General features: G+C 59.9%; 53 protein-coding genes (1 of these 53 running past the window's edge). 15 read left to right on the top strand and 38 right to left on the bottom strand.

Going from position 1 to position 56,912, the window contains the following annotated elements; all coding sequences use genetic code 11:
* Positions 1-1,251, top strand: partial view of a glycoside hydrolase gene (locus CKW21_RS02325; protein WP_371917489.1) — the 3' portion only. The gene continues 993 nt to the left of window position 1, outside the view; only the last 1,251 of its 2,244 coding nucleotides appear in the window; the start codon falls outside the window, past its left edge; its stop codon occupies positions 1,249-1,251.
* A gap of 94 nt (positions 1,252-1,345) precedes the next feature.
* Here the strand turns inward: CKW21_RS02325 and CKW21_RS02320 are convergent, their stop codons facing one another.
* The 13 genes from CKW21_RS02320 to CKW21_RS02260 form a co-directional block, all read right to left on the bottom strand.
* Entirely contained in the window at positions 1,346-1,975 is a 630-nt protein-coding gene (locus CKW21_RS02320) for a bifunctional 2-polyprenyl-6-hydroxyphenol methylase/3-demethylubiquinol 3-O-methyltransferase UbiG (protein ID WP_095192404.1), read from the bottom strand.
* 194 nt (positions 1,976-2,169) lie between these two features.
* On the bottom strand, positions 2,170-2,523 hold the full coding sequence (locus CKW21_RS02315) for a DUF6124 family protein (protein ID WP_095192403.1): 354 nt from the start codon (positions 2,521-2,523) through the stop codon (positions 2,170-2,172).
* Positions 2,524-2,995: 472 nt separating this feature from the next.
* A complete protein-coding gene (locus CKW21_RS02310; protein ID WP_095192402.1) occupies positions 2,996-3,640 on the bottom strand; it encodes a methionine ABC transporter permease in 645 nt (214 codons plus the stop codon).
* The gene (locus CKW21_RS02305) at positions 3,630-4,751 is read right to left on the bottom strand and encodes a methionine ABC transporter ATP-binding protein (protein ID WP_095192401.1); all 1,122 of its coding nucleotides are present in this window, start codon (positions 4,749-4,751) and stop codon (positions 3,630-3,632) included. The genes CKW21_RS02310 and CKW21_RS02305 overlap by 11 nt, the downstream gene beginning before the upstream one ends.
* A 2-nt stretch (positions 4,752-4,753) precedes the next feature.
* Positions 4,754-5,563, bottom strand: a complete 810-nt coding sequence (locus tag CKW21_RS02300; protein WP_095192400.1) for a MetQ/NlpA family ABC transporter substrate-binding protein — start codon at positions 5,561-5,563, stop codon at positions 4,754-4,756.
* A 128-nt stretch (positions 5,564-5,691) separates the two neighbouring features.
* The gene (locus CKW21_RS02295; protein ID WP_095192399.1) at positions 5,692-7,050 is read right to left on the bottom strand and encodes an LLM class flavin-dependent oxidoreductase; all 1,359 of its coding nucleotides are present in this window, start codon (positions 7,048-7,050) and stop codon (positions 5,692-5,694) included.
* Complete coding sequence (locus tag CKW21_RS02290) at positions 7,050-8,243, bottom strand: SfnB family sulfur acquisition oxidoreductase (protein WP_095192398.1); 1,194 nt, start codon at positions 8,241-8,243, stop codon at positions 7,050-7,052. The genes CKW21_RS02295 and CKW21_RS02290 overlap by 1 nt, the downstream gene beginning before the upstream one ends.
* A gap of 37 nt (positions 8,244-8,280) precedes the next feature.
* Complete coding sequence (locus tag CKW21_RS02285; protein ID WP_095192397.1) at positions 8,281-9,522, bottom strand: SfnB family sulfur acquisition oxidoreductase; 1,242 nt, start codon at positions 9,520-9,522, stop codon at positions 8,281-8,283.
* 366 nt (positions 9,523-9,888) lie between these two features.
* Entirely contained in the window at positions 9,889-10,659 is a 771-nt protein-coding gene (locus CKW21_RS02280) for a hypothetical protein (protein WP_095192396.1), read from the bottom strand.
* A gap of 460 nt (positions 10,660-11,119) precedes the next feature.
* Positions 11,120-11,875, bottom strand: coding sequence for an L-cystine ABC transporter ATP-binding protein TcyN (gene tcyN, locus CKW21_RS02275; RefSeq protein WP_095192395.1), 756 nt, complete (start codon positions 11,873-11,875; stop codon positions 11,120-11,122).
* Positions 11,876-11,879: 4 nt separating this feature from the next.
* Positions 11,880-12,545: a cystine ABC transporter permease gene (gene tcyL / locus CKW21_RS02270; protein ID WP_170948607.1), complete on the bottom strand. Its 666-nt coding sequence runs from the start codon at positions 12,543-12,545 to the stop codon at positions 11,880-11,882.
* A complete protein-coding gene (gene tcyJ / locus CKW21_RS02265) occupies positions 12,545-13,339 on the bottom strand; it encodes a cystine ABC transporter substrate-binding protein (protein ID WP_095192393.1) in 795 nt (264 codons plus the stop codon). Before tcyJ ends, tcyL begins: the two co-directional genes overlap by 1 nt.
* Positions 13,340-13,658: 319 nt before the next feature.
* Positions 13,659-14,651 carry a D-cysteine desulfhydrase gene (locus CKW21_RS02260; RefSeq protein WP_095192479.1) on the bottom strand — a complete coding sequence of 331 codons (993 nt, stop codon included), beginning with the start codon at positions 14,649-14,651 and terminating at the stop codon, positions 13,659-13,661.
* A 190-nt stretch (positions 14,652-14,841) separates the two neighbouring features.
* On the opposite strand from CKW21_RS02260, the gene epsC reads away from it, so the two are divergent.
* Positions 14,842-15,768: a serine O-acetyltransferase EpsC gene (epsC, locus tag CKW21_RS02255; RefSeq protein WP_095192392.1), complete on the top strand. Its 927-nt coding sequence runs from the start codon at positions 14,842-14,844 to the stop codon at positions 15,766-15,768.
* 402 nt (positions 15,769-16,170) lie between these two features.
* Positions 16,171-18,126 (top strand): choline transporter BetT, encoded by a 1,956-nt coding sequence (gene betT, locus CKW21_RS02250; RefSeq protein WP_170948613.1) that lies wholly within the window; start codon positions 16,171-16,173, stop codon positions 18,124-18,126.
* A gap of 9 nt (positions 18,127-18,135) precedes the next feature.
* Here the strand turns inward: betT and CKW21_RS02245 are convergent, their stop codons facing one another.
* Together CKW21_RS02245 and CKW21_RS02240 are read right to left on the bottom strand one after the other, a co-directional pair.
* Positions 18,136-18,396 (bottom strand): hypothetical protein, encoded by a 261-nt coding sequence (locus CKW21_RS02245; RefSeq protein ID WP_095192390.1) that lies wholly within the window; start codon positions 18,394-18,396, stop codon positions 18,136-18,138.
* Positions 18,397-18,533: 137 nt separating this feature from the next.
* Positions 18,534-19,274 (bottom strand): SDR family oxidoreductase, encoded by a 741-nt coding sequence (locus CKW21_RS02240; RefSeq protein ID WP_095192389.1) that lies wholly within the window; start codon positions 19,272-19,274, stop codon positions 18,534-18,536.
* A 114-nt stretch (positions 19,275-19,388) separates the two neighbouring features.
* Between CKW21_RS02240 and CKW21_RS02235 the strand changes: the two genes are divergently transcribed.
* Positions 19,389-20,279 (top strand): LysR family transcriptional regulator, encoded by an 891-nt coding sequence (locus tag CKW21_RS02235; RefSeq protein ID WP_095192388.1) that lies wholly within the window; start codon positions 19,389-19,391, stop codon positions 20,277-20,279.
* A 154-nt stretch (positions 20,280-20,433) separates the two neighbouring features.
* Positions 20,434-21,471, top strand: a complete 1,038-nt coding sequence (gene mgrA / locus CKW21_RS02230) for an L-glyceraldehyde 3-phosphate reductase (RefSeq protein ID WP_095192387.1) — start codon at positions 20,434-20,436, stop codon at positions 21,469-21,471.
* 142 nt (positions 21,472-21,613) lie between these two features.
* Here mgrA and tauD read toward each other — a convergent pair whose 3' ends face one another.
* From tauD to CKW21_RS02195, 7 genes are all read right to left on the bottom strand, one after another.
* Entirely contained in the window at positions 21,614-22,456 is an 843-nt protein-coding gene (gene tauD / locus CKW21_RS02225; RefSeq protein WP_095192386.1) for a taurine dioxygenase, read from the bottom strand.
* Positions 22,457-22,603: 147 nt separating this feature from the next.
* Positions 22,604-23,437, bottom strand: coding sequence for a taurine ABC transporter permease TauC (gene tauC, locus CKW21_RS02220; protein WP_095192385.1), 834 nt, complete (start codon positions 23,435-23,437; stop codon positions 22,604-22,606).
* Positions 23,434-24,228, bottom strand: coding sequence for a taurine ABC transporter ATP-binding subunit (gene tauB / locus CKW21_RS02215; protein ID WP_095192384.1), 795 nt, complete (start codon positions 24,226-24,228; stop codon positions 23,434-23,436). The genes tauC and tauB overlap by 4 nt, the downstream gene beginning before the upstream one ends.
* Positions 24,229-24,244: 16 nt before the next feature.
* Positions 24,245-25,222, bottom strand: a complete 978-nt coding sequence (tauA, locus tag CKW21_RS02210; protein WP_095192383.1) for a taurine ABC transporter substrate-binding protein — start codon at positions 25,220-25,222, stop codon at positions 24,245-24,247.
* Between the two features lie 298 nt (positions 25,223-25,520).
* Positions 25,521-27,104 carry a glutamate--cysteine ligase gene (gene gshA, locus CKW21_RS02205; protein WP_095192382.1) on the bottom strand — a complete coding sequence of 528 codons (1,584 nt, stop codon included), beginning with the start codon at positions 27,102-27,104 and terminating at the stop codon, positions 25,521-25,523.
* Positions 27,105-27,366: 262 nt separating this feature from the next.
* The gene (locus tag CKW21_RS02200) at positions 27,367-27,750 is read right to left on the bottom strand and encodes a PaaI family thioesterase (RefSeq protein ID WP_095192381.1); all 384 of its coding nucleotides are present in this window, start codon (positions 27,748-27,750) and stop codon (positions 27,367-27,369) included.
* Positions 27,750-30,074 carry a Tex family protein gene (locus CKW21_RS02195; protein WP_095192380.1) on the bottom strand — a complete coding sequence of 775 codons (2,325 nt, stop codon included), beginning with the start codon at positions 30,072-30,074 and terminating at the stop codon, positions 27,750-27,752. Before CKW21_RS02195 ends, CKW21_RS02200 begins: the two co-directional genes overlap by 1 nt.
* 362 nt (positions 30,075-30,436) lie before the next feature.
* Between CKW21_RS02195 and ompR the strand changes: the two genes are divergently transcribed.
* Positions 30,437-31,177: a two-component system response regulator OmpR gene (gene ompR / locus CKW21_RS02190; protein ID WP_020795794.1), complete on the top strand. Its 741-nt coding sequence runs from the start codon at positions 30,437-30,439 to the stop codon at positions 31,175-31,177.
* A 113-nt stretch (positions 31,178-31,290) separates the two neighbouring features.
* On the top strand, positions 31,291-32,604 hold the full coding sequence (locus CKW21_RS02185; protein WP_095192379.1) for an ATP-binding protein: 1,314 nt from the start codon (positions 31,291-31,293) through the stop codon (positions 32,602-32,604).
* 128 nt (positions 32,605-32,732) lie between these two features.
* Here CKW21_RS02185 and rimK read toward each other — a convergent pair whose 3' ends face one another.
* Positions 32,733-33,638: a 30S ribosomal protein S6--L-glutamate ligase gene (rimK, locus tag CKW21_RS02180; protein ID WP_007972871.1), complete on the bottom strand. Its 906-nt coding sequence runs from the start codon at positions 33,636-33,638 to the stop codon at positions 32,733-32,735.
* On the bottom strand, positions 33,635-34,096 hold the full coding sequence (locus tag CKW21_RS02175) for an ATP-dependent zinc protease (RefSeq protein WP_170948612.1): 462 nt from the start codon (positions 34,094-34,096) through the stop codon (positions 33,635-33,637). Before CKW21_RS02175 ends, rimK begins: the two co-directional genes overlap by 4 nt.
* Positions 34,097-34,329: 233 nt before the next feature.
* Here CKW21_RS02175 and CKW21_RS02170 point away from each other — a divergent pair, with 233 nt between their 5' ends.
* The 3 genes from CKW21_RS02170 (at position 34,330) to CKW21_RS02155 (ending at position 37,586) form a co-directional block, all read left to right on the top strand.
* Positions 34,330-34,734, top strand: coding sequence for an RNA-binding S4 domain-containing protein (locus CKW21_RS02170; RefSeq protein ID WP_095192377.1), 405 nt, complete (start codon positions 34,330-34,332; stop codon positions 34,732-34,734).
* A gap of 228 nt (positions 34,735-34,962) precedes the next feature.
* Entirely contained in the window at positions 34,963-35,865 is a 903-nt protein-coding gene (hslO, locus tag CKW21_RS02165) for an Hsp33 family molecular chaperone HslO (protein ID WP_095192376.1), read from the top strand.
* Positions 35,866-36,044: 179 nt separating this feature from the next.
* Positions 36,045-37,586 carry a phosphoenolpyruvate carboxykinase gene (locus CKW21_RS02155; protein ID WP_095192375.1) on the top strand — a complete coding sequence of 514 codons (1,542 nt, stop codon included), beginning with the start codon at positions 36,045-36,047 and terminating at the stop codon, positions 37,584-37,586.
* Positions 37,587-37,646: 60 nt separating this feature from the next.
* Here CKW21_RS02155 and CKW21_RS02150 read toward each other — a convergent pair whose 3' ends face one another.
* The 6 genes from CKW21_RS02150 to CKW21_RS02125 all read right to left on the bottom strand — a co-directional run bounded on the left by CKW21_RS02150 (position 37,647) and on the right by CKW21_RS02125 (position 41,924).
* Positions 37,647-38,501: an EamA family transporter gene (locus CKW21_RS02150; protein ID WP_095192477.1), complete on the bottom strand. Its 855-nt coding sequence runs from the start codon at positions 38,499-38,501 to the stop codon at positions 37,647-37,649.
* 43 nt (positions 38,502-38,544) lie between these two features.
* Positions 38,545-38,898, bottom strand: coding sequence for a DUF1493 family protein (locus CKW21_RS02145; RefSeq protein WP_095192374.1), 354 nt, complete (start codon positions 38,896-38,898; stop codon positions 38,545-38,547).
* A 70-nt stretch (positions 38,899-38,968) separates the two neighbouring features.
* Complete coding sequence (locus CKW21_RS02140; RefSeq protein WP_095192373.1) at positions 38,969-40,240, bottom strand: type II toxin-antitoxin system HipA family toxin; 1,272 nt, start codon at positions 40,238-40,240, stop codon at positions 38,969-38,971.
* On the bottom strand, positions 40,237-40,722 hold the full coding sequence (locus tag CKW21_RS02135) for a helix-turn-helix domain-containing protein (protein WP_095192372.1): 486 nt from the start codon (positions 40,720-40,722) through the stop codon (positions 40,237-40,239). Before CKW21_RS02135 ends, CKW21_RS02140 begins: the two co-directional genes overlap by 4 nt.
* A 202-nt stretch (positions 40,723-40,924) precedes the next feature.
* Positions 40,925-41,224 (bottom strand): hypothetical protein, encoded by a 300-nt coding sequence (locus CKW21_RS02130; RefSeq protein ID WP_095192371.1) that lies wholly within the window; start codon positions 41,222-41,224, stop codon positions 40,925-40,927.
* A 409-nt stretch (positions 41,225-41,633) separates the two neighbouring features.
* Positions 41,634-41,924, bottom strand: coding sequence for a hypothetical protein (locus tag CKW21_RS02125; protein WP_095192370.1), 291 nt, complete (start codon positions 41,922-41,924; stop codon positions 41,634-41,636).
* A gap of 520 nt (positions 41,925-42,444) precedes the next feature.
* Here CKW21_RS02125 and CKW21_RS02120 point away from each other — a divergent pair.
* Positions 42,445-44,379 (top strand): ATP-dependent DNA helicase RecQ, encoded by a 1,935-nt coding sequence (locus CKW21_RS02120; RefSeq protein WP_095192369.1) that lies wholly within the window; start codon positions 42,445-42,447, stop codon positions 44,377-44,379.
* Positions 44,380-44,471: 92 nt separating this feature from the next.
* A complete protein-coding gene (locus CKW21_RS02115) occupies positions 44,472-44,903 on the top strand; it encodes a thioesterase family protein (RefSeq protein WP_095192368.1) in 432 nt (143 codons plus the stop codon).
* 67 nt (positions 44,904-44,970) lie between these two features.
* Here the strand turns inward: CKW21_RS02115 and CKW21_RS02110 are convergent, their stop codons facing one another.
* The 4 genes from CKW21_RS02110 to CKW21_RS02095 form a co-directional block, all read right to left on the bottom strand.
* Entirely contained in the window at positions 44,971-45,465 is a 495-nt protein-coding gene (locus CKW21_RS02110) for a glycine zipper domain-containing protein (RefSeq protein ID WP_095192367.1), read from the bottom strand.
* Between the two features lie 356 nt (positions 45,466-45,821).
* A complete protein-coding gene (locus CKW21_RS02105) occupies positions 45,822-48,170 on the bottom strand; it encodes an FdhF/YdeP family oxidoreductase (protein ID WP_095192366.1) in 2,349 nt (782 codons plus the stop codon).
* Positions 48,167-49,006 (bottom strand): formate dehydrogenase accessory sulfurtransferase FdhD, encoded by an 840-nt coding sequence (gene fdhD, locus CKW21_RS02100; protein ID WP_095192365.1) that lies wholly within the window; start codon positions 49,004-49,006, stop codon positions 48,167-48,169. Before fdhD ends, CKW21_RS02105 begins: the two co-directional genes overlap by 4 nt.
* Positions 49,007-49,098: 92 nt before the next feature.
* Complete coding sequence (locus tag CKW21_RS02095; protein ID WP_095192364.1) at positions 49,099-49,986, bottom strand: LysR family transcriptional regulator; 888 nt, start codon at positions 49,984-49,986, stop codon at positions 49,099-49,101.
* Positions 49,987-50,135: 149 nt separating this feature from the next.
* On the opposite strand from CKW21_RS02095, the gene lysM reads away from it, so the two are divergent.
* Complete coding sequence (gene lysM, locus CKW21_RS02090; RefSeq protein WP_095192363.1) at positions 50,136-50,585, top strand: peptidoglycan-binding protein LysM; 450 nt, start codon at positions 50,136-50,138, stop codon at positions 50,583-50,585.
* A 153-nt stretch (positions 50,586-50,738) separates the two neighbouring features.
* On the opposite strand, the gene yrfG is transcribed toward lysM, so the two are convergent.
* On the bottom strand, positions 50,739-51,401 hold the full coding sequence (gene yrfG / locus CKW21_RS02085) for a GMP/IMP nucleotidase (protein ID WP_095192362.1): 663 nt from the start codon (positions 51,399-51,401) through the stop codon (positions 50,739-50,741).
* Between the two features lie 90 nt (positions 51,402-51,491).
* On the opposite strand from yrfG, the gene nudE reads away from it, so the two are divergent.
* Both nudE and cysQ read left to right on the top strand, forming a co-directional pair.
* Positions 51,492-52,058 (top strand): ADP compounds hydrolase NudE, encoded by a 567-nt coding sequence (gene nudE / locus CKW21_RS02080; protein ID WP_095192361.1) that lies wholly within the window; start codon positions 51,492-51,494, stop codon positions 52,056-52,058.
* Positions 52,055-52,882: a 3'(2'),5'-bisphosphate nucleotidase CysQ gene (cysQ, locus tag CKW21_RS02075; protein WP_095192360.1), complete on the top strand. Its 828-nt coding sequence runs from the start codon at positions 52,055-52,057 to the stop codon at positions 52,880-52,882. Before nudE ends, cysQ begins: the two co-directional genes overlap by 4 nt.
* Positions 52,883-53,040: 158 nt before the next feature.
* On the opposite strand, the gene CKW21_RS02070 is transcribed toward cysQ, so the two are convergent.
* From CKW21_RS02070 to CKW21_RS02060, 3 genes are read right to left on the bottom strand one after another with little or no spacing between them, the layout of a single operon-like run.
* Positions 53,041-53,496 (bottom strand): YiiD C-terminal domain-containing protein, encoded by a 456-nt coding sequence (locus CKW21_RS02070; RefSeq protein ID WP_095192359.1) that lies wholly within the window; start codon positions 53,494-53,496, stop codon positions 53,041-53,043.
* A gap of 40 nt (positions 53,497-53,536) precedes the next feature.
* Positions 53,537-54,931, bottom strand: a complete 1,395-nt coding sequence (locus CKW21_RS02065) for a sigma-54 dependent transcriptional regulator (RefSeq protein WP_095192358.1) — start codon at positions 54,929-54,931, stop codon at positions 53,537-53,539.
* The gene (locus tag CKW21_RS02060; protein WP_095192357.1) at positions 54,928-56,736 is read right to left on the bottom strand and encodes an ATP-binding protein; all 1,809 of its coding nucleotides are present in this window, start codon (positions 56,734-56,736) and stop codon (positions 54,928-54,930) included. Before CKW21_RS02060 ends, CKW21_RS02065 begins: the two co-directional genes overlap by 4 nt.
* Positions 56,737-56,912 lie beyond the last annotated feature (176 nt).

Here is a 56,912-nt window from a genome sequence, read left to right as displayed (position 1 = left end):
GTTGTCGAACCGGACATGCAGAAACTCGCCGAGGGTTACGGCCAATTGCGCAGGGAGTTGGCCAGTGAGTTCGCCGAAGCACTCACCGACGCCCCTGAACGTTGGGGCAGCAGTTTGTCGACGAGCACGTTTGAACAGCTGAAAGCGGCAGGCCTTTCGCGGCTCTGGATAGGCCTCGGTGAGGGCTGGGAGGGCGGTCTATGGCACCCTGAGACGGTGCGCGAGGCTGTCGCGCAAGGGTATTTGCTGGCGCCGTACGACTCCTATGAAACCGCGCTCAGTGCCAGTGAAAACCCGGACTGGACTACCGCGCACCTGGGTTCACGGGCCAACCGGGAATGTGCAATTGTCTTGAGCGGCGGACAGTACAAAAGCGGTTTTCAACAATCGGGGCACTACACCGATCCGCGTTGTGTGCGGCCATTGCTCGAGGCGCGCATCAAGACCGTGCAGGCGCGCGCAGGTTTCAACAGCTGGTTTCTCGATGCCTATGCCACCGGCATGCTGTTCGACAGCTATCGACCTGGCGCCACCTTGACCCAAGCGCAAAACGCCAAGGGAAATATCGACGCGTCGCGTTGGGTCAACGAGACATTGAAGCTACCGACCGGTTCCGAGGATGGCAACGCCACAACGGCCCAAGGCGTACTGTTTGCTCACGGAATGCAGACACCGGTGATCGGTTGGGGTGATCCGGATATGAGCAAGAATACGAATTCGCCCTATTTCCTGGGCCGCTGGTTTCCCAATGAACAACCGCAGGTTTTCTTCAAAAACGTGCCGCTCAAGGAACCTTACCGCACGGCGCACTTTGCGCCGCAAACGCGATTGCCGCTTTATCAGGCGGTGTTCCACGGCTCGGTCATCACATCCCATCACTGGCTGTTCGACAATCTCAAATTGAGCAATGTGCGGGTCGAAAACGAATTGGCCCAGTTGCTCTATAACGTACCGCCGCTGTATCACCTCAGCGCCGAAACATTGAAGCAACGACTGCCGTTGATGGCACGACAAGATGCCTTCTTTCGTCCCCTGCACGAGCGCCTGGCAACCCAGGCGATGATCGACTTTCGATGGTTGAGTGAGGATCGGTTGGTGCAGCAGAGCACCTTTGCCGACGGCACACGGCTGGTGGCCAATTTTGATCGGCGTGAGCGTGAGGTTGAAGGTCAGCGGCTGGCGGGGCAGGGCATCACTGCATTTGTGGCAGATGGGGCCGTAATGAAGCATCAGGCTTCGTCTTTGCCCTGAAGAGCTTCGCGAGCAGGCTCGCTCCCACAGGGATTTTGTGAACGCTCAAGATCCATTGTGGGAGCGAGCCTGCTCGCGAAGGCGTCCTTAGGGATTACATCGGCTTGCGCCAGACACTCGCCAACCAAGGCTGCTGCTCGCGCGGCAACCCCGCCGGCCGGTAGTAATGCTCCAGCTCCACAAATCCCGCCTCGGTGAGCAAGTGCTGCCACGCCGCGAGGTCGTGATAGGCCCCATAACGCGGCCCGTTCCAGCCTTCCTGATTCTCGCCACGTGGATTGGAACTGAACAACACACCGCCGGGTTTCAATGTCGCCCGCAGTTCCTTCAACACCCTCGGCAACTCCTGACGCGGGACGTGAAACAACACCGCATTGGCAAAGATCCCATCGAAGCGTTCGGCCGGTAGATCGAGTTTCAAAAAGTCCTGCTGCCAGACCTCGCACCCACTGTCCTCACGGGCCATCTGCGCGAGCTTTTCCGAACCGTCGAGACCTACAGCCTTCTGGCCCATGCGGGTGAAGGTCTGCAAGTCACGTCCCGGCCCACAGCCGAAATCGAGAATATCGAACGGCGCCTCGCCCTGAATATGCCGCAACAACGCATCGATGTTCTGGCTGACATCGTGATCACGCGTCCCTTCACGAAAACCCTCGGCTACCGAGTTGTAATGGGCCAAGGTGGTGGCGGTGATCTGTTGGAGGTCGGTGGGGGTCTGTTTCATGGTGGCTGCACAGGCGATTGATATCTGCCGAATATACGCCATCAGGTTCGGGGCTGCTGCGCAGCCATTCGCGAGCAGGCTCGCTCCCACAGGGTTCTCGGCAGTACACAAATTTTGTGGTCACTGAATATCACTGTGGGAGCGGGCTTGCCCGCGATGGCGGTGGAGCTGACAACGAATGGCTCAGGCCAGATTCAGCTGTGCTTCATCCCCAAACACTCAATCGACCGATCAACCATCGCCTTGGCGATCTCCAGTAAATGCCAGACCGAGAACACCATGGCCCGATCAGCGCCCTTGAGATGGTCGCCGCACTGATAGGCCGTGACCGAGGCACAGCGCAGCAAATCCGCGATATAGAGCTGGGTGTCTTCGAAGCTCTCGTCTTTGCTGACGTTGTAGAACCGTAGTTCATCGGGTGGCGAGGGCTGATCGCCGGTGAGGTAGAAATCGATGGCGCGGTAGAGGGCGGAGCGGTCTCTGAGCAGGTCGTCAGTGAGGGCTTCGTTGGAGGAGGATTCTGGTGGATCAGGAACGGATTTTTCCATGAGTGTTGCTCCTATTGCTGCATGGGAGCCGTCACTCTTCGCCTACTAATCGTTGGGTGGCGGCTGTACGCAGGTTAGTAGGCCGGTCAATAGGAAAAACCGGTGCACCCGAAGGTGCCCCACGCACAGCCACCATATTCTGCATGCGGCAAACTGCCGGACATGAGCATGGAAACGCTATGCGCCTATTGTTCCGGGCTACTAAACCCGATCACTGATGAGCAGTGACGGACCGAGACTAGCCACCGGATCTGGCAGGCGCAAGCGAGCGAAATAATCTAGGAAATGTCCTGCAAAGGAAAGGGATCACACCTTCGGAAACGCTGATTTTCCTGTGAGAAAAATCCCCTGGATCGCTACTCCTGTAGGAGCGAGCTTGCTCGCGAAAAACCTGAGGGTGCCGCGGGGAATCAGGTTTCCCGCGTTATCGTTGACCTCCATCGCGAGCATGCTCGCTCCTAAAAGTACAGGGTTACCGCTTGTTGAGGCCCCGCGCCAACCGATCCCCACCCAACTGAATCACCGCCACCAACGCCACCAGCAGCACAATCACCGTCAACATGATCTGACTATCAAAACGCTGATACCCATACCGATACGCAATGTCCCCCAACCCGCCGGCACCAATCGCCCCGGCCATGGCCGATGAGTTGATCATCGTCACCAACGTAATCGTAAAACCGCCGACAATCCCCGGCAGCGCCTCGGGCAGCAGCACGTGCCAAACGATGTGCTGGCGCCGGCAGCCCATGGCCTGTGCCGCTTCGATCAAGCCGTGATCCACCTCGCGCAAACTGACTTCGGCAATCCGCGCGAAGAACGGTGTAGCGGCGATGGTCAGCGGCACCACCGCCGCCCATACGCCGTAGGTGGTGCCGACGATCAAGCGGGTGAAGGGAATCAGCGCCACCATCAAAATCAAAAACGGAATCGAGCGAAACAGGTTCACGAATGCACCCAGTGCGCGGTTCACCGTGGGGGCTTCGTAGATGCCGCCCTTGGCACTGGTGACCAGAATCACCGCCAGCGGAATGCCCGCCAGCAACGCAATCAATGACGAAACGCCAACCATTAAAAACGTGTCGATGAAGCCCTGCAGCAAGCGATCAAACCACATAGCCCAACACCTCCACTTGTTGCGCCCATTGGCCGGCGCGCTGACGCAACTGTTCAGCGGTGAGAGGCGAACCGGTCACCGCCAGCAGCAGTTGCCCCAGTGCATGGCCCTGAATCCGTTCCACGCCACCTTGCAGCAAGCGCACGCGGCCACCGAGGGCGCTGAACAGGGCGGCAATGTCCGGCTCGTCCTGCGCTGAACCCGTGAATTGCAGGCGCAGCACGACGGCGCTATCCGAGGACTGCTGTTGCGCCTGCAAGCGGCTTTGCAGCTCCGACGGCAGTGCATGCTGCAACGGTGCGAGCAGCGTCTTGCTGACTTCGTGCTGCGGGTTGCCGAAGACTTCCCAGACCGGCCCCTGCTCAACCACGCGCCCGCGTTCGAGCACGACCACGCGATCACAGATTTCGCGGATCACCGCCATTTCGTGAGTGATCAAAATGATGGTCAGGCCCAGGCGCCGGTTGATCTCGCGCAGCAGGCCGAGGATCGATTGCGTGGTCTCCGGGTCCAGCGCCGAAGTGGCTTCATCGCAGAGCAGAATCGCCGGGTCGTGAACCAGCGCGCGGGCGATGCCGACACGCTGTTTCTGCCCGCCGGAGAGTTGCGCCGGATAGGCCTTGTGTTTCGCTTCCAGACCCACAAGCTCCAGCAGTTCACGGACTTTCTGGTCGCGCTTTTCCTTCGGCACACCAGCAACCTTCAGCGGCAATTCGACGTTCTGCCAAACGGTCTTGGCCGACATCAGATTGAAGTGCTGGAAGATCATGCCGATGCGCCGGCGCAGCTTCACCAGTCGGTCCTCATCGAACTCGCCGATGTCCACCTGATCGATCAGCACCCGGCCCGATGTCGGTTGTTCGAGGCGGTTGATGGTACGAATCAGCGACGACTTGCCAGCGCCGCTGCGGCCGATGATGCCGAACACTTCACCGCGCTGGATCGCCAGGTCAATGCCGTGCAGGGCGGCCACCGGACCTTGCTGGCCGTCGTAGGTTTTACCCAGATTGATGAAGCGCACGTGGGCGTGGTTCAGGTCCGGGTGCAGTTCAGTTTCTATCGCTTGCTTAAGCTCTGGAATTTCCAGTCGCAGTTGGGTGGCAGCAGTCATTTTCAGCTTTCCCAACCGGCTTGATAAAGTTTGCCATGGGCTTTATCCAAGGCGGCGCGAACAGCGGGCGAATGCTGGTAGATGTCGACAAACTTGATCAGGCGCGGGTCGGTTTTGCTTTTTGGCTGGATCACGAACTGAATCACGTATTCCTTGTGATCGAGGCCGTCGAACAGCAGGGCCGAGCCGGCATCGAAAGTCTTCGCCAGGCGAATGTAGGCCGGGTAGCCCTGCACCAGATCGGCGTCGTCGTAGGCGCGCACCAGTTGTACCGCTTCAACCTGGAGAATCTTGATCTTCTTCGGGTTGGCGATGATGTCTTCTTCGGTGGCCTTGTAACCCACACCCGGCTTGAGAGTGATCAGACCGGCCTTGGCCAGCAGCTGCAAACCGCGACCGCTGTTGATCGGATCGTTGGCGATGGCCACGCTGGCGCCTTCTGGTAGTTCATCGAAGCTCTTGTACTTCTTCGAGTACAGGCCGACGTTGTTGATGATCCCTGGCGCGAACGGCACCAGGTCAAAACCGGAGGCAGCCTTGGCGTTTTCCAGGAACGGGATGTGCTGGAAGTAGTTCACGTCGATGTCACCCGAGGCGAGGCTGACGTTCGGTGCGATCCAGTCGGTGAACTCTACGAGTTCGACTTTCAGGCCTTGTTTGCCGGCTTCTTCGACGGCTGCTTCCAGCGGAATGGCGAAAGCGGCGGTGGTGCCGATTTTCAGCGCCGGGTCGGCGGCGAAGGTGACGGAGCTGAAAAGGCCGAGGGCCAGGGCCAGTGCTTTGACTGGGTGAGAGAAGTCGTTCTTTTTCATGATGGTTATTCCAGTCAGTGCATAAATTTGGAGTTGTTTCTGCGGGCCTCATCGCTGGCAAGCCAGCTCCCACAGGTTTTTCGGGTGTTCACACGATCCCTGTGGGAGCTGGCTTGCCAGCGATGCATTTAGCGGCGGAATTCCGAACCGGTGTGTTGCTCAGGCAAATGCGCCTCACCGCGGAACAGCTTTTCCCGCAAGCTGCCATCGTCATAAGCGGTCTTGTACGACCCCCGCCGCTGTAACTCCGGAATCACCCGTTCAATGAAATCGACATAGCTTTCCGGCGTGACAATGCGCGTCAGGTTGAAGCCGTCGAGGCCGGTTTCGGCGATCCACGATTCCAGTTCATCCGCCACGTGTTCGGGCGAGCCGACCACGGTGATGTAGCGCCCGCCGAGGGCGTGTTGTTCGAGCAATTTGCGCCGGGTCCAGTCGTTGTTTTGCAGGTTCTTGGTGGCGGACTGGATGGCGTTGCTCTTCACGTACTGGATCGGTTCGTCGATTTCGTACTGGGAAAAATCGATCCCGGTGGACGCCGAGAAATGCGCCACGCCGGCTTCGGCGCTGGCGTAGCTCAGGTACTCGGCGTGCTTGGCCCAGGCCAGCTCTTCGGTGGCGCCGACAATCACGTTCAGCCCCATGAACACCTTGATGTCTTCGGGGTTACGCCCGGCTTCGACGGCGCTGGCGCGAACCTTGTCCACCTGCACCTTGGTCGACGGTTTGTTCTGGCCGCTGATGAACACGCACTCGGCGTGGCGCCCGGCGAACAACAAGCCGCGATCGGAACTGCCGGCCTGGAACAGCACCGGCGTGCGCTGCGGCGACGGCTCGCACAGGTGATAACCCTCGACCTGATAGAACTCGCCTTTGTGCTCGACCTTGTGCACCTTCTCCGGTTGCGCATAGATGCGCTGCTGCGGGTCGTTGAGCACCGCGCCGTTTTCCCAGCTGCCTTCCCAGAGTTTGTAGAGCACCTCCAGGTACTCGTCGGCCTGGTCGTAGCGGCGGTCGTGCTCGACCTGTTCGCTCAGGCCCATGGCTTTGGCGGCGCTGTCGAGGTAGCCGGTGACGATGTTCCAGCCCACGCGACCGCGACTCAGATGGTCGAGGGTCGACATGCGCCGGGCGAACAGGTACGGCGGCTCGTAGGTGAGGTTGGCGGTGAGGCCGAAACCGAGGTTTTTGGTCACGGCCGCCATGGCCGACACCAGCAGCAGCGGGTCGTTGACCGGCAGCTGGATCGACTCTTTGAGCGGCACGTCCACCGCGTTCTGATACACGTCATAGACGCCGACGATATCGGCGATGAACAAACCGTCGAATAGCCCGCGCTCCAGCAATTGCGCCAGTTCGGTCCAGTATTCGATTGTCTTGTACTGGGTCGAGGTGTCCCGTGGGTGCGTCCACAGGCCATGGTTGATGTGCCCGATGCAGTTCATGTTGAACGCGTTGAGCAGGATCTTCTTTTTAGCGGCAGCCATCAGATGGTCCCCCGCAGTGGCGGGTTTTCATCGTTGAGGTAGTAATTGCCCACGGCGTGGTATTTCCAGCGCACCGGGTCGTGCAGTGTATGCACCCGGGCATTGCGCCAGTGGCGATCCAGACCGTGTTCGCTCAGGGTCGCCTGGCTGCCGGCCAGTTCGAACAGCGTGGTGCCGGCGGCGAGGGAAATCTCGGTGCTGATGGCCCGCGCTTCGGCGACCGCAATCGACGCGGCGGCGACGGACTCGGCATGGGTGTCGGCCTGGGCCTTGTCGAGGAATTCACCGGCGCGTTCCAGCAGTGCTTCGGTGGCGTGCAGGCGAATGCTCAAGTGACCGAAGCTCTTCACCGTCAATGGATCTTCGGTGGCTTTTTCGTGGGTAGCGTCGATCCATGCACGGGTCTTGGTGCGCACGAAGTGCAACGCATCTTCATAGGCGGCGCGGGCGATGCCGGTGTCGATGGCTGCATGGAGAATCTGTGCAAGCGGGCCGACCGGGGTCGGGCGCTCGAAGGCGCTTTGAAACGGGATCACATCTTCGGCGGCCACAAAGACATCTTCGAACACCACCGAACCGCTGCCAGTGGTGCGCTGGCCGAAGCCGCTCCAGTCGTCGATCACCGTCAGGCCCTTGCTGTTGCTCGGCACGAATGCCAGTTGCTGCACACCGTTTTCATCGATCACCGAGGTGGGGATGCGCTGAGCGTAAATCGCGCCGGTGGCGTAGAACTTGCGACCGTTAATGCGATAGCCGTCACCGTCGCGGGTGAGGCTGGTCACGCGGTCGTGGGCGGTTTTGGTGCCGAGTTCGGCCAGGGCATTGCCGAAGCGCTGGCCGGCCAGTACGTCGGCATACAGGCGTTTCTTCTGCTCTTCGCTGCCGTTCACCCGCAGCACTTCCAGGGCATAGAAATGGTTTTGCGGAATCTGGCCGAGCGAACCGTCAGCCCGGGCAATCAGCGCGATGACCTTGGCCAGCGTGACGTTGGAAACACCGGCACCACCGAATTCCTTGGGCACGCTGATGCCCCACAGGCCCGAGCGGGAAAACACTTCCAGCTCCGGGTGCGGCAAACGGCGTTCGCGGTCGCGCAGGGTGCTGTCGCGTTTGAAGTCTTCGGCCAGGTCGCTGGCGACGATCAGGGCTTGCTCATCGCTGGTGATGACCGCGACGTGGTGAGAAAGAGTCATGAGTTTCTCCAGAATCTGTAAATAAGAGCTCTGGTCGTTAGATCCAGGAGTGGCGAGCAGGCCTAGTGCCGTTCAGGTGATAGGCGCCGACCGCGTGGTACTTCCAGCGCACCGGGTCGTGCAGGGTGTGCACCCGAGCGTTGCGCCAGTGACGGTCGAGGTTGAATTCCGCGAGGGTGGCGCGGCTGCCGGCCAGTTCGAAAAGCTTTTCGCTGGCCAGCAGCGAGATCTCGGTGGTCAGCACTTTGGCTTCGGCGACTGCAATCGAGGCGCGGGCGGCGGACTCGGCGGTAAGCGGCGCGGCATGTACCTGATCGAGTATTTGCCCGGCCTTGCGCAGCAGGGCTTCGGCGGCGTGCAGTTCGATTTTCAGTTTGCCGATGTCGGCGATCACGTACAGGTCATCGCTGGCCCGCTCAACGTTGGCATCGACCCATGGCCGGGCGCGGGTTTTCACGAACTCGATGGCATCGTCGATAGCACCCCGGGCGATACCGGCGTCGATGGCGGCCTGAATCAGCTGCGAGACAGCGCCTTGGGTGTTCGGCTTGTCGTTGATCTTCCAGTTATCCACCACCAGCTCGGCGTCGACCCGCACGTTGTTGAGCAAGATCGTGCCACTGGCGGTGGTGCGCTGACCGAAGCCGGACCAGTCGTCGACAATCCTCAGTCCCGGCGTTCCGCGACGCACGAAGGCCAACACCTGCTTGCCGTCGTCATTGAGCGCCTTGACCGCGACCCAATGCGCGAACAGCGCACCGGTGGAATAGAACTTCTGCCCGCTGAGGACAAAACCGTCGCGGTCGGCCGTAATACGCGCCTTGAGTTCAAGGGTGTTTTTTGTGCCGCGCTCAGGCCCGGCATTACCGATGCGCCAGCCTTCAAGAACGCTTTTGAACAGCTGTTTTTTCTGTGCTTCGGTGGCGCTGCCGAGTACCAGATTCAGGATGCCGAACTGGTTCTGCGGGATCTGCCCGAGGGCCGGATCTGCAGCGGAAATGATCGCGAAAACCTCCGCGAGGGTGACGAACGAAACCTGTGGGCCACCGTACTCGCGCGGGATGGCAATGCTGCCCAGGCCGCTGCGGGTGAACTGTTCGATTTCCGACCACGGCAGCTTGCGCTGCTGGTCGCGTTTGGCCGCTTGCAGGCGGGCGGTTTGCGCCAGCTCATGGGCGGCCTTGATGGCTTGTGCGTCGTTGCGCAGCACTTGCGCGGGCAACAACAAAGGGGCGATATCCAGATCACTCTGGACGATTGCATCTGCCAGACTGGACATCAGCGCCACTCCTTGGCTGCTACACGCAATGCCCTGGCGATCTGCACTGGGGTGATTGTGTTCCGGACCATACCTACCTCACATCTTATGGAAACGCCGCGGTGCGGCGAACGAAAACAAGAATGTCCGGTGGTCCGGTGCATATACCCTAAGCGTTTATAAAAAAGTTATGAACTAACTTTTAGGAATATATATAGAAGTGTGTCGCCATGAACTGTACGCAGAGAAACACTTGTTTCCAGAGCAACAGTTCAGTGTTTGATTCGGCTTCTGCAGGAGCGAGCTTGCTCGCGATGGTCGTTAACGATTGCGCGTTTTTTCTGGTTAAACGCGGCGCTTTGGAGTCCATCGCGAGCAAGCTCGCTCCTACAGAGGGTTGCGGGCCTTGCCGGTCGCTTTGAGCGCTTTCTTCGGTGGGGCTTTGAGATACGGATTGGCACACCCAATCTTCAACGCCCGCGCCGGCGCCCAGCGTGAGTTGTTGCCCACCCGGTCGAGAATGCAGTAAGTCACCTCCAGTCGCAGGTCTTCGCCGGCCTCGACAATGATCGCCGGCGGCACCCATACCTGGATGGGTTGGCCCACATCGCGCGCCTTGAGCCTTGGCAGATCCATGCGCACATCGCCCCAACGCAGGGTGATTTCGTCGTCGACCGCCATGTTCAGATAAGGCTCGATGGTCAGCGGCACGCCGCGCTTGATCTGGTTCGGATTCACGCCCTGACGGCGAATCGTTGAGGGAATGCTCACCGGCGCCAGGCCCTGATTTTCGTCGCCACACAAGGCCGATGGCTGGCCACCTGGGCAGTCCAGTTTGACCTGCACGCGTCGGGCGATTGACAACGCCTGACCTCGGCCGACCTGCATGATCCGGTAGTGAACGCGCGAGCAACCGTTGGTGATGAAACTTTCGGGTACCCGCAGCTGAATGGACTGGCCGACGTCAGTGGCCGTCAGCACCCGGGAGGCGACGTAGCAGTTGTCCCAAAACAGTTCGACCAGGTCTCCCTTGTCCATCGTGGGGTAGGGCGGGATGTCGATCAGCAAGTGCGCGGCGCAGGCGATGTTGATGTCGGTCTTGTGAGATTGCGCCAGGGTCGGGGCTGCAAGCCCGGTTTGGTTCGAAGTGCTGGTCATGGAGGTCTCCTTGAGGTCTTGCAGCGAAGTCCATTTCTGAAAACAGGAATATGAAGTTTCAGTTGCAAAGCCGTTCATTACTTTGAGTTGAAATAATGAGTGGGCGCAATGAAAGGCGCCGGTTGGAGACTAGATAAGAGCGAGCCTGAATGGGTGTCAATGGAGTGAGTTGGCCGGATACAAAAACGCGTGTTATTCAGAAAGTTCCTACGTGGGTAAGTTAATAAGCGCTATTGCTGCGTCGAAGTTGACTATAGGTTATGGGGGGTTTTTGGAAGTGAAGCGCCTGTGCCACAGGCTTTTGGCTGTTCGCCATGGCAGGATGCGGAGGCAGGAAAAAATATATATGTACCGCGCAAGCTGACAAAAAGTCTGTTGTTTGTCTTCGGTAATTGTGGGGTGTTGCGAGAGGGTAGTAACTTCCGTCCGTGGAAGTTAACAACTTTTTTCAGAAGGTTTCTCAGCTGTGGGAGTTGTTCAGGAACTTGCTGAGAAACTGTTTCGTGCGTTCTTCTTTCGGATTGGAAAACAGCGACTTGGCTTCGCCTTGTTCAACGATCACGCCCTTGTCGAAAAACACCACACGATTAGCCACGTCACGGGCGAACGCCATTTCGTGGGTCACGATGACCATGGTGCGATTTTCCTCGGCCAGGCCGCGGATAGTCGCCAGCACTTCGCCGACCAGTTCCGGGTCGAGGGCTGAGGTCGGTTCGTCGAACAGTATCACTTCCGGTTCCATCGCCAGCGCGCGGGCAATCGCCACGCGTTGTTGCTGGCCGCCCGAAAGACGGCGCGGATACGCGTCTTCCTTGCCCGCCAGTCCTACCTTGGCCAAGAGCTTTTTAGCCAGGGCAATGGCATCGTCACGCGGGACCTTCTTTACAACAATCGGGCCTTCGATGACGTTTTCCAGGGCCGTGCGATGGGGGAACAGGTTGAAGTTCTGGAACACGAAGCCCACGTGCTGGCGCAAACGGCGCACCAGACCCTGCTGCTGGTTCAACGGGCGGCTGCCATCGATTTCGATGTCGCCGACCTTGATCCGGCCGCTGGTGGGTTCTTCCAGGAAGTTCAGGCAACGCAGGAACGTGGTCTTGCCCGAGCCGCTTGGCCCGATGATCGCCACGACCTCACCTTCCTTCACTTGCAGATCGATGCCGTTGAGCACGACTTGACCCTTGAACTGCTTTGTCAGTTTTTCCACGACAATCATTGGGTCAGGACTCCAGATCGTGCCGATTGACCCGGGCTTCCAACTGGTTCTGCAGGTGCGACAGCACCGTGGCCAGGACCCAGTAGATCAGCGCGGCGGCAAGGTACATGGTGAAAATTTCGAAGGTACGGGCGGTGATCAGCTGCGCCTGACGGAACAACTCCGGCACCTGGATGGTGGCTGCCAGCGCTGTGTCCTTGACCAGCGAAATGAAGCTGTTGCCCAGCGGCGGCAATGCAGTGCGCATCGCCTGCGGCAGGATGGCCCGGCGCAGGGTTTGCGCGCGGGTCATGCCGATACTGGCAGCGGCTTCCCACTGGCCACGCTCGATGGAGCTGATCGCGGCCCGCAGGATTTCACAGGCGTAGGCAGCCATGTTCAGCGAAAAGCCGATCAGGGCCGCCGGCAGCGGATCGAGTTCCAGACCCAATTGCGGCAGGCCGTAATAGATCACGAACAGCTGCACCAGCAACGGCGTGCCGCGAAAGAACGACACGTAGATGCGGGCGATCCAGCTCACCAGCTTGAAGCGCGACAGGCGCATAAGCGCCAGGCCGAACCCCATCACCAGGCCGAAAAACATCCCGCCCAGGCTCAAGATCACTGTGTAGTAAGCGCCCTTCAGCAGGAAGGGCGCGGAGTCCAGTGCGAGTTGAAAAGCCTCTTCCATTATTGAGTGACGTCAGCGCTGAAGTATTTTTCCGAAAGCTTTTTCAGCGTACCGTCGGCACGCAGCTTGTCGATGGCTTTGTTCACAGCTGCCAGCAGCTCAGGTTCGCCTTTGCGCAGGGCAATGCCGGCTTCCTGGCGGGAGAACGCTTCACCGGCAGCAGCGGTGTCCTTGGCCTTCTTGGCGTATTCCAGCGCGGCCAGACGGTCGATCAGGATGGCATCGATGCGGCCGACACGCAGGTCCTGGAACTTGGTCGGATCATCTTCGTAGGTGCGCACATCAGCGCCTGGCACGTTGGCTTTAACCCACTGTTCGTAGTTGGTGCCCAGGCCCACGCCGACTTTCTTGCCGCTCAGGTCGGCAGCGGTCTTGATGGTGTCTTTGTTCTTGGTCAGGGTCAGCGCCTGAATCCCGGAAACGGTGTACGGCTCGGAGAAGTCATACTTCTTCTTGCGCTCTTCGGAGATGGTCACCTGATTGATCACGGCGTCCAGACGCTTGGATTCCAGCGCCGCGAGGATGCCGTCCCATTTGGTCGGTTGCAGTTTGACCTTCACGCCCAGCTCTTTGGCCAGGGCTTCGGAGAATTCGACTTCGAAGCCGGCCAGTTTGCCGTCGGCGTCGACGAAACTGAATGGCGGGTAAGTGCCTTCCAGGCCGACGTTGATAACGCCTTTGTCCTTGATCTGTTGCAGCTGTTCACCGGCAACCGCCTGGCCAATCAGGCCAGCACTCAGTGCCAGGCCCAGCGAACCCACCAGCAGATTTCGACGTAGTGCGGAAAAATTCATGACAAGCCCCTGTGTTTTCTTATGGAAGACGCTTTTAAAAAGGTTGGCGAAATCGGGAATTGAACGACAGCGCTATCCTGCCTTAAAGCAGCGGATGCGTCTCTCGGGAAATTCGCGTATAGCATGACTATATGATGGCGTTTTTAGATTAGAAAATAATAATTTATCTTCTGGTTATTCTTTTTTGGAATAATCTGCGTTTTCCCTGTAGGAGCGAGCTTGCTCGCGATGGTCGTCAACGATAACGCTGACAGCCTGACATCCCTCGGTGCCCTGTTGTTCATCGCGAGCAAGCTCGCTCCTACAGGTTTTGTGGCTGTTACAGAAAATCCTTGTAGGCAAACAACGCCGGCGCCCCACCGGTGTGCAGGAAGATGATCGGCCCCTTATCGAAACGCTGACGCCCGATGCCATCGAGCAATCCGGCCATGGCCTTGCCGGTGTAGACCGGGTCGAGCAGCAGGCCTTCCTGACTTGCCACCAGCTTAACCGCCGCCAATGTCCCGGCGTTCGGCTCACCATAGCGCGGCCCGAAATATTCGTCCCATAACTCGACCTTGAAACGCTCCGGCAGGTTCACACCCAGCAACTCGGCGGTGCGTTCTGCCAGGCCTTGTACTTTCGGAAACTGATCTTCTTCGCTGCGCGAAACCGTGACGCCGATCACCGGCAAATCCGGCAGCGCTTCGCTCAGTGCCAGCGCCAGGCCGCTGTGAGTTCCGGCGCTGCCCGAGGCCAGGACGACGGCGGCAAAATTCAGTCCGGTGTCCTTGATCTGCTCGGCCAGTTCCAGACCGGCACGCACGTAACCCAGGGCGCCCAGTGCGTTGGAGCCACCGATTGGCACTAGATACGGTTTCTTGCCATTGCTGCGCAGGCGAGAAGCCAGGGCGTGCAATTGGTCGTCGGCGTTGTCGAGGTTTTCCACCAGCTCGACCTTGGCATCGAACAGGTCCAGCAACAGCCGATTGCCGTTGCCGACATAGTTGGCGTCGTCGGTGCCGAGGGGATTTTCCAGCAGGGCGACGCAGCCGAGGCCCAGCTTGGCGGCAATCGCGGCAGTCTGGCGTACGTGGTTCGATTGCAGTGCGCCAGCGGTGATCAAGGTGTCGGCACCCTGGGCCAAGGCGTCGGCGGCGAGGTATTCGAGTTTGCGCAGCTTATTGCCGCCCATGGCCAGTGGTGTCAGGTCATCGCGTTTGACGTACAGATCGCGGCCCAGCCAGGTCGACAGACGTTCGAGTTTTTCCAGGGCGGTGGGCTGACCGAGCAGGTCGAGACGGTTAAAGCGGGCAAGCTGTTGTTTGATCATGAGTCCGTACTGGCGGTGAATGATCAAAGGACTATAGGCACCCCCAAAAGACTGGGCAACCTTCAATCGCTTATAGCCAATGGTGCTTACCACAGCACAATTGGTTCTTAATTTGGTTCGAGGACCTTGCCGTAAAGTAATCGCCGTCAGTGCGGCCAGACAGTCCGGCCGCCCGTGAGGAGTTTTTACCGTGAGTGAGCGTTCCAGCCATTGGCAATTGCAGACCATCGTCAGCCAGCTGCGCACGGCGCGTGACCAGTGGCGTGCGCAAAACGGCCGCGCCAGCACCGAGCAGGGTGGTCGCGAGTTGCCGTCCCGGGCGGCCATGGCGGAGATTCTCGAAGCATTGTGTGGCGCGCTGTTCCCGATGCGTCTGGGCCCGGTGGACCTGCGCGAGGAAAGTGAAGACTTCTACGTCGGCCACACCCTTGATGTGGCGTTGAATGCGCTGTTGGCCCAGGCGCGACTCGAATTGCGCTATGCCGCGCGCCACAGTGCCCAGGCCGAGAACGAAGTCGAAGCGAAGACGATCCAGATTATTCAGGACTTCGCCCTTGCCCTGCCGGGGCTGCGCAGCCTGCTGGACACCGATGTGCTGGCGGCGTATCACGGCGATCCGGCGGCGCGCAGCGTCGATGAGGTGCTGTTGTGCTATCCGGGCATTCTGGCGGTGATTCACCATCGCCTGGCCCACCATTTGTATCGCGCCGGGTTGCCGTTGCTGGCGCGGATCAGCGCGGAAATCGCCCACTCGGCCACGGGCATCGACATTCACCCCGGCGCGCAGATCGGCCGCAGTTTCTTCATCGATCACGGGACCGGCGTGGTGATCGGCGAGACGGCGATCATTGGCGAGCGGGTGCGGATTTATCAGGCCGTGACCCTGGGCGCCAAGCGCTTTCCGGCGGATGAAGACGGTCAATTGCAGAAAGGCCAGCCGCGGCATCCGATTGTCGAGGACGATGTGGTGATCTACGCCGGGGCGACGATTCTGGGGCGGATCACCATCGGCAAGGGGTCGACCATCGGCGGTAACGTCTGGCTGACCCGCAGCGTGCCGGCGGGCAGTAACCTGACCCAGGCGAATCTGCAGCATGATGATGGGACGCAGAAGTAAGGTCTTAAAGCTTCGGTGACTGAGCCGGCCTCTTCGCGAGCAGGCTCGCTCCCACAGGGAAATGCATTCCTACTTGTGGGAGCGAGCCTGCTCGCGAATGATTTCAAGCTGTATCGAGATAATGGACTCAGCCAATTCTCCACTGAGCGATTCCCCCCCAAACCCCGCCTCAAACCCCTGCTTGAGCTAGTGTTCAAACACGACCGCCCAGCCCTGCGATTAGTCCTTAGCACCCTATCCATGTTTAACTTGAACGTTCATTCAAGTTAAACCGGTGGTTCGCTGCCCGCTCACAACAGGAGGCTTGCCTTTGCTGAGTCCGATTTCTACAGCCACGATTTACCCCTTCGAGGTGCACCGTTCATGAGTGCATCATCAATTCCTTCAAGCGGCCAGGTCCGCATGAACCCGCCGGTGTTCTGGTTCGCCGCGAGCTTCATTCTGTTGTTCGGCGTCGTAGTCATGGCCATGCCCGAGCAGGCCGGTGCCTGGCTTCTGGCGGCGCAAAACTGGGCAGCCAACACGGTTGGCTGGTACTACCTGCTGGCGATGACCCTGTATCTGGTCTTCGTGGTGGTCACCGCGTTATCGGGCTACGGCAAGATCAAACTCGGTGCCGACCACGACGAGCCCGAATTCAGTTACCTGTCCTGGGCCGGCATGCTGTTCGCCGCGGGAATCAGCATCACCTTGTTTTTCTTCTGCGTGTCCGAACCCTTGACCCACATGCTGCAGCCGCCACAAGGCGAGGCGGGCACGGCGGATGCGGCGCGCCAGGCGATGCAGATTCTGTTTCTGCACTGGGGGCTGCATGGCTGGGGTGTATTCGCCTTCGTCGGCATGGCGCTGGCCTACTTCGCTTACCGCCACAACCTGCCGCTGGCCCTGCGCTCGGCGCTGTATCCGCTGATCGGCAAGCGCATCAATGGCCCCATCGGTTACGCGGTGGACGGCTTCGGCATCATCGCCACGGTGTTCGGCCTCGGTGCCGACATGGGCTTTGGTGTGTTGCACCTCAACTCGGGCCTGGACTACCTGTTCGGCATCGCCCACACCCAGTGGATACAAGTCGGACTGATCACGCTGATGATGGGCGCGGCGATCGTCGTGGCGGTGTCCGGTGTCGATAAAGGCGTGCGGGTGATGTCGGACATCAACATGCTGCTGGCCTGTGCGCTGCTGCTGTTCGTGTTGTTCGCCGGCCCCACGCAGCACCTGCTCAACACCTTGATCCAGAACCTCGGCGATTACCTCGGCGCCTTGCCGATGAAGAGTTTCGACCTGTATGCCTACGACAAGCCCAGCGACTGGCTGGGTGGCTGGACAGTGTTCTATTGGGCCTGGTGGATTGCCTGGTCGCCGTTCGTGGGCCTGTTCATCGCGCGGATTTCCCGTGGCCGGACCATCCGCGAATTCGTCTTTGGCGTGCTGTTGATTCCGCTCGGTTTCACCCTGGCGTGGATGTCGATTTTCGGCAATAGCGCGATCGATCAGGTGCTCAATCATGGTATGTCGGCGCTGGGCATGTCGGCCCTCGACAACCCGTCGATGACCCTTTACCTGCTGCTGGAAACCTACCCATGGAGCAAAACCGTGATTGCAGTCACGGTGTTCATCAGTTTCGTGTTCTTCGTCACTTCCGCCGACTCCGGCACCGTGGTGCTGTCGACGCTGTCCGCCAAGGGTGGTGGCCCGGATGAAGACGGGCCGAAATGGCTGCGGGTGTTCTGGGGCGCGATGACCGCGTTGGTGACCAGTGCGCTGCTGTTCTCCGGCAGCATCGATGCGCTGAAGTCGGCGGTGGTGCTGACCTCGCTGCCGTTCTCGCTGATCTTGCTATTGATGATGTGGGGACTGCACAAGGCGTTTTATCTGGAATCGCAGAAGCAGATCGCGCAAATGCATTCCCTGGCGCCGGTGTCCGGTTCGCGGCGCGGTGGTTGGCGTCAGCGCCTGAGCCAGGCGGTGCATTTTCCATCGCGGGACGAGGTGTATCGCTTCCTCGATTCGACAGTACGGCCGGCCATCGAAGAGGTGTCGGCGGTGTTCATCGAAAAAGGGCTTAGCGTCGTTACCCATCCCGAACCGGTCAATGACAGTGTCAGCCTGGAGATCGGCCACGGCGATCAGCATCCGTTTATCTACCAGGTGCAGATGCGCGGCTATTTCACGCCATCGTTCGCCCGTGGCGGCATGGGTTCGAAGGAGCTCAACAACCGTCGTTATTACCGGGCCGAGGTGCATTTGAGCGAGGGCAGTCAAGATTACGATCTGGTGGGTTACACCCGCGAGCAGGTGATCAACGACATCCTTGATCAGTACGAGCGGCACATGCAGTTCTTGCACCTGGTGCGTTGATCGGATTTTTCACGTCTCGGTGGTCAGCACCATGAACAACACCAGCGCCGCCACCGGGACACCGAACACGGCGCTGCCGACCACCAACTCCGTACTCAATGGCTGGCCGGCGTGGACCATGCCGACCGCGCCATTGATCAACGTCAGCGCCAGCCACAGCACGATAAAGCAGTAGGCCAGGATTGGGCGGGTGAAGCCGATTTTTTCGCCGATGTAGAGCATCAGGGCGAGGAGGATCAGGCCGAAGGTGATGATGATGGTGGTGTGCATGGTGGGTTTTGTCCTGCAGATGTGATTGCCCTTGAGGCTGCCTTCGCGAGCAGGCTCGCTCCCACAAGGTTCACCGCGCCTCCTGTGGGAGCGAGCCTGCTCGCGAAGGGGTCACCTCGGTATCAGATTGAGCATAGTTAAACCAGCCCACCATTGACGCGCAGAATCTGCCCGTTGACCCACGCGGAATCCGGCCCGGCCAAAAAGGACACGACGCGGGCGATATCTTCCGGCTGCCCCAACCGCTCCAGCGGTGCCATGTTGGCGAAATTCTGGATCTGCTCCTCACTCTTGCCATGCAAAAACAACTCGGTCGCAACTGGCCCGGGCGCTACCGCGTTGACGGTGATGTTGCGCCCGCGCATTTCCTTGGCGAACACCTGGGTCAATGACTCCACCGCCGCTTTGCTGGCGATGTACACGGCATAGCCCGGCAGATTCAGACCGACCGTGCTGCTGGAGAAGTTGATGATCCGGCCACCGCTGTTCAGACGCGTAGCGGCCTCACGCAGCGTGTTGAAAGTACCGCGGGCGTGAATGTCGAAGGTCTGCTCAAACAACTCGTCGCTGTGTTGCGCCAACGGCATGACCTTGAGAATGCCAGCGTTGTTCACCAACACATCGACCTTGCCCAACTGTGTTTCGGTCTCGTCGAACATCCGGCGCACGTCGTCAGCCTTGGCTACGTCAGCCTTGATCGCTATGGCTCGATGGCCGGCCTGACGCAATTCCACCACCAATCTGGACGCTTCGCTGGCGCTGTTGGCGTAGTTGATGGCGACAGCAAAACCTTCGCTGGCCAGTTGTCTGGCGATGACTGCGCCGATGCCGCGGGAGGCGCCGGTGACGATGGCAACTGTCGACGTTTGAGAGGTCATGGCGTTGTTCCTGTTGATGGGGTGTGGAGCCAATTTCACATGTTTACTCAGGCCGATAAATGCACCAGAGTTGCCTTTACTGTTCAAAAATCGCCAACAATCGAGGAGCCCGCTGTGGATCAGGTCAAAGCGATGAAAGTGTTCGTGCGGATCTATGAGCGGAGCAGCTTTACCCTGGCCGCGAATGACCTGGATCTGCCGCGCGCGACGCTGACCCACACCCTGAACCAGTTCGAAGCCTGGCTCGGCACTCGTTTACTGGAGCGCAGCACGCGCAAGGTGCGCCCTACGCTGGATGGTGAGGCGTACTACCGGCGTTGTGTGCAATTGCTGGCAGAGCTGGAAGAGGCCGAGCTGGCGTTTCGCAGCGTGGCACCGAAAGGGCGGCTGCGGGTCGATTTGCACGGCACGTTGGCCAGGCACTTCGTGATCCCGGCCTTGCCGCAATTCATGGCGCGTTACCCGGACATCGAACTGTCCATCAGCGAAGCCGACCGTCTGGTTGACCTGATCGGCGAAGGTGTCGACTGCGTGCTGCGAGCCGGTACTCTGAGCGACTCTGCATTGATCGGCAAACGTGTCGCCAGCCTGCGCCAGATCACCTGCGCCAGTCCCGCCTACCTGCGCAAGTATGGCGAACCGAAAAGCCTCGACGACCTGAAAAAGCATCGCGCCGTGAACTACGTTTCCCGCACCACCGCCAAGCAGTTTCCCTTCGAATTCATGGTCGCTGGCCAACTCAGGGAAGTGACTATCGAGGGCGCGGTGGCGGTGTCTGGCGCAGAAATCTACGCCGCCTCGGCCATTGCCGGCCTCGGCCTGATCCAATGCCCGCACTACCGCATGGAAACGCAAATCGCCCAGGGGCTGATCAAGGAAATCCTCATCGACACACCACCGCCACCGATGCCGGTCTCGGTGCTCTATCCGCACAACCGACATATGTCGCCGCGGGTCCGGGTGTTTGTGGATTGGTTGGGGGAGGTGTTTGCGGGGGCGAGATAAAGATCTTTTGCATTTGTCATGTCGTCGAAGATGAAATCTGTGAAACGTTTCAGCAATTAGTCGAGTCCACGGTTTTTTAGCGTTTATCTGGGCGTATGCTGGGCGACTGGCGAAGCAGTCGAGACCAGATTCAAGACCGACAAGAGAGGATTCGATGACTTACACCGCTGCCGAAAACCGTTATGACTCCATTCCTTACCGCCGCGTGGGCCGCAGCGGGCTGGTGCTGCCGGCATTGTCCCTGGGCCTGTGGCACAACTTTGGTGACAGCACGCCGATCGACACCCAGCGTGCGCTGTTGCGTACGGCGTTCGACCTGGGCATCAACCATTTCGACCTGGCCAACAACTACGGCCCGCCGTACGGCAGCGCCGAAATCAACTTTGGCCGGCTGCTGCGTGAAGACTTCAAGCAGTATCGCGATGAGCTGATCATCTCCAGCAAGGCCGGTTGGGACATGTGGCCCGGCCCTTACGGTCAGGGCGGCGGTTCGCGCAAATACGTGCTGGCCAGCCTCGACCAGAGCCTGCAACGCTTGGGCCTGGATTATGTCGACATCTTCTACTCCCACCGCTTCGATCCAGATACTCCGCTGGAAGAAACCGCCGGCGCCCTGGCCACTGCGGTGCAACAGGGCAAGGCCTTGTACATCGGTATCTCATCGTATTCCGGGGTGAAAACCCGGGAAATGGCCGCGTTGCTCAAGGAATGGAAAGTGCCGTTGCTGATCCATCAGCCGGCGTACAACCTGCTCAATCGCTGGGTGGAAAAAGACCTGTTGGACACCACTGATGAGCTCGGCACCGGCGTGATTGCCTTCACGCCGCTGGCGCAGGGATTGCTGACGGACAAGTACCTCAACGGCGTGCCGGCGGATGCGCGGGTGAATCGTCCGGGGGGTGGTTCGTTGCAGGCTGCTCACCTGTCCGAGGCCAACATCGCTCATGTGCGGGCGTTGAACGAGATTGCCAAACTTCGTGGTCAGAGCCTGGCGCAACTGGCGCTGGCCTGGACCCTGCGCGATCCGCGGGTGACCTCGGCGCTGATCGGCGCGAGCCGGCCGGAGCAGATCATCGAGAACGTCGGGGCGTTGAAGAATCTGAGCTTTAGCGCAGAGGAGTTGGCAGAGATTGATCGGTTTGCCCAGGAGGGTGGGATCAATCTTTGGGAGAAGCCTTCGACCGCTGAGTGAGTGTCGGGCGCCGGACTTGCGGCGCCTGTTCCGGCCTCTTCGCAAGCAGGCTCGCTCCCACAGTGGATCTGTGTTCGCACAAACCCTGTGGGAGCGAGCCTGCTCGCGAAGGGGCCATCAAGGTCAGTACAAAACTGGCTGATCAGCGAAAGAAAGGCACATCCCCCAACACCGTCGCCCGCTGCATCACCCGCCGCGCCGGCCGGTAATCATCCACCGCGTAATGCTGGGTCACGCGGTTGTCCCAGAACGCGATGTCGTCTTTCTGCCAGCGCCAGCGAATGGTGAATTCCGGTCGGGTGGCGTGGGCGAACAGGAATTTCAGAATGGCTTCGCTCTCGGTTTCCGACAGTTCGTTGATCTTCGAGGTGAAGCCTTCATTGACGAACAGCGAGCGGCGCCCGCTCACCGGGTGCGTGCGGATCACCGGGTGCGACAGCGGCGGATTCTTGCGTCGTGCTTCTTCCCATTGGGCCAGCGCCTCAGGCGTGTTGCCGTAGCGCTCCAGCGGGAACGAACGGGTGAAATCGTGGGTGGCGGTCAACCCTTCGAGCAGGGCTTTCATCGGCGCCGACAAGGCTTCGTAGGCAGCAATGCCGCTGGCCCAGAGGGTATCGCCGCCAAACTCCGGCAGCAGCTTGGCACTGAGGACCGCGCCCATGGCCGGGGTCGGCAGGAAGGTCACGTCAGTGTGCCAGATCGCGTTGTCGCGCACGTCGGTCACGGCGGTGTCGAGGATCAGCACCTCCGGTTGCTCCGGGACGTTCGGGTAAATCGGGTGAATGTGCAGGTCGCCGAAATTGGCGGCGAAACGTGCTTGTTGCGGCGGCGTGATGGGCTGGTCGCGGAAGAACAGCACCTGATGCTTGAGCAGCGCTTGCTCGATGGCGTCGCGCTGTTCCAGGTTCAGCGGCTGGCTGATATCGACGCCGCTGATTTGCGCGCCGAGGGCGGAGCTTAAGGGGACGATGGTCAAGATACTCATGAAAGTTCTCTTCAATTCGGGGTGTATCCGTTTCCCTGTGGGAGCGAGCCTGCTCGCGAAAGCGGTGTGTCAGTCACTGAAATGTCGCCTGACACTCTGCATTCGCGAGCAGGCTCGCTCCCACAGGGTTATTCACATGACGAAAAATCAGTGGGCCTGGCCATGCCACGGCACGAGTTTGCGTTGCAGGGCGCGCAAACCCATTTCCATGGCGAAGGCGATCAACGCGATCACCAGAATCCCCAGCACCACCACATCGGTGACCAGGAACTGCGCGGCTGACTGCACCATGAAACCCAAACCGCTGGTGGCAGCGATCAGTTCGGCGGCGACCAGTGTCGACCAGCCCACGCCCAGGCCGATTCGCACCCCGGTCAAAATGTCCGGTAGCGCACTCGGCAGAATCACATGGCGAATCAGCTGCGACCGTGTTGCGCCCAGCGACTGCGCGGCGCGCAACTTGGCCGGGTCGACGGTGCGTACGCCGGTGGCGGTCGCAATGGCGATCGGCGCGAAAATCGCCAGGTAGATCAGCAGAACTTTCGACAGTTCGCCGATGCCGCACCAGATCACGATCAACGGCAGATAAGCCAACGGCGGAATAGGGCGGTAGAACTCGATCAGCGGATCCAGTACGCCCCGGGCGATACGGTTGGCACCGATGGCAATCCCGACCGGCACGGCAGTCAGTACCGCAAAACCGAGGCCCAGGCCAATGCGGCCAAGGCTCGCGCCCAAGTGCTGCCACAGGGTCGAATCCATGTATCCGCTGGTCGCCAGCAGCCAGCCTTTTTGCAGCACGGCGGAAGGTGGCGGCAGGAACAGCGGTTCGATCAACCCGCTCGCCGTTACGGCCCACCAGATGACAATGAGTACCACCAGCGTCAGCAGGCTGATCCAGCGAGTGCTCAAACTGCGACGGAGCGCAATCACGGTGGCCCCGGTTTTTACCGCGGCGGCGGGAATTTCGTAGCTGCTCATGCGTGCTCCTGACGCTGGGTGGCACTGCGTTGGGAGAACACTTTGGCGAGTACGTGTTCGCGGGTTTCGATAAAGCGCGGATCGGATTTGATCGAGCGGGCCGATTCACCGGCGGCGTAACGCTGACCGAAATCCAGGCTCAGGCGCTCGACGATTTGCCCGGGATTGGGTGCCAGCAAAATCAGGTCGGTGGCGAGGAACACTGCTTCTTCAATGTCGTGGGTAATCAGGAAGACCGGTTTTGCAGTGCGGCGCCAGACTTGCAACAGCAGTTCCTGCATCTGCTCGCGGGTAAAGGCGTCGAGGGCGCCGAAGGGCTCGTCCATCAGCAGCACGCGCGGGTCGGCGGCGAGCGCGCGGGCCAGGCCGACGCGCTGTTTCTGGCCGCCTGAAAGCTGCCATATGCGGCGGTTTTCAAAACCGGAAAGGTCCACCAACGCGAGCATTTCCCTGGCCCGGATTTCGCGTTTGTCCCGAGCAATGCCAGCCAGTTCCAAGCCGAAACCCACGTTGGCCAGCACGTCCTGCCAGGGCAGCAGGGCATCATCCTGAAACACCACGCCGCGTTCAGCGCTCGGGCCTTTGACCGGCACGCCATCGAGGGTGATACGCCCGGCGCTGGGTTCGACGAAACCGGCAATCAGGTTCAACAGCGATGTCTTGCCACTGCCGGACGGGCCGAGGGCGACCAGCAGCTGCTGGGGCCCCAGGGTCAGGGAAATATCCGCCAGCACAGGTGTAGGGCTGCCTGGGTACTGTGCGCTGATGCGCTCCAGCTGTAGCAAGGCCATCGCGGTTAACTCCCGATCAGTTGGTGATGAACTTGGCGCTGACGTATGGCGCGTAATCCGGCAGCACGGCCTCGACCTTGCCTTGCTCTTTGAGGAACACGGCGGTGTCGGTAATGGCCTTGGTGGTCGGTGCGCCGAGGCTGGTCACCTGATCAGCCGCCAGGGGGTAGACGTTACCTTGCAGCAGCAGGGGGATGTCGCTGGCCTTGGCGCCGGAGAGTTTCACCAGCTTGTCGACGTTGCTTTGGTTGGCGAGCCAGGCTTGCGGGTCCTTGCGGTAATCGGCGTAGGCATCCAGGGTCACTTTGGCGAAGGCAGTGACGATTTCCGGGTGCTTCTCGGCGAAGTCCTTGCGCACGATCCAGGCATCGAAGGTGGGGGCGCCGAACTTGGCCAGTTCACCGGAAGTGATCAGCACTTTGCCGTTTTCTTTTGCTACACCGAGCGCCGGGTCCCACACGTAGGTGGCGTCGATGTCACCGCGTTTCCATGCCGCGATGATCGCCGGCGGGGCAAGGTTGAGAACGGTGACTTTCGACGGGTCGATGTTCCAGTGCTTCAACGCGGCCAGCAGGCTGTAGTGGCCGGTGGAAACGAATGGTACGGCGATTTTCTTGCCGATCAGGTCTTGTGGAGTCTTGATCCCGGAACCGTCGCGGGCCACCAGGGCTTCGGCGGCGCCGATCTGGGTGGCGATGAGGAAGGTTTCCACCGGGACTTTGCGGGTGATGGCTGCGGTCAGCGGACTGGAACCGAGGTAGCCGATCTGCACGTCGCCGGAGGCGATGGCGGCGATGATGTCGGCGCCGTTATCGAATTTGCGCCAGCTGATGTCGGCCTTGGTGGCTTTTTCGTAGGCGCCGTCGGCCTGGGCGACTTTCGCCGGGTCAACGGTAGTTTGGTAGGCGACGGTGACGTCAGCCGCCTGGGCAAACAAACTCGCCGCAGCCAAAGATGCGGCCGCCAGCAAGCGAAGAGGGAAAGTCAGTTTCATGGGAAAGCTCCTTGTCAGGCGACCGAGAGTCGGTGTGAAAAGGAGACTAAATGATATAAGAATTCGAAAATAAATAACTTTTTCGAATGAGCTTATGAGCGGAAAATTCTAAGGGAGATTAGTCGGGGATCGCTTTTGTGGCGAGGGGATTTATCCCCGTTGGATAGCGAAGCTATCCCCAAAGCGTCAAACGGGATGCATCAGATGTAACCGGGACAATGGTTTTACGGCGGCTGCGCCGCCGAACGGGGATAAATCCCCTCGCCACAAGAGAACCCTGTCATCACAGGGTTTTCGGTCAGTTGCTGATCGCCAGAATGCTCGCCTGATACGATCCGACAAATACATCGAAATCGCCCACCTCGTTCTGCTCCAGTTCAACCTGCTCAGCCAGCGATGAACGTGCGCGCTCTTCAAACTTCGCCTGGTCTTCGCTGGACAGTGGTTCGCTACGGAAAAACTCCGCATGGGCCTGGCTTTGGCGCAACGAGAACTGGGCAAAGCTTTCCTTGTGCTCGGCCATCGCCGCCAGCACTTGGGCCGATGGCGTCAGGGACGGGTCCTGGACCTTGGCCAATTGGGCATCCAGCGCCTTGCTGTGGGCATCGCCGCCATGGCTCTGATCGAGCAGCGCGGCCAGCGGAGCGATGTTTTCCAGCAGTTCGCCAGCCCACTCTTTCAAATCCACCGGGTGGCCGTCGCGTTGCAATTGCAGGCCCGGACGCCGGCCTTCCTTGACCACGCTGAGGAAGTTCGACGTCGCGTTGCCACAGCTGGTGCTGGTCAGCAGCGGGCTATCGTTCAGGGCACAGTACAACAGGAAGGCGTCGAGGAAACGTGATTCGGTGATGTCGATGCCCATCGGCAGGAACGGGTTGATGTCCAGGCAACGTACTTCGACGTACTGGATGCCGCGGGCCATCAGCGCCTGGATCGGCCGCTCACCGGAATAGGTCACGCGTTTCGGGCGGATGTTGGAGTAGTACTCGTTTTCGATCTGCAGGATGTTGGTGTTGAGCTGAACCCACTCACCGTCCTTGTGCGTGCCGACCTCGACATACGGCGCATACGGCGTGGCCACCGCTTTGCGCAGGCTGTCGGTGTAGCTGACCAGGTCGTTGTAGCACGGGGTCAGGCCGGCCTGGGCGTTGCTCTGGTAACCCAGGTCGCTCATGCGCAGGCTGGTGGCGTACGGCAGATACAGGGTGTGTGGATCCAGCTGTTCCAACTGGTGCGAACGACCACGCAGGAAACCGGCGTCCAGGGCCGGCGATGCACCGAACAGGTACATCAGCAGCCAGCTGTAGCGGCGGAAGTTGCGGATCAGGGCGATGTAGGACGACGACTGGAAGTCCCGGTCGGTGCCGACAACACCCTCAGCCGCCTTGAGCAGCGGCCAGAGTTTTTCCGGCAGGGAAAAGTTGTAATGGATCCCGGCGATGCACTGCATGGTCTTGCCATAGCGCAGGGCCAGGCCCTTGCGGTACACGTACTTGAGCTGACCGATGTTGGACGTGCCGTAATAGGCGATCGGGATATCTTCCTCGGCCGGCAACGGGCACGGCATCGATGGACTCCACAGGTACTCGTTGCCGAGCTTGCTGTAGGCAAAACGGTGAATGCTGTCCAGGCTCGCCAGCGTATCGGCAGGATCGGGCAGGGCCGGGGTGATGAACTCCAGCAGCGACTCGGAATAGTCGGTGGTGATCTGTTCATTGGTCAGCGCGGAACCCAAGGCTTCCGGGTGCGGCGTTTGCGCCAGGCGACCTTCGCCGGTCACGCGCAGGCATTCACGTTCGATGCCGTGAAGGCACTGTTCGAGCAGAGAGAGGTTAGCGCGCTCGCCGAGCAGGGCCAGGCGGCGGTTGAGAAGTTCGCTCAAGTTGGATTCCTTCACGCGTCAGTCGCCCCAATATGGGGGTGGGCAAGACGGTCTACAAGGGTGAAGTTGAAACTGGCGTTTTCGCCTGGTTTTTGTACCGATCGCCGCAATTCCCTGTGGGAGCGAGCCTGCTCGCGAAGAGGGCGTGTAAGTCAGCAGTGAAGCCACCTGACACACCGCCTTGGCGAGCAGGCTCGCTCCCACAGAAAACTTCAGCGCTGCGGTCACAGCGCCGAAATTACCTCAAATCGATGACGGCTAGCTACAGGACAGCGAACGTGCCTTGTGCTTTTGCGACCAGTTTGTCGCCTTGCATCACGTCGGCTTCGACCACCAGCGTGCGGCGGCCCGGGTGGATCACCCGCGCCGTGCACATCACCTCGCCGTCGGCGACGGCGCGGATGTAGTTGATCTTGCACTCGATGGTCGCGCTCTGCTGGTCAAAGCCGTGGGTGCTGGAACAGGCCAGCCCCATGGCAATGTCCACCAGACTGAACAGGGCTCCACCGTGCAGCTTGCCGCCACGATTGCGCAACTGCGGTTCAAGCCCCAGGGCGACTTGCGCCACCCCGGTTTCCAGACTGTGCAGACGACAGCCCAGGAGCCTGAAAAATGCGCTTTCGGTCAGCCCGGCCGGGATGTCCATCAGCGTTTCTTCAACTGCTTGGCGTTGGCGAACAGCGAAGCCATGGCGTTGTTGGCCGGGGCTGCCGCCGGGGTTTCCTTGCGTGGTGCGCTGTTCTGGGATTGGCGTGGCGCCGAGCCAGGACGTGCGCCACGGGCCCCGTCGATTTTCTCGCCCGGGGTATCGCTCATGCGCATCGACAGGCCCACGCGCTTACGCGGGATGTCGACTTCCATGACCTTCACTTTCACCACGTCGCCGGCCTTGACCGCTTCACGCGGATCCTTGATGAACTTCTCCGAAAGTGCAGAGATGTGCACCAAACCGTCCTGATGCACGCCGATGTCGACAAACGCGCCGAAGTTGGTCACGTTGGTCACCACACCTTCGAGGATCATGCCCAGTTCCAGGTCCTTGAGATCTTCGACGCCTTCCTGGAACTCGGCGGTCTTGAACTCCGGACGCGGATCGCGACCTGGTTTTTCCAGTTCTTGCAGGATGTCGGTGACGGTGGGCAGGCCGAAGGTCTCGTCGGTGTATTTTTTCGGGTCCAGGCGCTTGAGGAACGCGGCATCGCCGATCAGCGAGCGGATGTCGCGGTCGGTTTCAGCGGCGATGCGCTGCACCAGCGGGTAGGCTTCCGGGTGCACGGCGGACGAATCCAGCGGATTTTCCCCGTTCATGACGCGCAGGAAGCCAGCCGCCTGTTCGAAGGTTTTTTCGCCCAGGCGCGCCACTTTCTTCAACGCTGCGCGGGTCTTGAACGCGCCATGCTCGTCGCGGTGGCTGACGATGTTCTGCGCAAGGGTCGCGTTGAGGCCGGAAATTCGAGCCAACAGCGCCACGGACGCGGTGTTCACGTCCACGCCGACGGCGTTCACACAGTCTTCGACTACAGCATCCAGGCCGCGCGCCAGTTTCAGCTGCGACACGTCGTGCTGGTACTGGCCGACACCGATGGATTTCGGATCGATTTTCACCAGCTCGGCCAGTGGATCCTGCAGGCGACGGGCAATGGACACGGCGCCGCGGATCGACACGTCGAGGTCCGGGAATTCCTTCGAGGCCAGTTCCGACGCCGAATAAACCGATGCACCGGCTTCGGAAACCATGACTTTGGTCATCTTCATGGCTGGGTATTTTTTGATCAGTTCGGCAGCCAGTTTGTCGGTTTCGCGGCTGGCGGTGCCGTTGCCGATGGCGATCAGGTCCACTGAGTGCTTGGCGCACAGGGCCGCGAGAATCGCGATGGTCTGGTCCCACTTGTTGTGCGGTACGTGCGGGTAAACCGTGGCGTGATCCAGCAGTTTGCCGGTGGAATCGACCACGGCCACCTTGCAGCCGGTGCGCAGGCCCGGGTCGAGGCCCAGGGTGGCGCGCGGGCCGGCCGGGGCCGATAGCAGCAAGTCGTGCAGGTTGTGGGCAAAAACGTTGATCGCTTCGGTCTCCGCGCCATCGCGAAGCTCACCCAGCAGGTCGGTTTCCAGGTGGGTGTAGAGCTTGACCTTCCAGGTCCAGCGCACCACTTCGCCCAGCCATTTGTCGGCCGGACGGTTCTGGTTCTGGATGCCGAATTGCTGGCCGATCATGCCTTCGCACGGGTGCATGGTGCCTGGAAGTTCATCACCGACTTTCAGCGCGGAACTGAGAATGCCTTCGTTGCGGCCACGGAAAATCGCCAGGGCGCGGTGCGATGGCATGCTTTTGATCGGCTCGTCGTGTTCGAAGTAATCGCGGAACTTGGCGCCTTCCTCTTCCTTGCCGGCGATCACGCGGGCACTGAGAGTGGCTTCCTGCTTGAGATAGTTGCGCAACTTGTCCAGCAGGCCCGCGTCTTCGGCGAAGCGCTCCATCAGGATGTACTTGGCCCCTTCGAGGGCGGCCTTCACATCGGCCACGCCTTTTTCGGTGTCGACGAAGCGTGCGGCTTCGACCTCCGGCGTCAGGCTCGGGTCGTTGAACAGACCGTCGGCCAAGTCGCTGAGGCCGGCTTCCAGGGCGATCTGGCCCTTGGTGCGGCGCTTCTGCTTGTACGGCAGGTACAAGTCCTCGAGGCGGGTCTTGGTGTCAGCGAGCTTGATGTCGCGTTCGAGTTGCGGGGTCAGCTTGCCTTGCTCCTGGATGCTGGCCAGGATGCTGATGCGCCGTTCGTCGAGTTCTCGCAGGTAGCGCAGACGTTCTTCCAGATGACGCAGCTGGGTGTCATCGAGGCTGCCGGTCACTTCTTTCCGGTAGCGGGCGATGAAGGGAACGGTAGAGCCTTCATCGAGTAGCGCGACGGCCGCTTCGACCTGTTGTGGGCGTACGCCGAGTTCCTCGGCGATGCGGCTGTTGATGCTGTCCATAAAACCACCTGACAAATTGTGAAAGCAGGCTCGCGGGCGCAGGGATAACGGCCCGGCGAGTCTGGTTGAGCGGCCTGGCCTGCGCCGCTACCTGGATCAAAAGGTATCCCGTTGACCCGTGAAATCGAACAATTACTGCCGGCGCCATGAAAATAAAAAGCGGCCACCCGGCGTAACGATCAGACGTTGCCTGACACAAAAGGCCGCGCATTATAACCAGCGTTCTGTCCTTCGGGGGGTATCGCAGGCTGTAGGCAAAATGCCTGGATTCCTGGCGGTGAAGGAAAAATCTGCTAACAATGCACACGGTGCGTATAACGGCAGCTACGCCATAATGCGCGCCGAGATCAAAGGAGCATCCAATGAGCAGCACTGCAAACATTGCTGAAGGCGAAAAAATTCTTATTGTTGACGACGATCCGGGGCTCAGCAGCCTGCTGGAGCGTTTTTTCGTCAGCAAGGGCTATCGCGCCCGCGCCGTACCGAACACCGAGCAAATGGACCGCCTGCTGGCACGCGAAGTGTTCAACCTGGTCGTTCTCGACCTGATGCTGCCCGGCGAAGACGGCCTGACCGCCTGCCGCCGCCTGCGCGGCGCGAACAATCAGATTCCAATCATCATGCTGACCGCCAAGGGCGACGAGCTGAGCCGTATCAAGGGCCTTGAACTGGGCGCCGACGATTACCTGGCCAAGCCGTTCAACCCGGACGAACTGATGGCGCGCGTCAAGGCCGTCCTGCGTCGTCAGTCTGCACCGGTGCCGGGCGCGCCGGGCAGCGAAGACGAAAGCGTGACCTTCGGTGACTACGAATTGTCCCTGGCCACCCGCGAGCTCAAGCGCGGTGAAGAAGTGCACATGCTCACCACCGGTGAGTTCGCTGTACTCAAGGCGCTGGTGATGAACGCTCGTCAGCCTCTGACCCGCGACAAGCTGATGAACCTGGCCCGTGGCCGCGAATGGGATGCGCTGGAGCGTTCCATTGACGTTCAGATTTCCCGCCTGCGCCGGATGATCGAGCCTGATCCGTCCAAGCCGCGTTACATCCAGACTGTCTGGGGCGTGGGCTACGTGTTCGTTCCGGATGGCGCCGCCACCAAGTGATCGGCGATTTGTAGGAGCGGGTCGTGCGGGCGACGGTCAGCCGACCTTGCCCGCAGACTTGCGACCCGCAATATGCGAGCATCGCTCGTTCCTGCAAGTGTGTAGCGCTTACCATGAAAACCCCGGTTTGGTTCCCCCAGAGTTTCTTCTCCCGCACCCTTTGGCTGGTGCTGATCGTCGTTCTGTTTTCCAAGGCACTGACCCTGGTTTATCTGTTGATGAACGAAGACGTGCTGGTGGATCGCCAATACAGCCACGGTGTCGCCCTGACGCTGCGTGCCTATTGGGCGGCCGATGAAAACAACCGCGACAAAATCGCCGAAGCCGCGACCCTGATCCGGGTGGTGGGTGCCGGCGTGCCGGAAGGCGAGCAACACTGGCCTTACAGCGAAATCTATCAGCGGCAGATGCAGGCTGAACTGGGTGCCGATACCGAGGTGCGATTGCGCATGCACTCGCCACCGGCATTATGGGTTCGAGCGCCAAGCCTGGGCGACGGCTGGCTGAAAGTGCCGCTGTATCCGCATCCGTTGCGCGGTCAGAAAATCTGGAATGTGCTGGGATGGTTCCTGGCCATTGGCTTGCTGTCCACGGCGTCGGCGTGGATTTTCGTCAGTCAGCTCAACCAACCCCTGAAACGTCTGGTCTACGCCGCGCGGCAACTCGGCCAGGGCCGCAGCGTACGTCTTCCAATCAGCGATACGCCGAGTGAAATGACCGAGGTTTATCGCGCCTTCAACCAGATGGCCGAAGACGTCGAGCAGGCCGGTCGCGAACGCGAGCTGATGCTGGCCGGGGTGTCCCATGACTTGCGTACGCCGCTGACCCGCTTGCGGTTGTCCCTGGAGCTGATGGGCGACCGAAGCGACCTCACGGATGACATGGTCCGCGACATCGAAGACATGGACGCGATTCTCGACCAGTTCCTGGCATTCATCCGCGACGGTCGCGACGAGTCGGTGGAGGAGGTGGACCTGAGCGATCTGGTCCGCGAAGTTGCTGCGCCGTACAACCAGAACGAAGAGAAAGTGCGCTTGCGACTGGAACCGATCCAGCCGTTTCCTTTGCGTCGGGTGTCAATGAAACGTCTATTGAACAACCTGATCGGCAACGCCTTGCATCACGCGGGCAGCGGGGTCGAAGTGGCGGCTTATGTGTCGGGGGACACCAGTGCGCCGTACGTGGTGCTGAGCGTCATGGACCGTGGTGCCGGGATTGATCCATCGGAGCTGGAAGCGATCTTCAACCCGTTCACCCGTGGCGATCGTGCCAGGGGCGGGAAGGGCACCGGGTTGGGGTTGGCGATCGTGAAACGGATTGCTTCGATGCATGGCGGCAATGTTGAACTGCGCAACCGTACCGGCGGTGGGCTGGAAGCGCGGGTGCGCTTGCCGTTGGGGTTGTTGTTGCCGCGGGATGCGGTCTAAAGGCGGAAATCTTCAGGGAGTCTAGTGGCCTCTTCGCGAGCAGGCTCGCTCCCACAGTTGAAATGTATCCATTGTGGGAGCGAGCCTGCTCGCGAAAGCGGCCTCCTTGCCACCGCAAAGGCTCCGGGTTACCCCTTACCCTTGGTCCGCGTCATATTCGGCCCGCCATTCTTCTCCAGGTGCTCAATGATGATCCCCGCCACGTTCTTCCCAGTGGTGGTCTCGATCCCTTCCAGCCCCGGCGATGAGTTCACCTCCATCACCAGCGGCCCGTGATTGGAGCGCAGGATATCCACACCCGCGACCGCCAGTCCCATGACCTTCGCTGCGCGCAATGCCGTCATGCGCTCCTCCGGCGTGATCTTGATCAGGCTGGCGCTGCCGCCGCGATGCAGGTTGGAGCGAAACTCGCCGGGTTTGGCCTGGCGCTTCATCGCCGCAATCACCTTGTCGCCCACCACGAAGCAGCGAATGTCGGCACCGCCGGCCTCCTTGATGTATTCCTGAACCATGATGTTTTGCTTGAGGCCCATGAACGCCTCGATCACCGACTCAGCCGCCGTGGCGGTCTCGCACAGGACCACGCCGATGCCTTGGGTGCCTTCCAGCACCTTGATCACCAGTGGCGCGCCGTTGACCATTTCAATCAGGTCGGGAATGTCGTCCGGCGAGTGGGCAAAACCGGTGACCGGCAAACCAATCCCGCGGCGTGACAGCAATTGCAGCGAGCGCAGTTTGTCCCGGGAGCGGGCGATGGCCACCGATTCGTTGAGTGGAAAAACCCCCATCATTTCGAACTGGCGCAATACGGCACAGCCATAAAACGTGACCGACGCACCGATTCGCGGGATCACGGCGTCAAAACCTTCCAGCGGTTTGCCGCGGTAATGGATCTGCGGCTTGTGGCTGGCGATGTTCATGTAGGCGCGCAGGGTATCGACCACCACCATTTCATGGCCGCGTTCGGTACCGGCTTCGACCAGGCGACGGGTGGAATACAGACGCGGGTTCCGCGACAGCACAGCGATCTTCATGCAACACCTGTGGAGAGGGTAGATACCGGGAACACCGGCTTGTCTTGTACATACTTGATGCCCGGATTGACCACCAACTGGCCGTCGATCAGGGCTTTGGAACCGAGTAGCAGGCGATAACGCATGGACTTGCGGCAGGCCAGCGTGAACTGGACCCGCCAGACCCGATCACCGAGGGCCAGGGTGGTGCTGATCACGTATCGCACCTGCGCGTGACCGTTGGAGCTTTTAATGGTTTTCATCGTTACCAGCGGTGCTTCACAGCGCCGGTGACGCAACTGCACCACCGTGCCCAGGTGCGCCGTGAAGCGCACCCATTGCTCGCCGTCGCGGTCGAATGTCTCGATGTCGGTCGCATGCAGGCTGGAGGTGCTCGCGCCGGTGTCGATTTTTGCCCGAAGGCCGGCAACTCCCAGATCAGGAAGCGCCACCCACTCGCGCAGACCGACAACGGTCAAATGGTCAAATGTCTTCAAAATTGCTCAACCGGTAGAAACCGCGTTGGCCGCAGGCGGCCGAATTCGCGGTATTCACGCAGAATAATGGTTAAAAGGCGACAGATATCGACGGCCGGGATTTCCAGCTTCGCAATGAGGTTATGGAATGTCAGCATTGTAATCCGGGACGACGTAATTCTTGGTACGAGAGAACGGTAGTACAGTTCACCAATATTTCAGAACGAGGAAATCCCATGGCACAAAAAAACGAAGAGGACGACAAAGTCCGTCTCGATAAATGGTTGTGGGCCGCGCGTTTTTACAAGACCCGCGCTTTGGCCAAGGCGGCGATCGAAAGCGGTAAGGTGCACTGCCGTGGTGAGCGCTGCAAGCCGGGCAAGGAGCCACGCATCGGCGATGAGTTCGTGATTCGCACCGGCTTCGATGAGCGCACGGTGGTGGTTCAGGCGCTGTCGATCGTGCGCCGTGGCGCCCCGCAAGCGCAGACGCTGTACGCCGAAACCGAAGCCAGCATCGCCAAGCGCGAAAATGCCGCGGCCCAGCGCAAGGCAGGTGCCTTGGGTGTGAGCACCGATGGCAAACCGAGCAAAAAACAACGGCGGGATCTGTTCAAGTTTCATGGCAGCAGCAACGAATGAATGATCGGGTCCGTCGATCAGTCAAACAGGCAAAGACTTGTAATTGTGCTTGCGCGTAGCCATATGGGGTAATTCGCCTACCCTACATGAGCCATTGGCAGCGCCATTCGTCGAAAAGCGCACGCAGCTGCCGACCTGTAAGCCATAACCAGACAGCAGGGCGCTATGGCCAAGGCGTAAATTCGAATTCTGTAACCACTTTTGTCTCCACTTCAGATACCCAGACTTATGACCGACCTACCGGATAACGACTTCACCCAACGCTTCATCTTCGATGACAGCGACACCCGCGGCGAGATGGTTTCGCTGGAGCTCAGCTATGCTGAAGTCCTCGCCAAACACGCCTATCCGGAGCCGGTCGCACAGCTGCTCGGCGAACTGATGGCGGCTGCAGCGTTGCTGGTCGGCACCTTGAAGTTCGACGGGTTGCTGATCCTTCAGGCGCGTTCCGAAGGCCCGATTCCGTTGCTGATGATCGAGTGTTCCAGCGAGCGCGACATCCGTGGCCTGGCCCGTTACGAGGCGGACCGGATTGCCCCCGATGCCACCCTGGCTGACTTGATGCCGGATGGCTCGTTGACATTGACCATCGACCCTAAGCAGGGCCAGCGTTATCAGGGTGTGGTGGATCTAGACGGTGAAACGTTGTCTGACTGTTTCACCAACTATTTCGTCATGTCGCAGCAGATCGGTACGCGCATCAAGCTCTGCGCCGATGGCCGTCGCGCCCGTGGCCTGTTGCTGCAGCAGCTGCCCGCCGATCGCTTGAAAGATGAAGAAGAGCGCGCCGCCAGCTGGCAGCACCTCACTGCCCTGGCTACTACCTTGACCGCCGATGAGCTGTTGGGCCTGGACAACGAAACCGTGCTTCATCGTCTCTACCACGAAGAGCAAGTGCGACTGTTCGATGTACAAAAACTGCGTTTCCGCTGCAGCTGCTCGCGCGAACGTTCAGCCAATGCGCTGGTCAGTCTGGGTATGGAAGACGCGCAAAAACTGGTGGTTGAACACGGTGGCAATATCGAAATTGACTGCCAGTTCTGCAACCAGCAATACCTGTTTGATGCCGCCGATGTCACTCAATTGTTCGCCGGCGCGGGTGTCGACTCACCGTCAGATACCCGTCACTAAAACGGTTCAGCGCAGGTAAATTCACTGGTTTGTGCCAGATTAACGCCGTTACGACGGGAGGACCCTACTCTTTTTGGGCTTTTCTGGCATAATCCGGCCCACTTTTTTCGCGGTAGTAGTGCACGACTTTCTACTACAAAACGTTTGGAGCACTCGGCCACTGGCCGACGGGGAACCTCATGACGCAAGCCAATAACGCCGTGTACACCGATCTGAGTGTTGATGATCTGGTTAAAGAAGCCCTGAACCGCGGTGAAGGCGAGCTTGCCGATACCGGCGCACTGGTTGTTCGCACCGGTCACCGTACCGGCCGTTCGCCAGTCGATCGTTTCATCGTTGATGAGCCCACCACCCAGGCCGCCATCGCCTGGGGCCCGATCAACCGCAAGTTCCCGGCCGACAAGTTCGATGCCCTGTGGGCTCGCGTCGAGGCCTTCAACAACGCGCAAGAGCATTTCGTTTCCCATGTCCACGTAGGTGCGGCTTCCGAGCACTACCTGGCTGTGAAGATGACCACCCAGACCGCCTGGCAGAACCTGTTCGGTCGTTGCCTGTTCATCAACCCGGCCCAGTACAACCCGGCTGGTCGTGAAGAATGGCAGGTGCTCAACGTTGCCAACTTCGAGTGCGTACCTGAGCGTGACGGTACCAACTCCGATGGTTGCGTGATCATCAACTTTGCGCAGAAGAAAGTGCTGATCGCCGGCATGCGTTACGCCGGTGAAATGAAAAAAGCCATGTTCTCGGTGCAGAACTTCCTGCTGCCGGCTGCCGACGTGCTGCCAATGCACTGCGCCGCCAACATCGGCGAAGAGGGCGACGTGACCCTGTTCTTCGGTCTGTCCGGCACCGGCAAGACCACCCTGTCCGCCGACGAAAGCCGTTACCTGATCGGTGACGACGAACACGGCTGGGGCGAAGGCGTTGTCTTCAACATCGAAGGCGGCTGCTACGCCAAGTGCATCGACTTGTCCGAGAAGAACGAGCCGGTCATCTGGAAAGCCATCAAGCACGGCGCAGTCCTGGAAAACGTCGTTATCGATGACGCCAAGCACGCCGACTACGCTGATGTCAGCCTGACCCAGAACAGCCGTGCCGCCTATCCGCTGGAACACGTTGCCAAGCGTTCCGAGAAAAACCTCGGTGGCGAGCCGAACGCCGTGATCTTCCTGACCTGCGACCTGACCGGCGTACTGCCGCCAGTGTCGATCCTGAACGAAGAACAAGCGGCCTACCACTTCCTGTCCGGCTACACCGCTCTGGTGGGCTCGACTGAAATGGGTTCGGGCAGCGGCATCAAGTCGACCTTCTCCACCTGCTTCGGCGCACCGTTCTTCCCGCGTCCGGCTGGCGAATACGCAGAGCTGCTGATCAAGCGCATCCGTGGCTTCGGCTCCAAGGTTTACCTGGTCAACACCGGCTGGACCGGCGGCGGCTACGGCGTCGGCAAACGCTTCAATATCCCGACCACCCGTGCCGTGATCGCAGCGATCCAGAGCGGCGCGCTGATCGGTACCGAGACCGAGCACCTGGACACCATCAACCTCGACGTGCCGTTGGCCGTACCGGGCGTTGAAACTGGCCTGTTGAACCCACGCAGCACCTGGGCCGACAAAGCCGCCTACGACGAAGCCGCCAAGGCACTGGCCGGCCTGTTCATCGAGAACTTCAAGAAGTTCGAAGTGAGCGACGCGATCAAGGCAGCTGGTCCTAAGCTGTAAGTGTTGGTTTGACGCACACAAAAAAGCCGCCCTTCGGGGCGGCTTTTTTGTGTGCGTTTTTCAGGTCTTCAGGTGCAAGACAAACGCGCCAACCAGCACCAGGACAATCCCCAACACCTGAATCTTCGCCAGCCGTTCCTTGAAGAACACGTACCCCAGAATCGCCGCGATCCCACCTGAGAGCGTGCTGATCACCGTCACCACCGAAACCGAGCCGGCCACCGCTCCCCAAGCAAAAGACGAGAAGCCACCGAGATTCATCAGGCTCGCGCCGGTCAATGTCAGGCAGTTTTTCAGCGGCGGGATCTTCAGGCCATCATCGATCCTGAGGACGATCACCACCAGCACAATCAGGCCCACCAGGTAGGCCAGCCACAGCATCGTCACCGGCCCGAGTATCGGCAGGACGAAGCGGCCTTGTAGCCAGAAACTGGTGCCGTAGAACGCTGCCGCCAGCAATGCGTAGGCAATGGAACTGCTCGCTTGAGTGGTGTGTGGCACTTTCGGGTCGGAGTGAATGCTGGAGAGGACCACGCCGATCACGCACAGCGCGATACACAACAGCTGGAGCAGGCTGATCTGTTCTCCGCCAGCCCAGGACAACAGCGTGGTTACAACGCCGTAGGACGTCACCAGCGGCGCCACAATGGACGCTTTACCGAGCGCAAAGGCCTTGGATAAGGCAAGGGCGCCAGATACGGTCAGCACCGCAGCCATAACCCCGAACAACCAGGTTTCGAGAGGTGCGGCCATGGACCGCAGAATGAATACGGGAAAGGCGATCAGCAGCAGGCTCATGATGGTAAAGCCCAGTGCCTGACCGAAGTAAACCGCGCGTTTGACACCGACTGCGCGGGCGTTCAAACCCACCAGAAAATCCGTGCCGCCCCACAGCAAGGCGGCCAACAACCCCATCAGTACGTCCACGCAATGTCCTTATTGTTAAGCGCCGGGAACGTTACAGACCTTCAAGCTCCCGAGTGTCCCAGCGTTGGGCCTTGATAGCCCGGTAGAGCATGCCGATGGTCAATGGTTCCTTGTCGCCGCGACCCTTGGCTTTGCGCTTCAGGAACACATCGTAGCCTTCGGGCTGGAAATAGCGATAACTGTCGTAATCCACGAAATCGATGTGAAATTGGTCTTCCAGGGTTTCGATCAAGTGTTGAGCGTCGGCGCCGTTGCAGCCGAGGTCGAAATTGATCGAGGTGGTGAGGTGGATGGTTTTGCGTTCGGGGAGGCCGATTTCTTCGTGGAGCAACTGCACGAGCTGGTGCATGGTGGGGTCGTCGGGGAAGTTGGGAGCGAGGTGCATCGGTGGTAATCCGGTTTCAAATTGAACATAGCATTGCATGTTTGGAGTAGACCTCTTTCTCTAATCGAGACTAGGTCCCTGCCAATCTAAACGCTGACGCCATATAGTCCTGTTCGCGTCTCGACAATCCCAAGGCTCCAGCCAGCGTTGGCCATTGGCTGACGACACCTTTGATGCTCTCGATAATGTCTTCAGCATCCGGGCGGCTGATCCTGAAATACTCCGCCACCTCCCTGGCAAGTTCGAGATCCAGCGCGTTATCCGCATCGGTGATGTTCAGTTTCAACCCATCGGCGTGTGCCACCGGATTCATGTCATAGGCTGCAGACAGGCGCCATCCATGACCCGGATCAAGGATGAAACCGTGGTTGCGCAGATGATCATCGGTGTTTGAAACCAGGATGTTGAATACAATTCGTGACCACAATTCGCGAAGATCGGTATTGGTTTCCGAGCCGTGCTCCATCAGAACTTCCGCCAGTTCAAGGTAGCTGGCGCCGCCGGAGGCGTCATCACCGTCAACACGATCAGTCATGGTCATGGCTGAGGCGAAATGCAGTCGCCCCCCTCGTCCGGTGCGGTCGAATCGCTTGACCATGAAGCAGTGATGATCGCTCGCATAACGTCGAGCAATACCCGTCGCGACGCGTAAGCCGCAGTGATTGGCCAAAGCATTGACCACCAACTCCCAGCCTCCGACATCATAGTCATCGCGAGCACTTGGAAACTTCGCGATCCACAGGTGACCCTGTTCGTCCGCGACGCTGGCTTTAGGCCGGGCACCACCCAGTGAACCGCCAGGTGCAATCAGCATCCTCAGCCACTCGCGTCCGTCGAGTGACGTGTTGTCCGGGTCGTTTTCGAGAGCTCGACTAGCCTGCTCCAGTGCACGTAATTCGATGAAGGGTGGGGCTGCAACACCATCGCGATCATCAAGAAAGTTACCTTTGTCATTGAGCTTGTAACGGATCGCTCCGACTCGATAGAGGTCATGTACGCCTAAAAGGAAATCTGATTCGAAGAGCTCGCTTCCCACTGGAGCCAATCCTTCACGAATGTCTCTCTCCAGTCGTCGCTTCATCAGTAATTGCCCCCATCTATCCGGGCTTGAGTCAGCGAATATGCCAAACCGAGTTTGATGTTGGCCGGGAAACTGACGGCCTTCGAACAGGCCGATTCGCGGATCCAGCGTTGTGAAATTCAACTCGGGATCAGTCAGTGCGCTAGCGTCGTACTCAAATTCGAAAACGTTGGTGGACCGAGCTTTCCTGGCATGCAGGAAGCCAAGGCGCCGTGGACCCTTCAAGGACTCCCAGTCTGCATACACCGCGATCAGCGTCATTTTTCACCTGTCGTAGGCTTGGTTTTCTTTTTGGTCAACAGATTGGAAAGTGAGTGGGTGTTGAAGGGAAACTCGGCAGACAAATCTGATGTATTGGTGTCGCTTTCAATCACTCCCGTGCCTTTGGCAGTGACAACCTTTACTGCGCCTATCCTGCTTACTCGCCGGCGAGTGCCTGTTGCAGAGGTTGCCGCGGGTTTTAGCTGAGCATCCTGTAATTGGCGTCCCACTTCGTCAATTGCAGCGAGTTTACTCAAGTCCTTTTCCAGACCCAGTACCTGCATGACAGACAGGTAGGCACCTATGGTCACTCCTGACCCACCTGATTCCAGTGAACGTAAGGTTGTCAGTGACATACCTGCCCTCTCGGCGACTTGTTTCGCTGTGAGCTTGCGACGCAGCCGGGCTAGCTTCAATCGCTCTCCGAACTCGGCAAGCAATTTGGATGCGGCAGGTAAGAGTGGAGCGGTTTTCTTAGCCATGTGCCAATATTCCTTCACTTTTCAGGCTTAACTGCCAGAATAATAGCAGTTAAGCAGGGAGGCATCGCTTCACCGTGAGGGGGAACCTTTACAAGAGATTGGTAAGGCAAGTAATCGAACTGCCATTATTCCAGCTGAAATATTGAAAAACAGCCAGAATAATGCCAGTTAATCTGCTCTTGATCGTTTCTCATTCTTTGCTTCAGGTAGGTGCTTTCCAGTTCAACATGCGTTGCTGTGCAACCTTGAGTAGGTCGCAGCCATCCTGGGTCAGGAGATAAAGCGCGTGGGTGATGTGGGGAATGTCTTCGACGTCGCCGTTCTTGAAGCATTGACAATGCAAGGTTTGGAGGAGCTCGCTCGAGGCTCGGATGCGCTGTATGGCGGCTTCGAGGATGTCTTGGGGGTTGGCTTCTGTGTCGATGATCAGGGGGGAAGTGTCGGTGAGATTGGTTTGGAGTGGCAGGTAACGTTCGTTGGTGAACGGATTCCATTTGTTCATTTTATGTATTCTCAAATGCTTCAGATGAAACCGCTTTCATCGTGACCAAGCGATGGAGGCGGACTGTGTTCGGGTTGGTCAACCGGTAGAACACACAAGACCGGCACGCCCTAAGGCGTCCCAAACACAGCCACCATAAAGCGTACAGACACTTGAGATGCCGGCAGCATACAACGGACGCGTTTGTGTGTTCCATCGGGTGACCAAGCCCGAGTCGCTGATAGCGACAGTCACGACTATAGGTATTAGCCTCGGGACAGCGATAGGCGACAAGTTGTCTTGTTTTGTAGGACCGTGCCGAAGCTTTTATAGGGCGACCCCTACAGACCTTTGCTTCTTCGTGATGGGCTTCAGGTAAACCGTGTAATCGTTCTTCGCGGGCAAGCCTTGCTCCTACAGGGGAGGGTGGTCAGCGGGTGGTTTTTGGCAGGCGCTGCCGGGCGATGTCGAGCAGGTCGTTGCCGTCCTGGGTCAGCAGGTACAGCGCGCTGACGATGTTGGGGATGTCGCTGGCGTCGGCTTGTTTGAAGCACAGGCAGTACAAGGTTTCGAGCAGGCCGCTGGCGGCGCGGACGCGTTGGCGGGCGGCATCGAGGATCTCGAAGGGATCGGCCTCGGTGTCGATGACCAGCACTGCGGTTTCGCTGTAGCTGGATTTGAGGGTGCGGTAGCGGTCGGTCATTGGATCGGGGGCGTTCATCGAGTGAGTCCTGAGCGAAATCGGCGAGTGTTTTCGGCAGGCCGAGACACTGCTTTCAGCCGCGCCGCAGACTATAGAAGGCTGTGTTGCGGTGCGACAAGACGGCTGGAATGGACAGGTTTTGTAGGGTTTTTGTCGCATCTTGAGGAAGGGGACTACGCTTCGATGGCGTTTTTTTGCCGTAGAAGTGCCTACGGTAAAAATGCCTACGCGGTAGTCAGTGAGTGCGCGGTGGGTCTCGGTTGACGGTGCTTCAGAAACCGTAGGCCATTTCGATTTTCATGGTGAATGTGCTGGCCTCTTCGCGAGCAGGCTCGCTCCCACAGTTGAAATGCATTCCATTGTGGGAGCGAGCCTGCTCGCGAAAGCGATCTGCCGGTCAATCCATTGCCCAAGCCTTGCCATCCCTCCAGACCATCCGCTGTATCATCGCGTATCGTTTTGCCCCTGACCTTTTCTCGACTCGCTGCGATCGCCGGCTAGGCTTTGTCCATCGCAGCGGTCAACGGAGTGACAGCTTATGCACAACACCCTGGAACAGGTTTTCGGTTACCCACAGTTTCGACCCGGTCAGGAAGCAACGATCAGCGCGGTACTGGCCGGGCGTTCGGCGGCGGCGATTTTTCCCACCGGCTCCGGTAAATCCCTGTGCTATCAGCTATCGGCGGTCATGCTGCCGCACCTGACACTGGTGGTCTCGCCCCTGTTGGCATTGATGCAGGATCAGTTGGCGTTCCTGCAGCGCCATGGCATTGCCGCGGGCAGTATCGATTCGGCGCAGAGCCGCGATGACGCCAGCGATGTCATGGCTCGCGCCAGGTCTGGTGAGTTGAAGATCCTGATGATTTCCGTGGAGCGCCTGAAAAACGAACGCTTCCGCCATTTTTTACAGCAGGTCCCGATCTCGCTGCTGGTGGTGGACGAGGCGCATTGCATTTCGGAGTGGGGTCACAACTTCCGTCCGGATTATCTCAAGCTCCCGGACTACCAACGTCAGTTCAACATCCCTCAAGTCCTGCTGCTGACGGCCACTGCGACGCCCAAGGTGATCGCCGACATGCAGGCCAAATTCGCCATCGCTCCCGAGGATGTGGTGACCACCGGCTTCTATCGGCCCAACCTCTATCTATGGGTAGAACCCGTGCGCGGGCAGGACAAGCGCCGGCGCCTGGTTGAGTGGATGAGCGAGCGTCCCGGCCAGCCGAGCATCGTTTACGTCACCCTGCAAAAAACCGCCGAGCACATTGCCGAGCATCTCGGTCGGAACGGCATTCAGGCCGAGGCCTATCACGCAGGTTTACCAAACGATCAGCGCGACGGTATCCAGAAGCGCTTCATGGGTGGGCAGTCCAATTGCATCGTTGCCACCATCGCGTTCGGCATGGGCATCGACAAGAGCGACATCCGCAACGTGGTGCATTTCGACCTGCCCAAATCCATCGAAAACTACAGCCAGGAAATTGGTCGTGCCGGGCGTGACGGGCAGCCGTCCGACTGTCTGGTACTGGCCAATCGTGACAGCCTGAACGTGCTGGAGAACTTCGTCTACGGTGATACGCCTGAGTGCGATGGCATACGCCGCGTACTCGACGAATTGCAAACTTGCGCGCCTGAAGGGCAGTGGGAGTTTCTGTTGGGGCCGCTGGCGGACAACAGCAACATTCGTCAGTTGCCGCTCAAGACTCTGCTGGTTCAGCTGGAACTGCGTGGAATCATCGCCCCGCGTTACGCGTACTACGCCGAGTACCGTTTCAAATATTTGCTGGAACCGGAGGAACTGCTGGCCCGTTTCGAAGGCGAGCGCAGGGATTTCGTCGCGGCGATCATTCAGACGTCCTCCCGCGCCCGGACTTGGGCCACGGTCAATTTCGATGCGCTGTACGAGCAGTATCAGGCTGAGCGCGACAGGGTGGTCAAGGCGCTGGATTACTTTCAGGAGAAGGGCTGGGTGGAGCTTGAAAGCAAACTGATGACCGAGGTCTACAGCTTGCTGCAATCGGACTTTGACAGCGCCGCATTGAGCGAAGAACTGCACGCTGACTTCACTCGGCATGAGCAAACCGAAATCGCACGAATCCACGCCATGCTCGATCTGTTCGCCACCGACCATTGCCTGGGTTATCGCCTGGCCGAGTATTTCGGTGACGAAAATGCGCCTCGGCAGTGTGGGCATTGTTCGGTATGTCATGGGCAGGTGGCGCGTCTGCCTGAGCCACCGGCATTGCCGCCCCTTGTGGATAAAAATTTCGAGGCTTTGTGCGGCGATTTTATCCACAGGCATGAGCAGCACACTGGCAGCTTGCCTTCAGCGGAGCGTGTGACGCGGTTTCTGTGCGGGATCAGCGTGCCGCTGTTCACCAAGCTCAAGGTTCGGACGATTTCCGGGTATGCAGCGCTTGAAGATTATCCCTATGCCGAGGTACGGGCGTGGGCTGAACATTATCTGTCTGATTGAAATGCGATAAATGTGGGAGCGAGCCTGCTCACGAAGAACGATGACGCGGTGTTCGCTTTAAACTGGCCACTCAACCTCAGGAACCGATACTGATGTCCAACCCGATGCCCCAACGCACCGACTACCCGCACTTCCAGCCCATCACTACCCGTTGGCATGACAACGACGCCTACGGTCACGTGAACAACGTCACCTACTACAGCTTTTTCGACACGGCGGTGAACACCTACCTGATCGAAGTCGGCGGCCTGGACATCCACGATGGTGAGGTGGTGGGTTTCGTGGTGAGTTCGGCGTGCGATTACTTTGCTTCCATCGCATTTCCTGACCGGATCGAGATCGGTCTGCGGGTAGGCAAACTGGGCAACAGCTCGGTGCAGTATGAGTTGGCGGTGTTCAAACAGGGGGAGGACGAGGCCTGTGCGGCGGGGCGCTTTGTGCATGTGTTTGTGGATCGGGCGTCAAACCAGCCGGTGGCAATTCCGGCCGGATTGCGCAACGCCCTCGAACGTCTGGCGGTTTAGTTCAGGCAAAAAAAATCGCAGCCCTGGGGCTGCGATTTTTTTACCTGCCAGCGAAACCGTTTTGGTCTCAGTGACGGTGGCGGTAGTGCTTGTGGTGGTGCTTGCGATGGCCGTAGGCATGACCGCGACCCGGGTGGCCATCACGGTAGTAACGACGATCACCACGGTCACGGTAGGAGCGATGATCATCGTCATCGTCATCGCTCTTGTTGCCCATATAGTTACCCAGCGCGCCACCGGCACCGCCGCCCGCAGCGGAACCGATCAGGCTGCCGGTGGTGCCGCCCATGCTGCGGCCGACCACGTTACCGCCTGCTGCGCCCAACGCACCGCCAATGGCGGCTTCGCCACGGCTGCGTTTGTCTGCGCCGACGGCGCTACCACCCGCGCCGCCCAGGGCCGCGCCGATAGTGGAACCGGTATTACCGCCAATTGACTGGCCGACGACCGAGCCTAGAACCCCGCCCAATGCGCCACCCACACCTGCTTCGGTGGTGCCGCCAGCAGAAGCAATGCCACTGACCAGGCCAAGGGACAACAAGAGAATCGAGGAGAACTTCATGGAGGAACCTCAAGGGGATGACGCCGCGATCCTGAGGCTGTGGCATGGGCCTGACAATCGAAATCCGACGAGTAACACGACTTGAGCACATTTCTATAAGTTGCTGTTTTTTGGGCGGAACTTAAGTGTTTTTCGCCGGTCTTTAGCTACTTCGGATAGGCCGTTTTTGTGAGAAAACGGCCTTTTTTGTGGGCGTTAGGAAAGTATTCGATTCGGAAAACGTGTTGAACATCTTACCGCTTTCGCGAGCAGGCTCGCTCCCACAGTGGGGCCGGAGCGAGTACAAATGTCTGTGCCTACAGAAGATTCAATGTGGGAGCGAGCCTGCTCGCGAAGAGGCCAGATAAAACGCCGCATTAAGCCGATTTGGCCATGATCAACCCGGTCTCACTCGCCGCTTCCAAGCGGATCGCCACGAACTTCGACGTCGGTGTATGGCTGCCGTCCCCGGTGCTTTCCAGCGGCACCAGCGGATTCACTTCCGGATAGTACGCCGCCGCTTGCCCGGCCGGGATATCAAACGCCAGCAGCGTGAAGCCTTTCACCCGACGTTCGACACCATCATCCCACAGCGACACGATGTCAGCCTTCTGCCCCGGCTTGAAGCCCAGGCGAATGATGTCGGCTTCATTCACGAACAACACATCACGCTGACCTTTCACGCCGCGATAACGGTCGTTGAGGCCATAGATCGTGGTGTTGTACTGATCATGGGAACGCATCGATTGAAGGATCAGATCGGGCAATACGCCAGTGGCGCGGGTGCGTTCGTGTACCAGATCCTTGGGCAATACGTTCGGACGGAAATTGGCCCGGCCCGACGCGGTGTTCCACTTGCGAGCCCCGGCACTGTTGCCCAGATAGAAACCGCCGGGATTCTTGATCTTCTCGTTGAAGTCCTTGAAGTTGGGAATGGTGTCGGCAATCAGGTCGCGGATGCGTCTGTAGTCCGCCACCAGCCAGTTCCAATCCACCGGGTGGCTGCCCAGCGTGGCAGCGGCGATGCCGGCAAGTATTGCCGGCTCCGAGCGCATCTGGTTCGACAGCGGCTCCAGCTGACCGTTGGAGGCATGGACCATGCTGAATGAGTCTTCGACGGTCACCGCTTGTGGACCTTCAGCTTGCCGATCGATGTCGGTCCGGCCCAGGCATGGCAGGATCAGCGCGTCTTTACCATGGGCCAGGTGGCTGCGGTTGAGCTTGGTGCTGATCTGCACGGTCAGGTCGCAATTGCTCAGGGCCTTGAAGGTCCGTGGGCTGTCAGGGGTGGCCTGGGCGAAGTTGCCGCCCAGGGCGATAAACACTTTTGCCCGACCTTCGGCCATGGCGTGAATCGCCTCGACCACGTTGTGACCGTTTTCACGGGGGACCTTGAACTGGAAGCGACGCTCCAGCGCATCGAGGAATGCCACTGGCGGGCGTTCGTTGATGCCCATGGTCCGGTCACCCTGCACGTTACTGTGGCCACGCACCGGGCACAGGCCAGCGCCTGGCCGACCGATGTTGCCGCGCAGCAGCTGCAGGTTGGCGATTTCCTGGATGGTCGCCACCGAGTGGCGATGCTGGGTGATGCCCATGGCCCAGCACATGATGACGTTCTTGCCCTTGGCGTACATGCGCGCCGCTTGCTCGATCTCAACAAGGGACAGGCCTGACTGCTCGATGATCTGCTCCCACGAGGTGTCGTCAATGGCGGCCAGGTAGTCCAGGACATTGACGCTGTGTGCGTTGAGGAAATCGTGATCGAACACCGCCTCGGTGCCAGCCTTCTGCGCATCGCGCTCCCACTGCAGCAGAAATTTGGCCATGCCGCGCAGCACCGCCATGTCACCGCCCAATGCCGGACGGAAGTACGCGGTATTGGTCGGTTTGTCGCCGTTGGTGAGCATTTCGATCGGATGTTGCGGGTGCTGGAAACGTTCCAGACCCCGTTCCTTGAGCGGGTTGATGCACACCACCTGCGCGCCGCGCTTGACCGCTTCACGCAGCGGTTCGAGCATCCGGGGGTGGTTGGTGCCCGGGTTCTGGCCCCAGACGAAAATCGCATCGGCGTGTTCGAAGTCGTCGAAGGTCACGGTGCCTTTGCCGACGCCAACACTCTGCGACAACGCAACACCGCTGGCTTCGTGGCACATGTTCGAGCAGTCGGGGAAGTTGTTGGTACCGTAGGCGCGCACAAACAACTGATAGAGGAAAGCCGCTTCGTTGCTTGCGCGCCCCGAGGTGTAGAACTCGGCTTGATCCGGGCTCGATAAACCGCGCAGGTGCTTGGCGATCAGGGCAAACGCATCGTCCCAACTGATGGGCTGGTAGCGATCGGTTTCGGCGTTGTAGCTCAACGGCTCGGTCAGGCGGCCCTGGTATTCGAGCCAGTAGTCGCTCTGCTCCAGCAGCGAAGTGACGCTGTGTCTGGCGAAGAATTTGCCATCGACACGACGTTTGGTCGCTTCCCAGTTCACCGCTTTGGCGCCGTTTTCGCAGAACGCCACGATGCCGCCTTCCAGCGAATCACCCCAGGCGCAACCGGGGCAATCGAAGCCGCCGTTCTTGTTGGTCTTGAGCATCATGCGCAGGTTTTTCAGTGCGTTGTCGCTGGTCAACCAGGCTTGGGCGACGCTGATCAGTGCGCCCCAGCCACCGGCCGGGCCTTTGTAGGGCTTGTAGCGAGGGACGGGGGTCTGGTCGGCTTGACGGTGTTGACTCACGCTTGATTCTCCAACGCTGGGCTGTAGACCCGCGGCGCATTCTTTTGTGGCAGATGGATGAGGTTGAGGTTGTGGCGACGGGCCCACTGCACGGCAAGGCCCGTGGGCGACGACAGGCTGACCAGGGTCTGGATGCCGGCGCGCAAAACTTTCTGGATCAATTCGAGGCTGCAACGGCTGGTGACAATCGCCAGCCCACCCGTGAGCGGGATGTTGCGACGGATCAGCCCGCCGATCAGTTTGTCGAGGGCGTTGTGGCGGCCGATGTCTTCACGGCCGAGCAACAACTCACCCTTGTCGTTCATGAACACCGCCGCGTGCACTGCGCCGCTGTACTGGCCCAGCGGCTGGAACGCGCCGATGCGTTGGCGCAGGCCGTCGAGCCATTCGGCGGGCGGCAATGGCGCGCCGGGTAATACCTTGAGATCTGGCAAGGCTTGCTCGACCGCTTCCACGCCGCAGAGCCCGCAACCGCTGGTGCCCGCCATTTGTCGACGCTGCAGCTTGAGGTTCCAGAAGGCGCGGTTGGCGATGGTCACTTGCGCATACTGCGCCGACCCCGAGCCGCTGAGTTGCAGGTCATAGATTTCATTGACGTCTTCGATGATGCCGCTACCCAAACTGAAACCGACGACAAAGTCTTCAAGATCGCTCGGCGTCACCAGCATGACGGCCTGGCTGATGCCGTTGTAGGCAATCGCCAACGCCACTTCCTCGGCCAACGCAGTGCTGGCCGATTCGGCGTTTTCAATGTTGCTGTAGCTGTATGTCTGGCTGGCTGCAGGCGCGGGCGTTTCGAGGGCGGGCGCCGGGCAGGAAGGGCGCTTGGGGTTCATGGCATCACCGAGGGGTTGATCAGCTTAAAGACTAGGCGCGGCAAACTGTCGCGTCTAATCGCTATTACTGATCTGCCGATAGATGCCGTCGATCAAGCACCCATCAGCGATTGCTGATAAATCGCGAAACAGGCTTCTGCCAGCGCCGAACGAGGGGCGGTACGACGCATGATCAGCCCCAGGCGGCCAAGGGTCTGGGCGTTTTCGATCGGCTGCAGGCGTAAATGATCAGTCAGGTCTTCGAGGCCACCGTCCAGTGGCATCACGGCGCAGCACAAGCCGCCATGCACAGCCTGTAACAGTTGATGCACGGCATCGGTCTGCAACAACGGCTGCGGGGTGAGCCCGCGGCTGTGGAAATTATGGTCGATGGACTGGCGAAAGTGCATGCCGCTGGTGAGCATGCCCAGCGGCAGCTCGATCAACGATTCCCAACTCAGCGGCCGCTCGCCAAAGGTAAAGAAACGTTGATCGTAAAGCAGACCCATGCGGGTTTCACTGAAAGTGAGCGAGTCAAAGTGTTCGGCATCAAGGCGTTCCAGGTACGACACACCGAGATCCAGGCGATTGTTCGCCAATTGTTCGAGGATTTGCTCGGAGCTCAGCGCCGACAATTCAAAGCGCAGGTTCGGGTGCTCTGCGTGCAGGCGTTGCAACAGCGGCAGTGGGTCGAAGCTCGACAGCGGCACCACGCCCAGACGCAAGGTGCCGACCAGATTGCCGCGACAGGCGGCCGCCTCGGCGTACAAACCGTCATAGGCCGCCAGCACCGTGCGCGCCCAGGCCAGCACCCGTTCGCCCGGAGCAGTAAAGCCTTCGAAGCGTTGTCCGCGATTGACCAGCGGCAGATCGAGTTCTTCCTCGAGGCTGCGCAGGCGCATGGACAGGGTCGGCTGGGTGATGTGACAGCGCGCGGCCGCCTGGCCGAAGTGCCGGGTTTCGTCGAGAGCGATGAGGAATTTCAGTTGCTTGATGTCCATCTTCGCTCCAGGGCGGATCCAGGGGGGGTGAGCAGGGGCGGATTCTATCGCTTGGCGCGAAGCGGCGTCATTGGTCGGTTTGAAGTCGTGTTTGGCAACCGTGGTCTAGGCTTTTGCGTCTGGACACTAATTCCCAGGGAGAGCACACGATGAGCCTGTTCAGTTTTCTTAAAGAAGCCGGTGAAAAAATCCTTGATGCGCTGACGCCGGACAAGGCCGAAGCCAACAGTGAAGCGTTGACCAAGCATGTGCAGAGCGCGCTGACGGGGATCGATACTTCCAGGATTCAGGTGAAAGTCGAGGGCGATAAGGTTATCGCCACGGGTGAAGCGGGCAGCCAGGAGGAGAAGGAAAAAATCCTGTTGGCGTTGGGCAACGTGGCCGGCGTCAGCGGTGTTGACGATCAGATCACGGTGACCGGCGCCGTGGCTCCGGCCGCGAAGTTTGTCACGGTCGAGAAGGGCGACACGCTCAGCGCGATTTCCAAGCGCGTGTATGGCGATCCGAACAAGTATCAAAAAATCTTCGAGGCCAACAAACCGCAACTCAAGCACCCGGACAAGATCTATCCGGGGCAGGTGTTGCGGATTCCCGAGTAATCTTCAAGACCGCTTTCGCGAGCAGGCTCGCTCCCACATTTGATCTGTAGCGAGCAGGCTCGCTCCCACATTTGATCTGTAGCGAGCACAGAGTGTGTGCACGACGCAGATCCATTGTGGGAGCGAGCCTGCTCGCGAATTAGGCGACTCGGTCTAAAGCCCGGCAATCAGATCCCGATAATCCTCCACCGCCGCAAATTCCGCCGTGTCCCTCGGTCCCTGGCGACTGTCCGGCTCGCTCACGGCCAACAGGTGCGACACACCAAAATCCCGCGCACTGCGCAGGATCGACAAGGTGTCGTCGATAAACAGGCTACGCGCGGGATCGAAATCGATGTCCTCCCTCAAGGCGTCCCAGAACTGCGGGTTTTCCTTGGGGAAACCATAATCGTGGGAACTGATCAAGCGCTCGAAATACGGTGCCAGTTCGATTTTTTCCAGCTTCAATGACAGTGAATCACGGTGAGCATTGGTGATCAGCACCACGCGTTTGCCGGCCTTTTTGATCGCCGCCAGAAAAGTATCCGCGTCCGGGCGCAGGGCAATCAGGTGCGCGGTTTCCAGTTTCAGTTCACGCACGGACAGCTTGAGCTCGGCACTCCAGAAATCCAGGCAATACCACTGCAACTGACCGGCGTGGCGCTCGAACAACGGTTGCAACTCAAGCTCGGCCATGGCCCGGCTGACCCCGTGCAGTTCGGCGTAACGCTGGGGCAGATGCTCCAGCCAGAAATGGTTGTCGAAGTGCAGGTCCAACAACGTGCCGTCCATGTCCAGCAGAACGGTGTCGATGTCGTGCCAGGGCAGCGGGGACATAAAAAACTTCTCCAGCGATAAAAAAGGTATCCGGGGACAACAATCAGGATAGGCCGGGTATAGTAACCCGCTATCGCTCAGGAGCCGCTCATGCGCCAGAAACCCACCATCCTCGCCCGCGAGATCGTTGCCACCAGCCGTTTATTCTGCGTCGAGGAGCTGAAACTGCGCTTTTCCAATGGTGAGGAGCGCACTTACGAGCGATTGGTCGGCAAAGGCACCGGTTATGGCGCGGTGATGATCGTGGCGATGCTCGATGCGGACCATGCGGTGCTGGTCGAGGAGTATTGCGGCGGAACCGATGAATACGAATTGTCGTTGCCCAAGGGGCTCATCGAGCCCGGCGAAGATGTGCTGGCGGCAGCAGAGCGCGAGCTCAAGGAAGAGGCCGGGTTTGGCGCGCGGCAGCTTGAGCATTTGACGGAGCTGTCGTTATCGCCCGGTTACATGAGCCAGAAAATCCAGGTGGTGCTGGCCACCGATTTGTACGAAGAGCGTCTTGAAGGTGACGAACCGGAGCCGATGGGGCTGGGCAAGGTCAACCTGCGGGAGTTGTCGGCACTGGCGCAAAACCCTCAATTTACCGAGGGCCGCGCCTTGGCGGCACTGTACCTGGCCCGTGATCTGCTGACCCAGCGTGGGGTGTTCCTGCCATGAATTTTCCCCATCCGTTGATGGCTCCGGTGGTAGAGCTGGCCTTGAAGGCTGGCGAAGCGATTTTGCCGTTCTGGCGCGTCGGCACGGCGGTGACCGCCAAGGCTGACGACTCACCCGTCACTGCCGCCGACCTGGCCGCCCATCACCTGATTGTTGCCGGCCTGATCGCGCTGGATCCGAGCATCCCGGTGTTGTCTGAAGAAGATGCCGACATTCCTCAAAGCGTACGCGCCGGATGGCAGCGCTGGTGGCTGGTGGACCCGCTGGACGGCACCAAGGAATTCATCTCCGGCAGTGAGGAGTTCACGGTCAACATTGCGTTGATCGAGCAGGGGCGCGTGGTGTTTGGCGTCGTGTCGATGCCGACCAACGGGCGCTTTTACGTGGGTGGCAGCGGGTTGGGCGCATGGCGCGGCGACAAGAACGCCGAGCCGCTGCCGATTCAGGTTCGCGAAGTGCCGCCGACGGATGCGGCGTTCACCGTGGTCGCCAGTCGCCGCCATTCCAGCCCGGAGCAGGAACGCCTGTTGGCCGGGTTGAGCGCCAGCCTGGGTGAGCTGGAACTGGCCAATATTGGCAGCTCGCTGAAGTTTTGCCTGTTGGCCGAAGGCGCGGCCGATTGTTATCCGCGCCTGGCACCGACTTCGCAGTGGGACACGGCGGCGGCGCAAGGCGTGCTGGAAGGAGCGGGCGGTGAAGTGCTGGATTTGAGCGGCGCGCCGTTTTGTTATCCGGCGCGGGAGTCGCTGTTGAATGAGTTTTTCCTGGCGTTGCCGGCGAAGGCGGCGTGGCGCGAAAAACTACTGGAACTGGCCCGTTCCTGACTTCGCGTTACCTCTGTGGCGAGGGGATTTATCCCCGTTGGGCTGCGAAGCAGCCCCCAAATGGGACTGCTGCGCAGTCCAACGGGGATAAATCCCCTCGCCACAATTAATCATTGCTTGTTCTATCTTTGTCACAGGTTTTGTGTAGGTTCTGATGTTTAGCGGTGCAGGACGTACTGCCCGACAAACCTCACCGCATCCTCATCACTGCCCGCATTCAGCACCCGCGTATGCAGCGCCAGTCGCGCCCGTCCGTAACGGTGGTAGGTGGCGAGGAATTTTTTCCACACCTGCGCGCCAGGCGCCTGGCAAATGGCGTGCGCATCGCCCGTCACCGGCAGCGGGTAGTTGATCTGCCCTTCCTGAATCACGATGTGCCCGTCCGTAATCCCTTCTTCTTTCAGACGCAAATGCAACCAGCCCCAGCCGGCCAGTACCGCGCCGCAATACAGGCTGCCGCCGAACATGGTGCTCTTGTGGTTGACGTTGGCGTCCAGCGGCAAATGCAGGCGCAGTTGCTGATCGTGCCAGTCGAGCACTTTGAGGCCCATGTCCCGCGTGAGGGGAATGTCATGGTGGAGGACGGATTCCAGTTGACGACTGTCGCGGCTCATTCAGCGGCCTCTTGTTTGGGGTGGATGATTGGACGGTGGCTCAATCGAGTTCGTCGGTCTGGCTGGAGGCTCCGCTGTCGGCGAAGTTCAGGCCGTGTTTGCGCAGTTTGTCATGCAAGGTCTTGCGCGGAATGCCGAGGGCTTCGGCAACGCTGCGCACGGAGCTATGGGAGCGTGCCAATTCGGCGGCGATCAGGGTTTTTTCGAAGTTTTCCACTTGCTCGCTCAAGCCACCGCTGACCGGTTCCACCAGGGTGCCGGCGCCGCCTTGCGACTCGCTGTTGTCCAGCGCCAGTTCCAGGCCCAGGGCGAAGCGTTCGGCGGCGTTTTGCAGTTCGCGCACGTTACCGGGCCAGGTGTGGCGCAGCAGCAGGGCGCGTTGGCCCGGTTGCAGTTCATGGGGCGGCAAGCCGTGACGGTTGCTGGCCTCATCGGCAAAATGCTGAAACAGCACCAGCGCATCTTCACCTCGCTCACGCAGCGGTGGAATGCGCAACGGCGCGACGTTCAGGCGGTAATACAAGTCGGCGCGGAAACGCCCCTGATCGGCGGCCTGCCTCAGGTCTTCCTTGGTGGCGGCGATGATGCGGATGTCCAGTGGAATCAGCTGATTTCCGCCCAGGCGTTCGACTACCCGTTCCTGCAGCAGGCGCAGCAACTTCACCTGTACGTCCAGGCTCATGCTTTCGATTTCATCGAGGAACAATGTGCCGCCGTTGGCGAATTCGAATTTGCCGATGCGCCGCTTCTGCGCACCGGTGAAGGCGCCCGGCTCATGACCGAACAACTCGCTCTCGACCACCGATTCGGCCAGCGCCCCGGCGTTGATCGCCACGAAGGGACCGTTTCGGCGGCTCGACAAATCATGCAGCGCTCGCGCCACCACTTCTTTACCGGCACCGGTTTCACCCAGGATCAGCACATCGGCCTTGGTCGCCGCCAGGGCGCCGATTTGCTCGCGCAGGCGCAGCATCGAAGGCGATTGCCCGACCAGTCGTGTGCTCAGCTCATTGCGATCGCTCAGGGCCAGGCGCAGGCTGCGGTTATCCAGCACCAAGCGGCGCAAGGCCAGGGCGCGGCGCACGCTGTCGAGCAGGGCGTCGCTGGCGAAGGGTTTTTCCAGAAAGTCATAAGCCCCGGCGCGCATGGCTTGCACGGCCAGCGGCACGTCGCCGTGACCGGTGATCAGCAACACCGGCAGCTCCGGGTCCTGAGCGTGGAGTTCGGTCAGCAGTTCGATTCCGTCCATGCCGGGCATGCGAATGTCGCTGACCACCACCCCCGGCCAGTCGCGTTCCAGTTGCCCGGCCAGGCCCTTGGCCTCGGCCAGCGGCAGAATTTTCAAGCCGGCCAGATCGAGGGTCTGGCTCAGGGCCTGGCGCAGGTGGGGATCATCGTCGATCAACACGACCTGAATTCGATTGTCGATGGTCATGCACTTCGGTCCTCGGACGGTTGCAGGCTCACACCCGGCGCGCCTGCGCGCAGTTTCAGGGTAATCAGGGCGCCGCCCTCCTTGTGGTTGGCGAACAACAGTTCACCCCCGAAGGCGCGCATCAGGGTCTCGCAGATCGCCAGTCCCAATCCAAGCCCCTGGGTGCGGGTCTTGGTGGTGTAGAAAGGTTCGCTGGCGCGACCAAGGGCCTCCATGCAGAAGCCGGGGCCATTGTCGCGAATGTACAGGTTGACGCCATCGGCACTGGATTGGGCACTCAGCCAGAGTTTACGTGGCGGGCCTTTTTCCGTCAGGGCGTCCAGGGCGTTGGCCAGCAGATTGCCGAGCACTTGGCGCAGGCGGGTTTCCCCGGCTTCGACCCACAAGGTCGCGGCGGGCAAATCCCGGATCAGTTCGACTTCCATGCTGCGCCGGCGCTTGGCCAGCAAGGCCAGGGCGTCGTCCAGCGCCGGTTGCAGGGCGACGCTTTCCGGGGCGTGGCGATCGCGGCGGGCAAAGGCGCGCAGATGCGCAATGATTGAGGCCATGCGCCCGGTCAGTTCGCTGATCAGCTTGAGATTGCCGCGGGCATCGTCGGTGCGCTGATGGTCGAGCAACACTTCGGCGTTTTCCGCGTAGCTGCGGATGGCGGCCAGCGGTTGGTTGAGCTCGTGGCTGATGCTCGCCGACATCGTTCCCAATGCCGACAGTTTGCCGGCCTGCACCAGATCATCCTGGGCGCGTACCAGTTCTTGCTGGGCTTGCTCGCGCTCCAGCACTTCCTGTTTGAGACGACGGTTGAGGCCTTCCAGATCGCTGGTGCGTTCGGCGACCCGCCCCTCCAGTTCACGCCTGGCTTTGCCTTCGAAGGCTATTCGATCAAGGTAATGACGGCGGCGCTGCATCATCAGGCCGAGCAGCAGCATCACCACCAACAACGTCGCGCCACCAACGGCGACCACCGTGCGTACCGGACGGTCGATCAAGGTGCGAGGCGCGAGGATGCTGACATTCCAGCCGGTTTCTGCGATGGCCTGGGTCTGGGTCAGCCAGGCATCGGGATTGAGATTCAACGGCTTCGGATCGCGGGTTGGATAGGGTTGGATCGCGATGATGGCTTTACGCTCGTCTTCACTCAACGGACGGGTCGAGCGGAAGCGCCATTCAGGTCGTGAGGTGAGAATGACCACGCCGTTGTGATCGGTCAGCAACAGCTGTTCCGGGGTTTTCCCCCAGAGGCTTTCGGTGTGGTCGAGGTCGACCTTGACCACCAGCACGCCGATGATTTTCTCGCCCTGGCGCACGGCCGCGGCGAAGAAGTAGCCGCGCTTGGCGGACGTAGTGCCGAGCCCGAAGAATCGCCCCAGCCGCCCGGCCATGGCTTCGCTGAAGTACGGCCGGAACGAAAAATTGCGCCCGACGAAACTGTCGTGCTTGTCCCAGTTGGAGGCCGCCAGGGTCTTGCCCGTGGTGTCCATCAGGTACATGACTTCGGCACCGGTCTGGGAGCTGATGTTTTTCAGCAGGCGGTTGGCATTGCCCTGGGTGACACCATCGTCCGGCGCACCAAGAACGGCGCGCAGGGCCGGCAGATCGCCGAGGATCTGCGGCAGCACTTCATAACGGTGCAGGGTGCCCAGCAGGTTGGCGACGTAGAGGTCGAGGGTCTGGCGGTTCTGCCCGGCCAGTTCGCTGCGGTAGTAGCGCTCGGCCAGATGCTCCAGCGGCCACAACAACGGCGCCAGGCACAGCGCGAGCAGGGCCAGGCTGCGCCAGCGGGGTCTGCGGGGGAGGGTCGGAGTCATGAGCATCGAGCGCCTGTGGGTATGGGCACATTATGCCTAGGCTTGCGGGCGCAGTCTGCGAGCCGTTGATGACCGACGGTTGTTCGTCAGGCTGGTGAAAGGGGGGTTGCGTATCGGCCCGCGCAGTGGCGATATAGGCGCCTAATAAATTTAACACCTTCCTTGAAGAGGTCTGT

Source organism: Pseudomonas sp. Irchel 3A7 (assembly GCF_900187565.1).
Taxonomy (GTDB): Bacteria; Pseudomonadota; Gammaproteobacteria; order Pseudomonadales; family Pseudomonadaceae; genus Aquipseudomonas.
This window is presented reverse-complemented; position numbering and strand designations above follow the sequence as displayed.

Coding starts and splice junctions, on each gene's coding strand:
- CKW21_RS02320 (WP_095192404.1), bottom strand. CDS start 1,975: ATGAAACAGACCCCCACCGACCTCCAACAGATCACCGCCACCACCTTG.
- CKW21_RS02315 (WP_095192403.1), bottom strand. CDS start 2,523: ATGGAAAAATCCGTTCCTGATCCACCAGAATCCTCCTCCAACGAAGCC.
- CKW21_RS02310 (WP_095192402.1), bottom strand. CDS start 3,640: ATGTGGTTTGATCGCTTGCTGCAGGGCTTCATCGACACGTTTTTAATG.
- CKW21_RS02305 (WP_095192401.1), bottom strand. CDS start 4,751: ATGACTGCTGCCACCCAACTGCGACTGGAAATTCCAGAGCTTAAGCAA.
- CKW21_RS02300 (WP_095192400.1), bottom strand. CDS start 5,563: ATGAAAAAGAACGACTTCTCTCACCCAGTCAAAGCACTGGCCCTGGCC.
- CKW21_RS02295 (WP_095192399.1), bottom strand. CDS start 7,050: ATGGCTGCCGCTAAAAAGAAGATCCTGCTCAACGCGTTCAACATGAAC.
- CKW21_RS02290 (WP_095192398.1), bottom strand. CDS start 8,243: ATGACTCTTTCTCACCACGTCGCGGTCATCACCAGCGATGAGCAAGCC.
- CKW21_RS02285 (WP_095192397.1), bottom strand. CDS start 9,522: ATGTCCAGTCTGGCAGATGCAATCGTCCAGAGTGATCTGGATATCGCC.
- CKW21_RS02280 (WP_095192396.1), bottom strand. CDS start 10,659: ATGACCAGCACTTCGAACCAAACCGGGCTTGCAGCCCCGACCCTGGCG.
- tcyN (WP_095192395.1), bottom strand. CDS start 11,875: ATGATTGTCGTGGAAAAACTGACAAAGCAGTTCAAGGGTCAAGTCGTG.
- tcyL (WP_170948607.1), bottom strand. CDS start 12,545: ATGGAAGAGGCTTTTCAACTCGCACTGGACTCCGCGCCCTTCCTGCTG.
- tcyJ (WP_095192393.1), bottom strand. CDS start 13,339: ATGAATTTTTCCGCACTACGTCGAAATCTGCTGGTGGGTTCGCTGGGC.
- CKW21_RS02260 (WP_095192479.1), bottom strand. CDS start 14,651: ATGATCAAACAACAGCTTGCCCGCTTTAACCGTCTCGACCTGCTCGGT.
- betT (WP_170948613.1), top strand. CDS start 16,171: ATGAACCCGCCGGTGTTCTGGTTCGCCGCGAGCTTCATTCTGTTGTTC.
- CKW21_RS02245 (WP_095192390.1), bottom strand. CDS start 18,396: ATGCACACCACCATCATCATCACCTTCGGCCTGATCCTCCTCGCCCTG.
- CKW21_RS02240 (WP_095192389.1), bottom strand. CDS start 19,274: ATGACCTCTCAAACGTCGACAGTTGCCATCGTCACCGGCGCCTCCCGC.
- mgrA (WP_095192387.1), top strand. CDS start 20,434: ATGACTTACACCGCTGCCGAAAACCGTTATGACTCCATTCCTTACCGC.
- tauD (WP_095192386.1), bottom strand. CDS start 22,456: ATGAGTATCTTGACCATCGTCCCCTTAAGCTCCGCCCTCGGCGCGCAA.
- tauC (WP_095192385.1), bottom strand. CDS start 23,437: ATGAGCAGCTACGAAATTCCCGCCGCCGCGGTAAAAACCGGGGCCACC.
- tauB (WP_095192384.1), bottom strand. CDS start 24,228: ATGGCCTTGCTACAGCTGGAGCGCATCAGCGCACAGTACCCAGGCAGC.
- tauA (WP_095192383.1), bottom strand. CDS start 25,222: ATGAAACTGACTTTCCCTCTTCGCTTGCTGGCGGCCGCATCTTTGGCT.
- CKW21_RS02200 (WP_095192381.1), bottom strand. CDS start 27,750: ATGGACATCCCGGCCGGGCTGACCGAAAGCGCATTTTTCAGGCTCCTG.
- CKW21_RS02195 (WP_095192380.1), bottom strand. CDS start 30,074: ATGGACAGCATCAACAGCCGCATCGCCGAGGAACTCGGCGTACGCCCA.
- ompR (WP_020795794.1), top strand. CDS start 30,437: ATGAGCAGCACTGCAAACATTGCTGAAGGCGAAAAAATTCTTATTGTT.
- CKW21_RS02185 (WP_095192379.1), top strand. CDS start 31,291: ATGAAAACCCCGGTTTGGTTCCCCCAGAGTTTCTTCTCCCGCACCCTT.
- rimK (WP_007972871.1), bottom strand. CDS start 33,638: ATGAAGATCGCTGTGCTGTCGCGGAACCCGCGTCTGTATTCCACCCGT.
- CKW21_RS02170 (WP_095192377.1), top strand. CDS start 34,330: ATGGCACAAAAAAACGAAGAGGACGACAAAGTCCGTCTCGATAAATGG.
- hslO (WP_095192376.1), top strand. CDS start 34,963: ATGACCGACCTACCGGATAACGACTTCACCCAACGCTTCATCTTCGAT.
- CKW21_RS02155 (WP_095192375.1), top strand. CDS start 36,045: ATGACGCAAGCCAATAACGCCGTGTACACCGATCTGAGTGTTGATGAT.
- CKW21_RS02150 (WP_095192477.1), bottom strand. CDS start 38,501: ATGGGGTTGTTGGCCGCCTTGCTGTGGGGCGGCACGGATTTTCTGGTG.
- CKW21_RS02145 (WP_095192374.1), bottom strand. CDS start 38,898: ATGCACCTCGCTCCCAACTTCCCCGACGACCCCACCATGCACCAGCTC.
- CKW21_RS02140 (WP_095192373.1), bottom strand. CDS start 40,240: ATGACGCTGATCGCGGTGTATGCAGACTGGGAGTCCTTGAAGGGTCCA.
- CKW21_RS02135 (WP_095192372.1), bottom strand. CDS start 40,722: ATGGCTAAGAAAACCGCTCCACTCTTACCTGCCGCATCCAAATTGCTT.
- CKW21_RS02130 (WP_095192371.1), bottom strand. CDS start 41,224: ATGAACAAATGGAATCCGTTCACCAACGAACGTTACCTGCCACTCCAA.
- CKW21_RS02125 (WP_095192370.1), bottom strand. CDS start 41,924: ATGAACGCCCCCGATCCAATGACCGACCGCTACCGCACCCTCAAATCC.
- CKW21_RS02120 (WP_095192369.1), top strand. CDS start 42,445: ATGCACAACACCCTGGAACAGGTTTTCGGTTACCCACAGTTTCGACCC.
- CKW21_RS02115 (WP_095192368.1), top strand. CDS start 44,472: ATGTCCAACCCGATGCCCCAACGCACCGACTACCCGCACTTCCAGCCC.
- CKW21_RS02110 (WP_095192367.1), bottom strand. CDS start 45,465: ATGAAGTTCTCCTCGATTCTCTTGTTGTCCCTTGGCCTGGTCAGTGGC.
- fdhD (WP_095192365.1), bottom strand. CDS start 49,006: ATGAACCCCAAGCGCCCTTCCTGCCCGGCGCCCGCCCTCGAAACGCCC.
- CKW21_RS02095 (WP_095192364.1), bottom strand. CDS start 49,986: ATGGACATCAAGCAACTGAAATTCCTCATCGCTCTCGACGAAACCCGG.
- lysM (WP_095192363.1), top strand. CDS start 50,136: ATGAGCCTGTTCAGTTTTCTTAAAGAAGCCGGTGAAAAAATCCTTGAT.
- yrfG (WP_095192362.1), bottom strand. CDS start 51,401: ATGTCCCCGCTGCCCTGGCACGACATCGACACCGTTCTGCTGGACATG.
- nudE (WP_095192361.1), top strand. CDS start 51,492: ATGCGCCAGAAACCCACCATCCTCGCCCGCGAGATCGTTGCCACCAGC.
- cysQ (WP_095192360.1), top strand. CDS start 52,055: ATGAATTTTCCCCATCCGTTGATGGCTCCGGTGGTAGAGCTGGCCTTG.
- CKW21_RS02070 (WP_095192359.1), bottom strand. CDS start 53,496: ATGAGCCGCGACAGTCGTCAACTGGAATCCGTCCTCCACCATGACATT.
- CKW21_RS02065 (WP_095192358.1), bottom strand. CDS start 54,931: ATGACCATCGACAATCGAATTCAGGTCGTGTTGATCGACGATGATCCC.
- CKW21_RS02060 (WP_095192357.1), bottom strand. CDS start 56,736: ATGACTCCGACCCTCCCCCGCAGACCCCGCTGGCGCAGCCTGGCCCTG.